General features: G+C 71.4%; 49 protein-coding genes, 3 pseudogenes and 1 riboswitch (2 of these 53 cut by a window edge). Of the genes and pseudogenes, 13 read left to right on the forward strand and 39 right to left on the reverse strand.

Going from position 1 to position 56,984, the window contains the following annotated elements; genetic code table 11:
* The 6 genes from ACIQ6R_RS30195 to ACIQ6R_RS30220 all read left to right on the forward strand — a co-directional run.
* Positions 1–425, forward strand: partial view of an aspartate aminotransferase family protein gene (locus ACIQ6R_RS30195; protein WP_404183049.1) — the 3' end only. It extends 949 nt beyond the left edge of the window; 425 of the gene's 1,374 nt are visible here — the last part of the coding sequence; the start codon falls outside the window, past its left edge; the stop codon is at positions 423–425.
* 283 nt (positions 426–708) lie between these two features.
* Positions 709–1,503, forward strand: coding sequence for an ABC transporter ATP-binding protein (locus tag ACIQ6R_RS30200; protein WP_404224771.1), 795 nt, complete (start codon positions 709–711; stop codon positions 1,501–1,503).
* The gene (locus tag ACIQ6R_RS30205) at positions 1,485–2,918 is read left to right on the forward strand and encodes a hypothetical protein (RefSeq protein ID WP_404224773.1); all 1,434 of its coding nucleotides are present in this window, start codon (positions 1,485–1,487) and stop codon (positions 2,916–2,918) included. Before ACIQ6R_RS30200 ends, ACIQ6R_RS30205 begins: the two co-directional genes overlap by 19 nt.
* A gap of 141 nt (positions 2,919–3,059) precedes the next feature.
* Complete coding sequence (locus ACIQ6R_RS30210; protein WP_404183058.1) at positions 3,060–3,467, forward strand: VOC family protein; 408 nt, start codon at positions 3,060–3,062, stop codon at positions 3,465–3,467.
* A 26-nt stretch (positions 3,468–3,493) separates the two neighbouring features.
* Positions 3,494–4,648, forward strand: a complete 1,155-nt coding sequence (locus ACIQ6R_RS30215) for an LOG family protein (RefSeq protein WP_404224774.1) — start codon at positions 3,494–3,496, stop codon at positions 4,646–4,648.
* Between the two features lie 155 nt (positions 4,649–4,803).
* A complete protein-coding gene (locus tag ACIQ6R_RS30220) occupies positions 4,804–5,514 on the forward strand; it encodes an LAETG motif-containing sortase-dependent surface protein (protein ID WP_404183064.1) in 711 nt (236 codons plus the stop codon).
* A gap of 91 nt (positions 5,515–5,605) precedes the next feature.
* Here the strand turns inward: ACIQ6R_RS30220 and ACIQ6R_RS30225 are convergent, their stop codons facing one another.
* The 4 genes from ACIQ6R_RS30225 to rlmN form a co-directional block, all read right to left on the reverse strand.
* On the reverse strand, positions 5,606–6,625 hold the full coding sequence (locus ACIQ6R_RS30225) for an ABC transporter ATP-binding protein (RefSeq protein ID WP_404183070.1): 1,020 nt from the start codon (positions 6,623–6,625) through the stop codon (positions 5,606–5,608).
* 2 nt (positions 6,626–6,627) lie between these two features.
* Positions 6,628–8,229 (reverse strand): ABC transporter permease, encoded by a 1,602-nt coding sequence (locus tag ACIQ6R_RS30230; RefSeq protein WP_404224776.1) that lies wholly within the window; start codon positions 8,227–8,229, stop codon positions 6,628–6,630.
* Positions 8,230–8,273: 44 nt separating this feature from the next.
* The gene (locus ACIQ6R_RS30235; protein WP_404224778.1) at positions 8,274–9,362 is read right to left on the reverse strand and encodes a thiamine ABC transporter substrate binding subunit; all 1,089 of its coding nucleotides are present in this window, start codon (positions 9,360–9,362) and stop codon (positions 8,274–8,276) included.
* A 79-nt stretch (positions 9,363–9,441) separates the two neighbouring features.
* Positions 9,442–9,547: riboswitch (TPP riboswitch) on the reverse strand.
* Between the two features lie 76 nt (positions 9,548–9,623).
* Positions 9,624–10,730 (reverse strand): 23S rRNA (adenine(2503)-C(2))-methyltransferase RlmN, encoded by a 1,107-nt coding sequence (gene rlmN, locus ACIQ6R_RS30240; protein WP_404183078.1) that lies wholly within the window; start codon positions 10,728–10,730, stop codon positions 9,624–9,626.
* A 184-nt stretch (positions 10,731–10,914) separates the two neighbouring features.
* Here rlmN and ACIQ6R_RS30245 point away from each other — a divergent pair, with 184 nt between their 5' ends.
* The gene (locus ACIQ6R_RS30245; protein WP_404224780.1) at positions 10,915–11,400 is read left to right on the forward strand and encodes a VOC family protein; all 486 of its coding nucleotides are present in this window, start codon (positions 10,915–10,917) and stop codon (positions 11,398–11,400) included.
* A 132-nt stretch (positions 11,401–11,532) separates the two neighbouring features.
* Here ACIQ6R_RS30245 and ACIQ6R_RS30250 read toward each other — a convergent pair whose 3' ends face one another.
* The 5 genes from ACIQ6R_RS30250 to rpsB all read right to left on the reverse strand — a co-directional run bounded on the left by ACIQ6R_RS30250 (position 11,533) and on the right by rpsB (position 16,328).
* Positions 11,533–12,690 carry a phosphatidate cytidylyltransferase gene (locus tag ACIQ6R_RS30250; protein ID WP_404224781.1) on the reverse strand — a complete coding sequence of 386 codons (1,158 nt, stop codon included), beginning with the start codon at positions 12,688–12,690 and terminating at the stop codon, positions 11,533–11,535.
* Entirely contained in the window at positions 12,690–13,247 is a 558-nt protein-coding gene (gene frr, locus ACIQ6R_RS30255) for a ribosome recycling factor (RefSeq protein WP_375920761.1), read from the reverse strand. Before frr ends, ACIQ6R_RS30250 begins: the two co-directional genes overlap by 1 nt.
* A 181-nt stretch (positions 13,248–13,428) precedes the next feature.
* Positions 13,429–14,187 carry a UMP kinase gene (pyrH, locus tag ACIQ6R_RS30260; RefSeq protein ID WP_007444937.1) on the reverse strand — a complete coding sequence of 253 codons (759 nt, stop codon included), beginning with the start codon at positions 14,185–14,187 and terminating at the stop codon, positions 13,429–13,431.
* A 206-nt stretch (positions 14,188–14,393) separates the two neighbouring features.
* Positions 14,394–15,230, reverse strand: coding sequence for a translation elongation factor Ts (gene tsf / locus ACIQ6R_RS30265; RefSeq protein ID WP_404183087.1), 837 nt, complete (start codon positions 15,228–15,230; stop codon positions 14,394–14,396).
* Positions 15,231–15,386: 156 nt separating this feature from the next.
* Entirely contained in the window at positions 15,387–16,328 is a 942-nt protein-coding gene (rpsB, locus tag ACIQ6R_RS30270; RefSeq protein WP_404183090.1) for a 30S ribosomal protein S2, read from the reverse strand.
* Positions 16,329–16,600: 272 nt separating this feature from the next.
* On the opposite strand from rpsB, the gene ACIQ6R_RS30275 reads away from it, so the two are divergent.
* Positions 16,601–17,323, forward strand: coding sequence for a murein hydrolase activator EnvC family protein (locus ACIQ6R_RS30275; RefSeq protein ID WP_404224783.1), 723 nt, complete (start codon positions 16,601–16,603; stop codon positions 17,321–17,323).
* A gap of 101 nt (positions 17,324–17,424) precedes the next feature.
* Here ACIQ6R_RS30275 and ACIQ6R_RS30280 read toward each other — a convergent pair whose 3' ends face one another.
* From ACIQ6R_RS30280 to ACIQ6R_RS30360, 17 genes and pseudogenes are all read right to left on the reverse strand, one after another.
* Complete coding sequence (locus ACIQ6R_RS30280) at positions 17,425–17,982, reverse strand: TetR/AcrR family transcriptional regulator (protein ID WP_375915285.1); 558 nt, start codon at positions 17,980–17,982, stop codon at positions 17,425–17,427.
* Positions 17,983–18,110: 128 nt separating this feature from the next.
* Positions 18,111–18,953: an RNA polymerase sigma factor WhiG gene (whiG, locus tag ACIQ6R_RS30285; RefSeq protein WP_386515438.1), complete on the reverse strand. Its 843-nt coding sequence runs from the start codon at positions 18,951–18,953 to the stop codon at positions 18,111–18,113.
* Positions 18,954–19,213: 260 nt separating this feature from the next.
* Entirely contained in the window at positions 19,214–20,425 is a 1,212-nt protein-coding gene (gene dprA / locus ACIQ6R_RS30290; RefSeq protein ID WP_404224785.1) for a DNA-processing protein DprA, read from the reverse strand.
* Between the two features lie 227 nt (positions 20,426–20,652).
* Positions 20,653–22,278 carry a YifB family Mg chelatase-like AAA ATPase gene (locus ACIQ6R_RS30295; protein WP_404224786.1) on the reverse strand — a complete coding sequence of 542 codons (1,626 nt, stop codon included), beginning with the start codon at positions 22,276–22,278 and terminating at the stop codon, positions 20,653–20,655.
* Positions 22,278–22,640: a YraN family protein gene (locus ACIQ6R_RS30300; RefSeq protein ID WP_404183099.1), complete on the reverse strand. Its 363-nt coding sequence runs from the start codon at positions 22,638–22,640 to the stop codon at positions 22,278–22,280. The genes ACIQ6R_RS30295 and ACIQ6R_RS30300 overlap by 1 nt, the downstream gene beginning before the upstream one ends.
* Before the next feature lie 128 nt (positions 22,641–22,768).
* Positions 22,769–23,077: a DUF2469 domain-containing protein gene (locus ACIQ6R_RS30305; protein WP_003993268.1), complete on the reverse strand. Its 309-nt coding sequence runs from the start codon at positions 23,075–23,077 to the stop codon at positions 22,769–22,771.
* A gap of 56 nt (positions 23,078–23,133) precedes the next feature.
* Positions 23,134–23,658, reverse strand: a complete 525-nt coding sequence (locus ACIQ6R_RS30310; RefSeq protein WP_404224788.1) for an NUDIX hydrolase — start codon at positions 23,656–23,658, stop codon at positions 23,134–23,136.
* Entirely contained in the window at positions 23,648–24,421 is a 774-nt protein-coding gene (gene lepB / locus ACIQ6R_RS30315; RefSeq protein ID WP_404224790.1) for a signal peptidase I, read from the reverse strand. The genes ACIQ6R_RS30310 and lepB (ACIQ6R_RS30315) overlap by 11 nt, the downstream gene beginning before the upstream one ends.
* A gap of 190 nt (positions 24,422–24,611) precedes the next feature.
* Complete coding sequence (gene lepB / locus ACIQ6R_RS30320) at positions 24,612–25,601, reverse strand: signal peptidase I (RefSeq protein WP_404183108.1); 990 nt, start codon at positions 25,599–25,601, stop codon at positions 24,612–24,614.
* A pseudogene (lepB, locus tag ACIQ6R_RS30325) lies at positions 25,492–26,574 on the reverse strand (signal peptidase I); the annotation flags it as partial. The gene lepB (ACIQ6R_RS30320) and the pseudogene lepB (ACIQ6R_RS30325), both read right to left, overlap by 110 nt.
* A complete protein-coding gene (lepB, locus tag ACIQ6R_RS30330; RefSeq protein WP_404224792.1) occupies positions 26,567–27,319 on the reverse strand; it encodes a signal peptidase I in 753 nt (250 codons plus the stop codon). The gene lepB (ACIQ6R_RS30330) and the pseudogene lepB (ACIQ6R_RS30325), both read right to left, overlap by 8 nt.
* 45 nt (positions 27,320–27,364) lie before the next feature.
* Positions 27,365–27,715: a 50S ribosomal protein L19 gene (gene rplS, locus ACIQ6R_RS30335; protein ID WP_108015375.1), complete on the reverse strand. Its 351-nt coding sequence runs from the start codon at positions 27,713–27,715 to the stop codon at positions 27,365–27,367.
* Between the two features lie 136 nt (positions 27,716–27,851).
* Positions 27,852–28,685 carry a tRNA (guanosine(37)-N1)-methyltransferase TrmD gene (gene trmD / locus ACIQ6R_RS30340; protein ID WP_404183114.1) on the reverse strand — a complete coding sequence of 278 codons (834 nt, stop codon included), beginning with the start codon at positions 28,683–28,685 and terminating at the stop codon, positions 27,852–27,854.
* On the reverse strand, positions 28,685–29,239 hold the full coding sequence (gene rimM / locus ACIQ6R_RS30345; RefSeq protein ID WP_404224794.1) for a ribosome maturation factor RimM: 555 nt from the start codon (positions 29,237–29,239) through the stop codon (positions 28,685–28,687). Before rimM ends, trmD begins: the two co-directional genes overlap by 1 nt.
* A gap of 110 nt (positions 29,240–29,349) precedes the next feature.
* Positions 29,350–29,589, reverse strand: coding sequence for an RNA-binding protein (locus tag ACIQ6R_RS30350; RefSeq protein WP_039656474.1), 240 nt, complete (start codon positions 29,587–29,589; stop codon positions 29,350–29,352).
* A gap of 2 nt (positions 29,590–29,591) precedes the next feature.
* Positions 29,592–30,011, reverse strand: coding sequence for a 30S ribosomal protein S16 (rpsP, locus tag ACIQ6R_RS30355; RefSeq protein WP_121749394.1), 420 nt, complete (start codon positions 30,009–30,011; stop codon positions 29,592–29,594).
* Positions 30,012–30,233: 222 nt separating this feature from the next.
* Complete coding sequence (locus tag ACIQ6R_RS30360; RefSeq protein WP_210960299.1) at positions 30,234–30,830, reverse strand: hypothetical protein; 597 nt, start codon at positions 30,828–30,830, stop codon at positions 30,234–30,236.
* A gap of 681 nt (positions 30,831–31,511) precedes the next feature.
* Between ACIQ6R_RS30360 and ACIQ6R_RS30365 the strand changes: the two genes are divergently transcribed.
* Entirely contained in the window at positions 31,512–32,405 is an 894-nt protein-coding gene (locus ACIQ6R_RS30365) for a class I SAM-dependent methyltransferase (protein ID WP_404183121.1), read from the forward strand.
* Between the two features lie 170 nt (positions 32,406–32,575).
* Positions 32,576–33,175 carry a hypothetical protein gene (locus tag ACIQ6R_RS30370; RefSeq protein ID WP_404224795.1) on the forward strand — a complete coding sequence of 200 codons (600 nt, stop codon included), beginning with the start codon at positions 32,576–32,578 and terminating at the stop codon, positions 33,173–33,175.
* 82 nt (positions 33,176–33,257) lie between these two features.
* Here the strand turns inward: ACIQ6R_RS30370 and ftsH are convergent, their stop codons facing one another.
* The 6 genes from ftsH to ACIQ6R_RS30400 form a co-directional block, all read right to left on the reverse strand.
* On the reverse strand, positions 33,258–35,204 hold the full coding sequence (gene ftsH, locus ACIQ6R_RS30375; protein ID WP_404224796.1) for an ATP-dependent zinc metalloprotease FtsH: 1,947 nt from the start codon (positions 35,202–35,204) through the stop codon (positions 33,258–33,260).
* A gap of 115 nt (positions 35,205–35,319) precedes the next feature.
* Positions 35,320–36,870 (reverse strand): signal recognition particle protein, encoded by a 1,551-nt coding sequence (gene ffh, locus ACIQ6R_RS30380; protein ID WP_404224798.1) that lies wholly within the window; start codon positions 36,868–36,870, stop codon positions 35,320–35,322.
* A gap of 219 nt (positions 36,871–37,089) precedes the next feature.
* Positions 37,090–39,537, reverse strand: a complete 2,448-nt coding sequence (locus tag ACIQ6R_RS30385; RefSeq protein ID WP_404183133.1) for a [protein-PII] uridylyltransferase — start codon at positions 39,535–39,537, stop codon at positions 37,090–37,092.
* Between the two features lie 59 nt (positions 39,538–39,596).
* Positions 39,597–39,935: a P-II family nitrogen regulator gene (locus ACIQ6R_RS30390; RefSeq protein WP_019328769.1), complete on the reverse strand. Its 339-nt coding sequence runs from the start codon at positions 39,933–39,935 to the stop codon at positions 39,597–39,599.
* Complete coding sequence (locus ACIQ6R_RS30395; protein ID WP_404224799.1) at positions 39,932–41,278, reverse strand: ammonium transporter; 1,347 nt, start codon at positions 41,276–41,278, stop codon at positions 39,932–39,934. Before ACIQ6R_RS30395 ends, ACIQ6R_RS30390 begins: the two co-directional genes overlap by 4 nt.
* 313 nt (positions 41,279–41,591) lie before the next feature.
* Positions 41,592–43,082: a hypothetical protein gene (locus tag ACIQ6R_RS30400; RefSeq protein WP_404183139.1), complete on the reverse strand. Its 1,491-nt coding sequence runs from the start codon at positions 43,080–43,082 to the stop codon at positions 41,592–41,594.
* A 445-nt stretch (positions 43,083–43,527) separates the two neighbouring features.
* On the opposite strand from ACIQ6R_RS30400, the gene ACIQ6R_RS30405 reads away from it, so the two are divergent.
* The gene (locus tag ACIQ6R_RS30405) at positions 43,528–44,199 is read left to right on the forward strand and encodes a bifunctional DNA primase/polymerase (RefSeq protein WP_404224801.1); all 672 of its coding nucleotides are present in this window, start codon (positions 43,528–43,530) and stop codon (positions 44,197–44,199) included.
* A 319-nt stretch (positions 44,200–44,518) separates the two neighbouring features.
* Here ACIQ6R_RS30405 and ftsY read toward each other — a convergent pair whose 3' ends face one another.
* A complete protein-coding gene (gene ftsY / locus ACIQ6R_RS30410; protein WP_404183145.1) occupies positions 44,519–45,733 on the reverse strand; it encodes a signal recognition particle-docking protein FtsY in 1,215 nt (404 codons plus the stop codon).
* Positions 45,734–45,950: 217 nt separating this feature from the next.
* Between ftsY and ACIQ6R_RS30415 the strand changes: the two genes are divergently transcribed.
* Positions 45,951–47,408, forward strand: coding sequence for a cytosine permease (locus ACIQ6R_RS30415; RefSeq protein ID WP_404224802.1), 1,458 nt, complete (start codon positions 45,951–45,953; stop codon positions 47,406–47,408).
* A gap of 453 nt (positions 47,409–47,861) precedes the next feature.
* Here ACIQ6R_RS30415 and ACIQ6R_RS30420 read toward each other — a convergent pair whose 3' ends face one another.
* The 4 genes from ACIQ6R_RS30420 to ACIQ6R_RS30435 all read right to left on the reverse strand — a co-directional run bounded on the left by ACIQ6R_RS30420 (position 47,862) and on the right by ACIQ6R_RS30435 (position 54,159).
* On the reverse strand, positions 47,862–49,280 hold the full coding sequence (locus ACIQ6R_RS30420) for a sugar porter family MFS transporter (RefSeq protein ID WP_404224803.1): 1,419 nt from the start codon (positions 49,278–49,280) through the stop codon (positions 47,862–47,864).
* Positions 49,281–49,491: 211 nt separating this feature from the next.
* A complete protein-coding gene (gene smc / locus ACIQ6R_RS30425) occupies positions 49,492–53,046 on the reverse strand; it encodes a chromosome segregation protein SMC (protein ID WP_404224804.1) in 3,555 nt (1,184 codons plus the stop codon).
* 239 nt (positions 53,047–53,285) lie between these two features.
* On the reverse strand, positions 53,286–53,498 hold the full coding sequence (locus ACIQ6R_RS30430; RefSeq protein ID WP_003973418.1) for a hypothetical protein: 213 nt from the start codon (positions 53,496–53,498) through the stop codon (positions 53,286–53,288).
* Between the two features lie 379 nt (positions 53,499–53,877).
* Complete coding sequence (locus tag ACIQ6R_RS30435; RefSeq protein ID WP_064730025.1) at positions 53,878–54,159, reverse strand: acylphosphatase; 282 nt, start codon at positions 54,157–54,159, stop codon at positions 53,878–53,880.
* A gap of 187 nt (positions 54,160–54,346) precedes the next feature.
* Between ACIQ6R_RS30435 and ACIQ6R_RS30440 the strand changes: the two genes are divergently transcribed.
* Positions 54,347–55,549, forward strand: coding sequence for a CAP domain-containing protein (locus ACIQ6R_RS30440; RefSeq protein WP_404224923.1), 1,203 nt, complete (start codon positions 54,347–54,349; stop codon positions 55,547–55,549).
* 28 nt (positions 55,550–55,577) lie between these two features.
* Here ACIQ6R_RS30440 and ACIQ6R_RS30445 read toward each other — a convergent pair.
* Together ACIQ6R_RS30445 and ACIQ6R_RS30450 are read right to left on the reverse strand one after the other, a co-directional pair.
* Positions 55,578–55,931, reverse strand: a pseudogene (locus ACIQ6R_RS30445) (tyrosine-type recombinase/integrase); the annotation flags it as partial.
* A gap of 524 nt (positions 55,932–56,455) precedes the next feature.
* Positions 56,456–56,984, reverse strand: a pseudogene (locus ACIQ6R_RS30450) (IS5 family transposase) (it continues 388 nt past the right edge of the window).

A 56,984-nucleotide genomic window follows, 5' to 3' on the forward strand; every position in this document is an offset into this window, starting at 1 on the left:
TGCACGGCTACACCTTCGGCGGCCACCCCGTCTCCGCGGCGGTCGGCATCGCCAACCTCGACCTGTTCGAGCGCGAGGGCCTCAACAAGCACGTGCTGGACAACGAGGGCAACTTCCGCGCGACCCTGGAGAAGCTCCTCGACCTGCCGATCGTCGGCGACGTCCGCGGCAACGGCTTCTTCTACGGCATCGAGCTGGTGAAGGACAAGGCCACCAAGGAGTCGTTCAACGACGAGGAGACCGAGCGGATCCTGTACGGCTTCCTGTCGAAGGCGCTCTTCGACAACGGCCTGTACTGCCGTGCCGACGACCGCGGCGACCCGGTCATCCAGCTCGCCCCGCCGCTGATCTCCAACCAGGAGACCTTCGACGAGATCGAGCAGATCCTGCGCGCCACGCTGACGGAGGCGTGGACGAAGCTCTGATCCGGGCGAAGCTCCGATCCGGGCGAAGCGCGCTGATCGCGAAGCGCTGTTCGCGAGGCTCTGTTCGCGGAGCCCCGTTCGCGAGCTCCGATCATCCTTCTGGATGATCATCACCGGCCCCGTGCCGCCCGTTCGAGTGAGAACGGCGGCCCGGGGCCGCGCGCTGTCCGGCATCCCCCGCGGCGACTCCTTACGGTGCCCAGTGACCGATCGGCCCCGCCTTCGTTCCCCCGGAAGAGGGACGTGACCGGGGAAATACGGATCAGAACCGAGGTGTACGCCCATGGAGGCTCCGCCGGACAACGACGTGCTCTGGGCCCGTGCCCTGCGCTTCCAGCACCACGACGGCTCCCCCGCGCTTCAAGGCGTGTCGCTCGGCGTCCGCGAGGGCGAGATCCTCGCCGTGAGCGGCCCGCGCGGCAGTGGCAAGACCACGCTGCTGCGGTGTCTGTCCGGGCTGGTCCGGCCGCAGGACGGCGAGGTGTGGTTCAACAGCGTGCCGATGCACACCATGGGCCCGCTCAGCCGCGAGCGCCTGCGCCGCGACCGCTTCGGCTGGATCGACCCCGCCCCCGTGCTCGTCCCGGAGCTCAACGCCTGGGAGAACGCCGCCCTGCCCCTCATGCTGCGCGGCACCGGCCGGCGCCGGGCCAAGACCGCCGCCCTGGAGTGGCTGGAGCGCCTCGACGTCGGCGACAAGGCCCGCCGGCGCCCGCACGAACTCCAGCAGGCCGAGCGGCAGCGCGTCTGCATCGCCCGCGCGCTCGCCGTCACCCCCGCGGTCCTCTTCGCCGACGAGCCGACGGCCCCCCTGCACCGCGCCGACCGCGCCCACGTCCTGCGGACACTCACCACGGCGGCCCGCTCGCACGGCATCACCGTCCTCCTCGCCACGCACGACGCGCGGACCGCCGCCCTGGCGGACCGCACGGTCTCACTGCTGGACGGGCGACGGGTACGGACCGTGCACCTGCCCCCGGTCGCCGAGACCGCAGTGGCCACCGGAACCGCCGGAGCCACCGGAACCACTGGAACCTCCGGAACGGAAGGCATGGCGGCGTGCTCGCTCTCCGCCTGACCCGCGCCGCCCATCTCGCCGTCCAACTGCGCCGACTGCTGGTCACGGTGGCCTCGGCGGGCACGGGCTTCCTGCTGCTGTGCGCCCTCGGTCACGCGATGACCCACCCGGACGCACCCGGCGCCGCCGCCCTCCGCCTGGCCTGGTGCGCGGCGCCGCTGGCCGCCACGGTGTACCTCGCCGTCGCCGTGGCCCGCACCGACCCCGGTACCCGGCCCCGCCCGGGACTGTCGGCGATCGGCCTGGGTCCCGGCCGCCTGATGGCCGTGTCGGCGACGACCACGGCCCTGACCGGCGCCCTCGGCTCGGTGGTGGCCCTGCTCCTCTTCCTCCACCTGCGCGGGGACCTGACGGGCCGGCCTTTCCACGGCGCCGTGACCGACGCCCTGGCGATCGGCCACCCCCTCCCCTTCCCGGCGGCGCTGACGCTGCTGACCCTGGTACCGGCCACCGCGTCGGCCGCCGTGGCGCTCGCACTGCGCCCCCGCGAGCCCCGGCCCGCCCCGCCCCCGGGCTCCCGTCGCTACGGCCGCTTCGGCGCGTACGGCTGGGGAGCGGCCCGCGAGACCTTCGGCACGTACGGCCGCTTCGGCGCCCGCTTGGCCCCGGCCTCACCCGCGGGCAGCCCCGCCGCACCCCTCGCGGGCGGTCGTGCCGCTGGGGCGGCAGGGGCGGGCGCCGGCGGCGCCTTGCTGACGCAGGCCAGTGCCACCCACCCGACACCCCCGGCGGACGCCCCGCAGCCGACGCCGGACGCCGTACCCGACCGCCCGACCCCACCCCCGACCGAGGCCACAGCCACCACCGCGCCCCCACCCCGCCCCCAGAACACCACCACCCTCCCCTGGGGCATCGCCGTACTCACCGCGGGCCTCGCCGTGGAGACCTACGCCGGCAACACGACCGCCGCCTCCGCTCCCGGCACCACTCCCTCGGCCGGCGTCCTCATCGGCTGGGCCCTCACCGCCCTGGGCCTCGCCATGGCCGGGCCCGGCCTCACCCACCTGTGCGGCCGCCTGCTCCAGACCGCCCGCCCCGGCGCCCTGCGCCTCCTGGCCGGCCGCGTCCTGATGGACGAGTCGCACCGCGTCGGCCGCCCCCTCGGCGTCGTCTGCGCCGTGGCCTCCGGGGCCTACGCGGGGACCGCCCTGTACGGCGCGGACGGGCCGGCCTTCGGCCCGCTGAGCGTCCTCGGCGTCCTCCTCGTGGTCGGCTGCACGGTGGCCACCCTCCTCACCGCGGCCGTCGAGGCCAAGCACGCCCGAGCCGACACGACGGACGCCCTGCTGCGGCTGGGCGCGCCCCCGGCCACCCTGCGCGCCGCCGCCGCCGTACGCGCGGGCGCGCTGCTCGCCCTGTTCGGCCCGCTGACGCTGATCGTCGCGCAGCTGGCGTCACTGCCCCTGGCCGGCTGACGCAACGCCCCCGCCGGCCCTCCGACCCGGCGGAAAAGATTCTCGAATAAATCCGCGAACCAGCGATGAGTTCCGCCCGCCCCTCGCGTCTAACCCTTCGAACGGCATGACAACAGCAGGACACCGACGGGAGAGGCCCTCATGTACCAGCAGATGATCTTCGTGAACCTGGCCACCAACAATCTCGACGCCTCGAAGAAGTTCTTCACCGGGCTCGGCTACGAGATCAACGCCCAGTTCAGCGACGACACCACCGCGTCGATCCCGCTGAGCGAGACCATCGTCGTGATGGTGCACACGCCGGAGAAGTACCGCCAGTTCACGAAGAAGGACATCGTGGACTCGACGAAGTCCAGCGAGGTGCTGCTCGCGCTGAGCGCCGAGAGCCGCGAGAAGGTCGACGAGCTGGTGGAGAAGGCGGTCGCGGCCGGCGGCTCGGTCTCCGGCGAGACCCAGGACCACGGCTTCATGTACGGCCGCGCCTTCGACGACATCGACGGCCACACCTTCGAGGTCGTGTGGATGGACCCGGCCGCGGTCGAGGGCTGAGCCGGACCCACGCCTAGCATGGGCGGGTGGAACCGACACCCGCCCAGGCCCAGGCCCGGTCACAGAGACAGCACCAGTCCCACCACGCCTCCCACGACCGGGAGATCGAGAGCCTCGCCGAGTTCGACTCCGTCCTCTCGGCGCACGGCACACTCAGCCACTACCGCCTCCAGGCCGTCGACCTGACGGCCCGTACGGACGCGCTGATGTCCGCGGACACCGCGGGCGCCGTCTTCCTCGGCTGCCCGATGGCGCCCGAGGCGGCCACCCGGGTGCGCGCCGCCGGTGCCCTGGTCTTCCCGCCCATACCGGGCCTGCCCTTCGATCCGTACCGCGGACGCGTCTACTCCCCCGACGAACTGTTCGCCCGTCTCGACGAGGGCTACGAGGCGACACCGGACGCCCTCGCCCACGACTGGTTCCAGCAGACCAAGGCGGACGGCGACGTCTTCGCCTCCATGCTGCGGGCGATCCACGACGACGCCGTCTCCGACGCGATCGACGAACTCCTCGCAGACGCCCGGGTGGTGGGCGTCATGGGCGGTCACGCCATGGCGCGCGGCACCAGGTCGTACGCGGGCGCCGCGCGCCTGGGCCGCGAACTGGCCCGCGCCGGGTTCACCGTGGCCACCGGCGGCGGTCCGGGCGCGATGGAGGCGGCGAACCTCGGCGCCTACGCGGCCCCGTTCGACGACGGGATGCTGGAGGACGCGCTGCCGCTCCTCGCCAAGGTCGCGTCGTTCACGCCGTCGGTCACCGACTGGGCGCGGTCCGCGTTCGAGGTGCGCGAACGCTGGCCCGGGGGTGGCGCCTCGGTCGGCATCCCGACCTGGTTCTACGGCCACGAGCCGCCGAACGCCTTCGCCGCGCACATCGCGAAGTACTTCGCCAACGCCACCCGCGAGGACGGCCTGCTGGCCCGCTCCACCGCGGGCGTGGTCTTCCTGCCGGGCGCCGCCGGGACCGTACAGGAGATCTTCGACAACGCGACGCCGAACTACTACGAGTCGCGGGGCGAGCCCACGCCGATGGTGCTGGTGGACCGGGCGCACTGGACGGAGAAGCTGCCCGCGTGGCCGCTGCTCACGTCGCTCGCCGGGGGGCGGACGATGCAGTCCCGGATCGCGCTCGTCGACCGGATCGAGGAGGCTCCGCAAGCGCTGAAACGTCTCGGCGGTTAATAAGACGGCAAAGTCAACGCCCTTGACCGGCATATGCGTTGACACTGCTTATGCACCGCTTATAGACCAGTGAGGCTCGTGGGTGTGCTGATGCCCCTCATCACGCGTCAGCACCCTCTTCACCCCCCGCATCTGCGCTCCCGTAAAGGACAAACGTGGCAGTCCTGTCCATACTCAGAAGCACCGCATCCCGCCGTGGCGTCCGTGCCCTCGGCGTCGCCTCCGCCTCGGTGGCCCTGGCGATCGGCGCCGCCGGCAACGCGCTCGCCTGCGACATCAGCGAGTTCTCCGCCGCCGCCAAGTGCGAAGGCGACAAGGGCGTCATCACCGTCACCGACGTGGACCCCGCCGGTATCCCCGCCACCGTCACCGTGTACCTGCAGAACAACGGCGCCGACGCCGAGAAGATCGGCGAGCAGGTGGTCAGGGGCTCGCGCGAGGGCAGCACCATCACCTTCGCCGCGGACTGGCAGCCGAACGCCGAATACCGCATCCATGTCAAGGCCGACAAGTACGTCGACGAGGACATCAAGCCGAACCTCGTGACCCCGTCGACCCCCTGCAAGACGGAGGACACCCCGACCCCGACCCCGTCGGAAAGCGCCTCCACCCCGGCCGAGGAGACGGAGACGCCGACCCCGGCGCCGTCCACGTCGGCCCCGGCCCCGTCGCAGAGCGAGAGCACCGCGCCGGCGGCCGTGCCGAGCAACGCCCCGTCCCCCGCGGCCGGTGAGTCCAACCTCGCCGAGACCGGCGCGAACTCCAACACCGGCATGATCGCCGGCGTCGCGGCGGCCCTGGTCGCCATCGGCGGCGGCGCGGTCTTCTTCGGCCTGCGCCGTCGCGGAGCCAACGGCAACCGCTGACGCCTCGCACACCGGTGCGCGGCAGTGGTGGCCCGTCCCCGGCCGGGGGCGGGCCACCGTCGTGTGTGCCTTCACCCTACGACCCGGACGATCACCGGAGCACGACGATTTCCGCCCCGTCGAACTCCACCCCCGTCGTGTTCCCGACCTCCGGTGCCGCCCGCAGCGCGCACGCGGCCTCCAGGCGCGGCCCGTCCTCGGGCTGGAGGTGGACGGCGACGTGGGTGCCCCGGAAGGTGCGTGCGGTGACCCTGCAGCGCAGCCCCTCGCCGGCGGCCACCATGCGTACGCCGGCGGGCCGGACGAGCAGGGTACGGGCGCCCTGCGGGGCGTCCTCGGGGACCGGCACCTTCCCCCACGGGGTGTCCGCGACCTGTCCCGCGACGGTCGCCTCGACGACGTTGTCGAAGCCGAGGAAGCGGGCCACGAACGCGTCGGCCGGCCGCTGCCACACCTCAAGAGGCGTCCCGGACTGGGCGATCCGCCCGTCCCGCATCACCACGACCCGGTCGGCGAGCGCGAAGGCCTCCCCCTGGTCGTGCGTCACGGCGAGCACGGTGGTGCCCAACCGGCCGAACAGTTCCCGGAGTTCGACGACGAGGCGCTCCCGCAGCGAGCGGTCGAGCTGGCCGAGCGGCTCGTCCAGCATCAGCAGCCGGGGCCGGGGTGCGAGGGCCCGGGCCAGCGCCACCCGCTGCTGCTCCCCGCCGGAGAGCGCGGCGACGGAGCGGCGACCGGCACCCGGCAGCCCGACCAGTTCCAGCAACTCCCCCACCCGCTCCCGCTGTCCGGCGCGCGAGGCACCACGCATCCGCGGTCCGAAGGCGATGTTTCCGGCCACGTCCCGCTGCGGGAAGAGCTGGTGGTCCTGGAACATCAGCCCGACCTCGCGCTTGTGCGCGGGTACCCCGGACTGGTCCCGCCCGTCCAGCGTCACCCGCCCGGCGTCCAGCGGCTGGAGCCCGGCGACCGCCCGCAGCAGCGTCGACTTGCCGCTGCCGCTGGGCCCGAGCACGCACACCACCTCGTGCTCGGCGACACCCAGGTCGACGGCGTCGAGCACGGCCCGCCCGCCGAAGCGGACCGTCGCGCCCTCAAGGCTGAGCAGCATCCCTAGAACTCCCCGCTCCGGTCGGTCCGCAGCCGCTCCAGCACCACCAGGGCCACGGCGCACACCAGCATCAGAATCGTCGAAAGAGCCATCGCCTGGCCGTAGTTCATGTCCCCGGGGCGCCCCAGCAGCCGCGCCACGGCCACCGGCAGCGTCGGGTTGTCGGGCCGCGCGATGAACACGGTCGCCCCGAACTCCCCGAGCGACACCGCGAAGGCGAATCCGGCCGCGACCAGCAGCGCCCGCCGCACCATCGGCAGGTCGACCTCGCGCCACACCCGCCACGGCGACGCCCCGAGCACCGCCGCCGCCTCCCGCAGCCGTACGTCCACCGCCCGCAGCACCGGCAGCATGGTCCGTACGACGAAGGGGACACCGACCAGCGCCTGCGCGAGCGGCACGAGGATCCAGGAGGAGCGCAGGTCCAGCGGGGGTTCGTCCAGCGCGATCAGGAACCCGAAGCCGACCGTCACGGCGGACACCCCGAGCGGCAGCATCAGCAGCGCGTCGAAGCCGCGTACGAAGCGGCCCGCGTCACGGCGGGTGAGCGCGGCGGCGGCCAGCGCGCCGATCACCACGGCGATGGCGGTGGCGACGACGGCGTACTGGAGGCTGTTGCCGATGGCCTCGATCGGCGGGACGAGGAAGGTGCCGCCGTCCTCCCGGGTCAGCGCCCGGTAGTAGCCGAACCCGGGCGCGCCGAGCGACCGCTCGACCAGCACGGCGAGCGGCAGCACCAGCAGCACGGCGACGGTGACCAGGACCCCGGCCAGCAGCGCCCACTGCCCGGTCCCGCGCGGCCGGCGCGCGGTCGTGGCCGCGTCCACCAGCCGCAGGGCGCTCTCCCGCCGCCGTACCGTCCAGGCGTGCACGGCGAGGATGGCGGCCACCGCGGCGAACTGGATCAGCGTCAGCACGGCGGCCGTGGACAGGTCGAAGATCTGGGAGGTCTGCCGGTAGATCTCCACCTCCAGCGTGGAGAAGGCGGGTCCGCCGAGGATCTGGACGACGCCGAAGGAGGTGAAGGTGAACAGGAACACCATCAGCGCGGCGGCGGCCACGGCGGGCGCGAGCGCGGGCAGTGTCACCTGCCGCCAGGCTTTCGGCCGCGAGGCGCCGAGCATCCGCGCGGCCTCCTCCTGCCGCGGGTCGAGCTGCGACCAGAGGCCGCCGACGGTGCGTACGACGACGGCGTAGTTGAAGAAGACGTGCGCGAGCAGGATCGCCCACACGGTGGTGTCCAGCCGTACGCCCCACAGCTCGTCGAGCAGCCCGCCGCGCCCCACCAACGCCAGGAAAGCGGTACCGACGACGACCGTCGGCAGCACGAAGGGCACGGTCACCACCGCCCGCAGCACCTGCTTGCCGGGAAAGTCGAACCGGGCGAAGACGTACGCGCCGGGCAGTGCGAGGAGCAGGGTGAGCGCGGTGGAGGCCAGCGCCTGCCAGGTGGTGAACCACAGCACGTGCCGCACGTCGGACTGGGCGAGCACGTCCCCGATCCGCCCGAACCGCCAGGATCCGTCGATCTCCAGTCCGCGCGCGACGATCGCGGCGACCGGGTAGGCGAAGAACACCGCGAAGAACGCGACGGGCCCGGCCATCAGGGCCAGCCGCGCCGCGCTCCCACGCCGGGTCCGGGCCCTGCCTACTTCAGTACGAGTGAGGTCCACGACTTGACCCACTGGTCGCGATGGTCGGCGATCTTCGCCGGGTCCATGGTCTCCGGGTCCTCGGCCTGCGGCCCGAACTTCCGGAACGCCTCGGGAATCCGCGCGCCCTCCCGCACCGGGTAGACGAACATGTTCAGCGGCAGGTCCTCCTGGAACTCCCTGCCGATGAGGAAGTCGAGGAGTGCCTTGCCGCCCTCGGGGTTCCCCGCGTTGCTCAGCAGACCCGCGTACTCGACCTGACGGAAGCAGGTGCCGGTGGCGACGCCCGTCGGCGCGGTGGTCGGCTGCGGGTCGGCGTAGATGACCTCGGCGGGCGGGGACGAGGCGTAGGAGACGACGAGCGGGCGGTCGCCCTTGGCCTCCTTGCCGCCGGCCGAGCCGGAGAACTCCTCGTTGTACGCCTGCTCCCAGCTGCCGACGACCTTGACGCCGTTCGCCTTCAGCTTCTTCCAGTAGTCCTCCCAGCCCCGGTCGCCGTAGTGGGCGGCGGTGCCGAGCAGGAAGCCGAGGCCGGGCGAGGAGCTGCCCGCGTTCTCGGTGACGAGCAGGTCCTTGTACTCGGGCTTGACCAGGTCGTCGAAGGAGTCCGGCGGGGTCAGCTCGCGCTTGCTGAAGTACGCCTTGTCGTAGTTGACGCAGACGTCGCCGGTGGTGACGGGCGTGACCCGGTGCTGGTCCTGGTCGGCCCGGTACTCGGGGAGGACCAGGTCGGAGCCCTTCGCCTCGTACGGCTGGAACAGCCCGTTGTCGAGCGCGCGGGACAGCAGCGTGTTGTCGACGCCGAAGAGGACGTCGCCCTGGGGGTTGTCCTTGGTGAGGATGGCCTTGTTGACGGCCTGCCCGGCGTCGCCGTCCTCCAGCACCCGGACCTTGTAGCCGGACTTCTTCTCGAACGCGGCGATGACGTCCTTCGACGCGGCCCACGAGTCGTGGCTGACGAGGGTCACGGTCTTGGACCCGCCGGAGCCCTGACCGTCGCCGTCGGACGACGATCCGCAGGCGGCCAGGCCGCCGACCATGCCGAGCGCTACGGCCACGACGCCGGCCTTCTTGGTGATGCTCACTGAATTCCTCCTGGGTGACCAGGAGAAGACGCGGCCCCGCCCGGAACCCCTGGCGAGGGTCCCGGGCAGGGCGCAACAGCTCGAGTGGTGACCGATCTCCCTACCCAGAATGACCTGGGCCAGGTTCGGAGGGTCTGCGGCCGGTGCCGCACTCTCAGCGCTGTGGCGCTCCCCTGTCGGAATATGAAGATGTAGTTCCGTATGACATATCACGTATGACGTATGCGACTGTCGTACGACGATGTGCTGACGTCGGTCAGGTTACCGCTCGCTCGCGGCGAGCTGACCACACGCCCCGTCGATCTCCTGCCCACGGGTGTCCCGGATCGTCACCGGCACACCATGCGCCGCGATCGCCGCCACGAACGCCTTCTCGTCCTCGGGCCGCGACGCGGTCCACTTCGAGCCGGGCGTGGGGTTGAGCGGGATGAGGTTGACGTGCACGGGCCGGCCCTTGAGCAGCCGCCCGAGCCGGTCGCCGCGCCATGCCTGGTCGTTGATGTCCCGGATCAGCGCGTACTCGATCGACAGCCGCCGGCCCGACCGCTCCGCGTACTCGAACCCGGCGTCCAGCACCTCGCGCACCTTCCAGCGCGTGTTGACGGGGACGAGGGTGTCGCGCAGCTCGTCGTCGGGGGCGTGCAGCGAGATGGCGAGGCGGCATTTGAAGCCCTCGTCGGCGAAGCGGTGGATCGCCGGGACGAGGCCGACCGTGGAGACCGTGATGCCGCGCTGGGAGAGGCCCAGTCCGTCGGGCTCGGGATCGGTGAGACGTCGGATGGAACCGACGACGCGGTTGTAGTTGGCGAGGGGCTCGCCCATGCCCATGAACACGATGTTGCTCAGCCGGGCCGGGCCCCCGGGGACCTCGCCGTCCCGCAGGGCGCGCATTCCGTCCACGATCTGGTGCACGATCTCGGCGGTGGACAGGTTCCGGTCCAGGCCCGCCTGTCCCGTGGCACAGAACGGGCAGTTCATGCCGCAGCCCGCCTGGGAGCTGATGCACATGGTCACCCGGTCCGGGTAGCGCATGAGGACGGACTCGACGAGCGTCCCGTCGAACAGCTTCCACAGCGTCTTACGGGTGGTGCCCTGGTCGGTCGACAGATGCCGCACGACCGACATCAGCTCGGGCAGCAGCGCCTCCCGGAGCCCCTGGCGGGACCCGGCGGGAATGTCGGTCCACTGCTCGGGATCGTGCGCGTACCGCGCGAAGTAGTGCTGCGAGAGCTGCTTCGCACGGAACGGCTTCTCGCCGATCGCGGCGACGGCCTCCTTGCGCTCGGCGGGCGTGAGGTCGGCGAGGTGCCGCGGCGGCTTCTTGGCTGCGCGGGGGGCGACGAATGTGAGTTCTCCGGGCTTAGGCATGACTCGACCAGTGTCGCAGATCGACTCGGGTGGCCCGGGCCGTCGGGGTGCGGGGAGGCCGTTGGTGGTGGTCGGCGGATTTCGCACCACCACATCGACGCTTGACCTGAACCAAACTTGAGCTTTTAGGCTCCGGTCCAAGCCGCGGAAACCGATCAGCGGTGCCTTTTCGAGGAGGTTCGCCATGAGCGAGCGCACAGCCGACTTCGAGATCCCCGACCGCTACCGCTATGCCGTGATCCCGCACATCATGGTCGACGACGCCGCCGCGGCGATCGACTTCTACCGGCGGGCGTTCGGCGCCCGTGAGAACTTCAGGATCGATGCTCCGGGCGGTGGGGTCATGCACGCCGAGATCACCATCGGGCGGTCGGTCCTGATGCTGGGCGACTCCAGCGTGGACGAGGCGGAGGCCGCATCCTTCGCCGCGCCGGCCTCGCTCGGCGGAGGCACGTCCGTCACGTTGCATGTCTTCGTGGCGGACGTCGACAGCCTGGCCGAGCGAGCGGAGGCCGCCGGCGCGGAGATCCTCCAGCCGCCGAAGGACATGTTCCACGGTGACCGCACCGTCATCCTCAAGGATCCTTCGGGCCACATGTGGGTGTTTCTGACCCACATCGAGGACGTCTCGGAGGAGGAGCTACGGCGTCGCCTGACCGCTGCCGGGTGACCGGTCACGACCTGATGCCGTCAAGGAGGTTCAGCCGGGCCCCGGCCATGGCTCCCGCTGGGCCCTGGACACGGCTGGGCCCGCCGCCCAGGGGACGGCGGGCCCTCACCCACCAAGAAGACGACCGGGCCGTCAGCCGGACCCGACGAAGATCACCAACAGCAGCCACACCACCGGCGCCGTCGGCAGCAGCGAGTCCAGGCGGTCCATGATGCCGCCGTGGCCCGGAAGCAGCGTGCCCATGTCCTTGATGCCGAGGTCCCGCTTGATCATGGACTCGCCGAGGTCCCCCAGCGTGGCACTGACGGCGACCGCGAGACCGAGCACCAGGCCCTGCCACCAGGCGCCGTCGTCGATCATGAACTGCATGCACAGCGCGCCGGCCACCATCGCGAACGCCACCGCTCCGAGCAGGCCCTCACGGGTCTTGCCGGGGCTGATGCGCGGGGCGAGCTTGGTCTTGCCGAAGCGCCAGCCGACGGCGTAGGCGCCGGTGTCGCTGACGACCGTCAGCAGCAGGAAGACCAGGACACGCCACGCACCGTCGTCCGCCATGAGCATCATCGCGACGAACGTGGCCAGGAACGGCACGTAGAAGGCGGCGAACAGTCCCGCCGTGACGTCCTTGAGGTAGCCCTCCGGCGGCTCGGTCATCCGCCATACGAGAACCGCCAGCGCCGTGAGCGCCATGGCGACCCACGCACCCTCGGCGCCCCGCACGTACCCGGCGACCACCATCGCCGCGCCGCCGATCGCGAGCGGCACGAGGGGCGCCTTGATGCCCTTGCGCTCCTCCAGCCGCTTGGTCAGCTCCCACAGGCCCACCACGACGGCGACGGCGACCACACCGACGAAGACGGCCTTGACGACGAACAGCGACGCGACGATCACCGCGCCGAGCCCGACGCCGACCCCTATCGCGGCACCCAGATCGCGCCCCGCGGTCTTCTTCTGCGGCTGCGGCTGCGCCGGCTGGGGGACGTCGGGCATGGGCTCCGGATTCTGCGGCACCGCCGCATACGGCTGCGCCGACGGATTCTCGCCGCGATACGTGTCATCGCGGAACGGCTCGTCTCGGAACAGGGGGCCGCTCAGCCGAGCGGCCCCCTGGCCGTCATCCTGGTCTCCGCCGTGTTCGGGTACGTCGGGCACGATGGGCATGGGGCGAGTCTGCTGCGCGTAGTGCGCATCGTACGCGGGACCCGCCGGGGCAGCCCCCTGGACAGGCCCCTGGTCGGACGCCCCCCAGTACCCGGCTTGTGGCGGCGCTCCCCAGGAAGAGTCGTTCATCAGACCTCGAGCAGCTCCGCTTCCTTGTGCTTCAGGAGCTCGTCCACCTGGGCGACGTACTTGGCGGTGGTGTCGTCGAGCTCCTTCTCCGCACGGCGGCCCTCGTCCTCGCCGACCTCGCCGTCCTTGACCATCTTGTCGATGGCGTCCTTGGCCTTGCGGCGCACGGAGCGGATGGAGACCTTGGAGTCCTCGCCCTTGCTCTTGGCGACCTTGATGTAGTCGCGGCGGCGCTCCTCGGTGAGCTCGGGGAACACCACCCGGATGATGTTGCCGTCGTTGCTCGGGTTGACGCCCAGGTCGGAGTCGCGGATCGCCTGTTCGATGTTGCGCAGGGCGCTCTTGTCGAAGGGGGTCACCACGGCCATGCGCGGCTCGGGCACGGAGAACGAGGCCAGCTGGTTGATCGGCGTCAGCGCGCCGTAGTAGTCAGCCACGATCTTGTTGAACATCGCCGGGTGCGCACGGCCGGTGCGGATCGCGGCGAAGTCCTCCTTGGCGACCACGACGGCCTTCTCCATCTTCTCCTCGGCCTCGAGGAGGGTCTCTTCGATCACCACTTGCTCCTGCGTGTCTTGAGTAGGCCCGGCTGCGGTTCCCTGTCGGGGCGGCGGCCGGCTGCGTCGCGTTCTTCCTGCACGGTTCCCGACCGGCGGGACATTGTCCATCCCCCGGCCCGGCCCCGTCCCGTCCGTCCCCCGGACAGGTGGCGTCCGCGGACAGGGGGTGCTTCTCCGGTCAGTCCCGGCTGCCTTGGTCACCCACAAGCGTGCCGATCTTCTCACCCTTGACGGCGCGGGCGATATTGCCCTCCTTCAGAAGCTCGAAGACCACGATCGGGAGGCTGTTGTCGCGGCAGAGCGTGACGGCCGTCGCGTCGGCGACCTTCAGGTCACGGGTGATGACCTCGCCGTAGCCGAGCGCGTCGAACTTCACGGCGTCCGGGTTGGTCTTCGGGTCGGAGTCGTAGACCCCGTCCACGCCGTTCTTGCCCATGAGCAGGGCCTCGGCGTCGATCTCTAGGGCGCGCTGGGCGGCGGTGGTGTCGGTGGAGAAGTAGGGCATGCCCATACCGGCGCCGAAGATGACCACGCGGCCCTTCTCCAGGTGGCGCACGGCACGGAGCGGGATGTACGGCTCGGCGACCTGGCCCATGGTGATGGCGGTCTGCACGCGGCAGTCGACGCCCTCCTTCTCCAGGAAGTCCTGGAGGGCCAGGCAGTTCATCACGGTGCCGAGCATGCCCATGTAGTCGGAGCGGGCGCGGTCCATGCCGCGCACCTGCAGCTCGGCGCCACGGAAGAAGTTGCCGCCGCCGATGACGATCGCGATCTGCGCGCCGTCCCGGACGACGGCCGCGATCTCACGGGCGATGGCGTGCACCACGTCGGGGTCGACGCCCAGGCCCCCACCGCCGGAGAAGGCCTCTCCGGACAGCTTCAGCATGAAGCGGCCGCGTACTTTGCCGTCGTCGCTCTTCTCGGCCTTGGTGGTCATGGAGATCTCGCCTCTTTTACGTGGGTCACACACACGAAGAAGGCCACTGCCGGTGGGGGCGTGTTTCGCATCCCATACGCGGCAATGGCCTCCTCGTCAGATCTGCTGTCGTCCGCCGCCACGCGCGCGTGGGCCATGGCCTACGCGAACGGCGCCGACGACTGCTGTCGACCCTACCGGGGTCGCGCGTCCGTCGCGGTACGGACTCAGATGCCGACCTTGATGCGCGAGAAGCGCTTCAGGGTGACACCGGCCTCGTCCAGCACCTTCTGGACGGACTTCTTGTTGTCCAGCGCGTAGGGCTGGCCGAGCAGCGTGGCGTCCTTGAAGAAGCCGTTGAGGCGACCCTCGACGATCTTCGGCAGGGCGGCCTCGGGCTTGCCCTCGGCGCGGGTGGTCTCCTCGGCGACGCGGCGCTCGGACTCGACGACCTCGGCCGGGACGTCCTCCTTGGAGAGGTACTTCGGCGCGAAGGCGGCGATGTGCTGGGCGACGCCCTTGGCGATCTCGGCGTTCGGCTTGTCCAGCTCGACGAGGACACCGATCTGCGGGGGCAGGTCGGGCATCGTGCGGTGCATGTACGCGGTCACGAAGCCGCCGGAGAACTGCGCGAAGCGGTCCAGGACGATCTTCTCGCCGAGGTTGGCGTTGGCCTCGTCCACGAACGCCTGGACGGTCTTGCCGGGCTCGATCTCGGAGGCGAGCAGCGCCTCGAGGTCGGCCGGGGAAGCCTTGGCGACGTGCTCGGCGATGGCCTTGGCGACGTTCTGGAACTTGTCACCCTTGGCGACGAAGTCCGTCTCGCACTTCAGCTCGACGAGGACACCCGAGGTGTTGTCGTCGGCGATGATCGAGACGACGGCGCCGTTCTCGGCAGAGCGGCCCTCGCGCTTGGCGACGCCCTTCTGACCCTTGATGCGGAGCGCCTCGACGGCCTTCTCGACGCTGCCCTCGGCCTCGTCCAGCGCCTTCTTGCAGTCCATCATGCCGGCGCCGGTGAGCTCACGAAGCTTCTTGACGTCGGCGGCGGTGTAGTTCGCCATGAGTCTGTGAATCTTTCTGGAAGTCTGGAAGATCGAAGATCTGCGGGATCACGGACCTACATGGAGCTGCAGGTCCGTGACCGTCCACCGACCTACGGGTGAACGGCGGGAGCGGATCTCATGTCACCGCTCCCGCCGTCGACGCCGACGGGACGGTCAGGCCTGCTCGCCCTCGGCGGCCGGAGCCTCGGTGGCGGGCGCCTCTTCGGCCGGGGCCTCGGTGGCCGCGGCCTCTTCGGCGGGGGCCTCGGCGGCGGGGGCGTCCTCGGCAGCCGGAGCCTCGGCGGGCTTCTCGGCGGTCTCGGCGTCGGCCTTCTTCTCGGCCTTCTCGCCCTCGAGCAGGTCGCGCTCCCACGCGGCGAGCGGCTCGCCGGCGGCCTTGTCACCCTTGTCGCCGGCAGCGGCGCCGGAGCGGGCGATGAGGCCCTCGGCGACGGCGTCGGCGATCACGCGGGTGAGCAGGGTGACGGAGCGGATCGCGTCGTCGTTGCCCGGGATCTTGTAGTCGACCTCGTCGGGGTCGCAGTTGGTGTCGAGGATGGCGACGACCGGGATGTTGAGCTTCCGGGCCTCGCCGACCGCGATGTGCTCCTTCTTGGTGTCCACGATCCAGACGGCGCTGGGCACCTTGGACATCTCGCGGATACCGCCGAGGGTCTTCTCCAGCTTGGCCTTCTCGCGGGAGAGGACCAGCAGCTCCTTCTTGGTGAGGCCGGAGGCGGCCACGTCCTCGAAGTCGATCTGCTCGAGCTCCTTCAGGCGCTGCAGGCGCTTGTAGACGGTCGAGAAGTTGGTGAGCATGCCGCCCAGCCAGCGCTGGTTGACGTAGGGCATGCCGACGCGGGTGGCCTGCTCGGCGATGGCCTCCTGCGCCTGCTTCTTCGTGCCGACGAACATGACCGTGCCGCCGTGGGCGACGGTCTCCTTGACGAACTCGTAGGCGCGGTCGATGTACGACAGCGACTGGAGCAGGTCGATGATGTAGATGCCGTTGCGCTCCGTGAAGATGAAGCGCTTCATCTTCGGGTTCCAACGACGGGTCTGGTGACCGAAGTGGACGCCGCTTTCCAGCAGCTCCCGCATCGTGACGACGGCCATGGCCGTATCTCCTCGAGTTTCTCGGTTGTGCCGCGGAAGCCGGACGGCTCCCGCGCCTGACGCCCGCGATGCGCCGTGCCACTAGGGACCGAGGGGCGCTGACACGAGCCTTGGGCGGCGTCGTGTCGGGGCGTGCGAAGTCGACCCGGTGACCCGGATCGCCATCAGAAGTGTACGGGACCCGCGGGGTACCGGGTGACGCGGCTGTCCACAAGCGTGGAGCGGTCCACAGGGCCGGACGGCGATCGGCCCCGGTGCGGGACGCTCGCGGCATGCGAGCGAGACGATGTGTGGGGGCGGGTACGTGGGTGGTGCTGCTGCTGACCCTCCTGGCCAGGGGGGCACCGCGACCGGCGACGGCGGCGGTGGCGGTGGCAGTACCGGTCCCGGTGGCGACGAGGGCGGCGGTGGCGGTAGCGACCCCGGTGGCGGCGAGGGCGGCGGTGGCGGTCAAGGATGCCGGGCGGATCCCCGACCCGGCGGTGCCGGCCGTGGCCCGCCTCTGGCCGGTCGGCACCCGGCCCGCGGTCCTACGGGGCTGGGAGCCTCCCGCGACGCCGTACGGCCCCGGCCACCGCGGTGTGGACCTCGCCGCGGTGGCCGGGACGCCGGTACGGGCGGTGGCGGCGGGCAGGGTGTCGTTCGCGGGGCAGGTGGCGGGCAGGGGCGTCGTCTCGCTGGAACTCACGGGGACGGGCGATCCGCCTCTGCGGACGACGTACGAGCCGGTCGAGGTCTCGGTGCGGAAGGGCGACGAGGTCGCGGCGGGCGAGGTGCTCGGCACGGTGCGTCCGACGGGCTCCCACTGCGCGGCCTGCCTGCACTGGGGCCTGCTGCGGGGCGATGTCTACCTCGACCCGCTGTCCCTGCTCCCGCCGTGGCTGCTCGACGGGGGCCCGTCGAGGCTGCTGCCGGTCCTGGGAGTACCGCTTCCCAAGGCCGCGGGCGGCCGCGCCGCGAGCGCGGCAAGGGCGGGCGCGGGCGGCGCGCCGTAGCGCGGGCCGCGCACCCGACGCGTGGCTGCGGGACCGAGCCGAAATACCGCGCCCAAGGCACGCCGACGTTGAGCCGCCGAGGTCTCGACCGCCCCCGGCGATCAGCCCCGCACGCCCCGCAACGCCATGGAAACCGCCGCCTCCGTGATCGCCGCCGGCTCCTCCGCCGCCCCCAGCTCGATCCGCCGCACGGCCGCGTCCACGACCCCCTGGAGCAGCATCGCCGCCAGCCGTGGCTGTTCGTGCCCCATCTCCCCCAGCGCCTCGACGATCATCGCGATCAGCCCGCCGTGCGCCGCCCGGATCTTCTCCCGCGCGCCGGCGTCGAGCTCACTCGCGGAGATGGCCACGACGGCGCGGTGCCGCCGGTCCCCGACGAGGTCGAGCTGCTTGCGCACGTACGCCTCGACCTTGGCCTCGGGGGCGGCCTCGCGTTCCATCGCCGCCTCGACCTCCGCGGCCCAGACCGGGAAGTCGACGGCGCACAGCTCCTCGACGACCGCCGCCCGCGACCGGAAGTACTCGTAGACGGACGACCGGGCCAGGCCCGTCCGTTCGGCGAGGGCGGGGAAGGTCAGCGCCTCCGTTCCGCCATCGGACAGCAGGGAGCGTGCCGCGTCCAGCAGGGAGGCACGCTGCATCGACCGGTGCTCGGCCACGGAGGCCGCTCGAATCCTTGGCACGTCACCACTTTACGGACGCGCCACCCGGTACGGGAGTCACTCACCCGACCGCACGACGGCCGACAGGGTCACCGAGGGAGTCGATCGCACGCGATGAGGCCGGATCAGCGGCCAAAGCCGGCCAGCTTGGCGCGCAGTTGCAACACCGACTTGGTGTGGATCTGGCTGACCCTGCTCTCCGTCACACCCAGCACGTTCCCGATCTCGGCGAGCGTGAGTCCCTCGTAGTAGTACAGGGTGACGACGGTCTTCTCCCGCTCCGGCAGCGTGTTGATCGCCCGCGCCAGGAACCGCCGCAGTTCCCGGTCCTCGGCGACCTCCACCGGATTGTCGGCGGCGGTGTCCTCCAGCGTGTCCATGAGACTCAGCCGGCCCCCGCCCTCGCCTCCGGCGTGCAGCAGCTCCTCCAGGGCCACCACGTTGGCCAGCGACAACTGGCTGAAGACCGCGTGCAGGTCCTCCACCGCGATTCCCATCTCGACGGCCACCTCGCTCTCGGACGGGGTGCGGCGCAGCCGTGCCTCCAGCGTCGCGTAAGCGCGCTCCACGTTCCGCGCCTTCTGCCGGACCGAGCGCGGGATCCAGTCCAGCGCCCGCAGCTCGTCGATCATCGCGCCCCGGATCCGGGTGATCGCGTAGGTCTCGAACTTGATCTCCCGGTCGACGTCGAACTTCTCGATCGCGTCGATCAGTCCGAACACCCCCGAGGAGACGAAGTCGGCCTGCTCGACGTTGGGCGGCAGTCCCACGCTCACCCGGCCCGCCACGTATTTCACGAGGGGCGAGTAGTGCAGGATCAGCTGTTCCCGCAGCCGTTCGTCCCCCGTCGCCTTGTACGACCGCCACAGCTCGTCGAGCGTCGAGGGGGCGGGCGGTCGCACGCTGCCACCGTCGCGGGCGGCTGGGGGGATCGCCGCCCGGTCGGACCCGGAGGTGTGCTGGGGCATTCGTCGCCTTGTGCCGTTCTGCCGTGATGTTGGTGTGCCTGGGTGAGGCCGCCGGTCTGCTGTCTGCGTGGGGGTCCTCGTGAGCGTAGCGTGACTGAACTGTCGCGGTGTGCGAAGAGCGGGTCGGGGTCGTACGCAGATACGTTCCGCTGAACGCTCTACAGGGGGGACGATGATCGCTCTGCGTGATCACTCGAATACCCCAACTGCCAGAAACCCCAAGGGCGTCGGGGTTCCCCCGGACGGCCGAACACGCTGGGTCAACACGGGCTCCGGCCACCGCGGACCGAGATCATCGCCTGGCGTGTCAACTTCCAGCCGTCGCCGTGTCGTTCGACGTAACCAAGCGCTCGAAGCTCGTACAGCCTCGCGATCGCGTCGTCCCGCGTGGTCTGTGCGCGCCGCGCCACCTCGGCCGCCCCCGCCGCTCCGCGTGCGGGGAGCCCGGCCAGCACCTGGCGGGTGCGGGGTTCCAGCAGGTCGGTGGGGAGTACCGGCCCGCGCCGGTCCGGGGGCAGCTCGCCCATGTCGCCGACCAGTTCCACGACCTCGGCGGCGTCGCTGACGAGCACCGCGTCGCCGCGCAGCAGCTCGTGCACCCCCGCCGACAGCGCGCTGGTGGCCGGTCCCGGCACGCCCATCGTGTGCCGGCCGAGCCGCTGGGCCGCCCGGGCCGTGACCAGCGAGCCGCTGCGGTAGGCGGCCTCGACGACCACGGTGCCCCGGGTGAGCGCGGCGATCACACGGTTGCGCAGGATGAACCTGCTGGGCGTCGGATGATCACCCGGTGGCAGCTCCCCGACGACCAGTCCCTGTTCCGCGATCCTGGTGATCAGCCCCGTGTGCCCTGGCGGGTAGGGGCGGTCGACGCCGCAGGCGAGGACGGCGGCGGTGGCGCCGCCCGCGCCGAGGGCACCACGGTGGGCGGCGCCGTCGACCCCGTAGGCGCCGCCGGACACCACGACCCAACCGCGTTCGGCCAGCCCGGCGGCGAGGGTGGCGGCCATGTGTGCTCCGTACTCGGTGCAGGCGCGGGCGCCGACGACGGCCACCGATCTCAGCGCCCACATGCGCAGACTGGGCCTGCCGCGCACCCACAGCCCAAGGGGCCTCGCGTCCCCGAGGTCGTCGAGCTGCCGCGGCCACTCGGCCGCACCGGGGGCCACGAACCGCACTCCCGCCGCCCTGGCGACGGCGAGGTCCCGGTGCGGCGCGGCCCGGCTCGCCCTGGCGCACAGCCCGGCCCACCGTTTCTCGCTCACCCCCGGCAGGGCACACCCGCCCGCACGCAGCCGCCGCACCACGTCCGCGACGCCGCGCTCCCGCACCCACCGCCCACCGGTCTCGTCACCGGGCTCGATGACCCGGGTGAGAAAGACCCGGCCGAGCAGCTCGTCGTCCGCCGCTGCGCCACCCGACGCCTCGTCGCCGCCGGCCCCGTCCCCGCCGCCGGCCAGGTCGTCCCTGGTCACGGCGTCGTCCGCGGCCGGATCACCGCCCTTGGCGACGGCGCCGCCCCTGGCCCACGCGCCGTCCCTGGCCCACGTCCCGTTCCTGGCCCTCGCGCCGCCCCCGGTTACGGCGCCGTCCCTGACCCTCGCGCCGCCCTTGGTCCTCGCGCCGTCCCCGACCCTCGTGCCATCCCCGGGCATCGGGTTCGCGACCACCGCACCATCCCCGGTCACCGCGCCGTCCCCGGTCACGCCAGTGCTCCAAGGGCCATGGGGACACCCCTCGGCACCCCCGTGCGCAGTTGCAGCGCCAGGGCGACATCTCTCGCGTCGGGCCGGTCATGGCCGACGAGATCCGCGACGGTCCAGGCGACGCGCAGGACCCGGTCGAGGCCGCGGGCGGTGAGCACTCCCCGCTCCAGGCTGCGCTCCGCGTCCTCCAGCGCCCCGGGCGCCGCGTACCAGCGGCTGCGGAGCTCCCGTCCGGGCACCTCGCTGTTGGACCGCCACGGGGTGCCCGTGAGACGCGCGGCCGCCCGGTCCCGGGCTGCTCGCACCCGGTCGGCGACCGTCGCGGTCGTGTCGCCTCGGGGGCCGACCCCCGCCAGTTGGCTGCGCGTGATCCGCTCTACCTCGACCCGGAGATCGACCCGGTCGAGCAGCGGGCCGGACAGCCTGGCCTGGTAGCGGCGGATCGCCGAGGGCGAGCACTCGCAGAGGTCCTCCTTCCGCGAGAACCGTCCGCACGGACAGGGATTGGCCGCGAGCACCATCAGGAACCGTGCCGGGAACCGCACCACGCCCGCGCTGCGCGCGATGACGACGTGCCCGGCCTCCAGCGGCTGACGCAGCGCGTCGAGCGCATGGCTGCTGAACTCCGGGGTCTCGTCCAGAAACAGAACGCCTCGATGAGCCAGCGAGACGGCTCCGGGCCGCCCGATGCCGGGGCCTCCCCCGACGAGGGCCTGCATCGTGGCGGAGTGGTGCGGCGCGCAGTAGGGGGCCACGTCGATCAGAGGCTTGCCGGGCGGCAGCAGACCCGCCACCGAGTGCACCGCGGTGACCTCCAGCGACTCCGCCCGGCACAGCCGGGGCAGGACGGCGGGCAGGCGCTCGGCGAGCATGGTCTTCCCGGCGCCGGGCGGCCCCTCCAGGAACAGGTGGTGACCGCCGGCCGCGGCGACCTCCACCGCCGTACGCGCCGAATCCTGGCCCACGACGTCGGCGAGGTCGTGACCATGGTCGTGCTGCGCCGTCCCCATGCCGTGCATGCCGGTGGCGGCGCCCGTGCCGGGCATGCGCAGGCCTGCGAGGAGCGGGTCGGGCCGGCCCCGCTGGTCCGGTTCCTCCTCCGGCACGGGCTCGTCGGCGAGGATGGCGATCAGCTGGCGCAGGCTGCGTACGCCGAGCACCGACACCCCGGGCACCAGGGACGCCTCGGCAGCGGCGCACTCCGGGACGACCACCTGTTCGTAGCCGGCCTCCGCCGCGGCCAGGACCGCCGGCAGGATGCCCCGCACGGGCCGCACCCGTCCGTCCAGGCCCAGCTCCCCGATCATCAGGATGTCGGCGAGCACGCGGGGATCGATGCGCTCGGCGGCGCCGAGGACCGCGGCTGCGACGGCGAGGTCGAATCCACTGCCGCTCTTCGGCACCGACGCGGGGCTGAGGCCCACCGTCAGCTTCTTCTGCGGCCACTCGGCGCCCGAGTTGACCACTGCGGCCCGGACCCGGTCCCGGCTCTCGGTCAGGCTCTTGTCCGGCAGCCCGACCAGCGTGAACGCCGCCACGCCCGGTTCGAGGTCGGCCTGGACCTCGACCACCACGCCCTCGACGCCGACGAGCGCCACGGAGCACGTACGCGCGAATCCCATCACGCCACCCCCCGCGCGTGCTCGACGGCGGGGGCGCCGCGCCGCGGGAGGAGGACACCGACCAGGTCGATGCGGACTCCGCCGGGCGGAGCCCCTCCGTGGGTCTGGATCCAGCGCTCGGCGAGCCGCCGCAGCCGCTGCGCCTTCTCGGGCGTCACCGAGGCCATGGGATGCTCGAAGGAGCCGCCCCTGCGCGTCTTGACCTCGCAGATCACCAGGACGTCGCCGTCCCGGGCCACGATGTCGATCTCGCCGGTCCTGCCGCAGCGCCAGTTGCGCTCCAGGACCGTCATGCCGGACCCGGTCAGCCTGCGGGCGGCGAGTGTCTCGCCGTACTTGCCCAGCGCACCTCGTGCGTTCATGTCGGCACCACCTCCGGCGCCAACGATGAGGCCAGCTCAGCGAGCTTTTGGATCTTGGTGGACGGTCGGGCGGCTGTGGACAACCTTGTCACTCACACGAGTGACACCCATCGATGTCCCGCCGGGACTCAGCCGCTGGGAAGCTCCAGATCGCTCTTGTTCAGCTCCTCGATGTTCACGTCCTTGAACGTCAACACCCGCACCTGCTTCACGAACCGGGCCGGCCGGTACATGTCCCACACCCAGGCATCGGCCATGGACACCTCGAAGAACACCTCACCCTGAACCGAGTGCACCTGCATCTCGTAGTCATTGGTGAGGTAGAAGCGCCGCTCGGTCTCGATCACGTATTTGAACAGACCGACGACGTCGCGGTACTCCCGGTAGAGCTTGAGCTCCATCTCGGTCTCGTACTTCTCGAGGTCCTCGGCGCTCATGGCATGTTCCCCTTCAGCCGTGCGGTCCCACCATTGTGCGCCAGTCCCGGGAGCCCCTAGACGATTTCGGTGTCCAGGGTCACCGGCCCGGCGGGGGGACCTTCGTCGAGCAGCTTGCGCAGCAGCTCGGCGAGTCTGGTCGGATACACCGTCTCATGTGCCCGGGCCAGTTCCCGACACGTCCACCAGCGCGCTCCGGCGACGCTGCGCCGCTCCAGTTCGGTCAGCCCCACGGCCTCGGTCGCGGTCTGGGTCGTGCGGGCCAGGTAGTACCACTCGTCCTGGTCCCAGCGGCGGCCCGCGAAGGGGAAGGAGCACCTGCGCCGCCACAGCACCGGGCCGAGTTCGATGTCGGTGATGCCGGTCTCCTCGACGAGTTCCCGCCGAGCGGCCTGCTCACGGGTCTCGTCGCCCTCCACGCCGCCGCCCGGGGTGAACCACCAGTCGTCGGCCGGGTCGTCGGGTTCGTGCCCGTGCAGCAGCAGGATGCGGTCCTCGGGGTCGAGCAGCACCACCCGGGCCACCCTGCGCAGCCCGCCCCCGTAGGAGTCCTGTCCGGCCCAGGTCGCCTCAGCGGACACCGGTGGGCCCCGTTCCGGTCCGGGCGCGGGTGGCGGCCCTCTTGGCGAAGGGGCCGTACGCGGCGCCGGCGAGGATCAGCACGGCTCCGGCGATCACCAGCGCGACGACCGTCCGCAGCGGTCCCGGCGAGGAGAGACCGCCCAGCGCCTCGAAGCCGGTCGGCCGCTCCAGCATGCCGTTCATGGGCCAGACCACGGCGTCGACGCGGGCGTCCACGGCACCGCGCGACACGGTGCCGCCGGCGGCGTCGGTGAGGTGGGCGGTGGAGTCCACGGAGTTGTCCCGCTCGTCGCCGAGCAGGAACAGGCGGCCCTCGGGAACGGTCACGGTCGGGAAGTCGCTGATCTCGGCCGGCGTACCGGCGGGCAGGTAGGGCTCGTCGACGACCTTGCCGTTGACCTTGAGCTTGCCCGCCTGACAGCAGGAGACGGTGTCCCCGCCGACCGCGACCACGCGCTTGACCATCGGGGCGTTGGCCCAGGTCGTGTCCTTGAAGACGACGACGTCGCCGCGCCGGACGTCGGTGCCGTCGATGCGCTGCGCCAGTACCCGGTCACCGGCGTCGATCGTCGGCGTCATCGAACTGGTCGGCACGGTGTAGGGGCGGTAGACCACCGCTCCCCAGACGAAGCCGCCGAGGAACAGCACCAGGCCCAGCGCCACGGCGAGCCCGGACAGCCGCTGCCCGGTCCGGCTGCCCACCGGGCCCTTGTTCGTGCCGCCACCCCGCGGGCCCGTACGTGTCGTGCTCTCGCCACCCATGGATCCGCACCTTACCCGGCGGTACCCGAACGGGGCAGCCCCTCCCGGGACCCGGGAGGGGCTGGAGAAACCGCCCGGCGACGAACGCACGACGCGGGGCCAAGCGCCTCGGCGCGGGCGCCTCAGCGGAGGCGTCTCCGGAGGCGCCTCAGCGGAGGCTCCTCAGCGGAGGCGTCTCAGCGCGGGCGTCTCAGCGGGTCTCGGCGGCGGCCACGCGCCTGCGGCGCCACCAGACGACCGGGACGACCCCGGCGAGGGCCAGCCCCTGGGGCGCGGCCGACAGCGCGGCGGCGGCCGACGACTGGGCCTGCAGACCGTCCTGGTCGAAGGTCTCCGGTACCGGCAGGGTGTCCCAGCGGTTCATCGGCCAGGCGATCACGATGGCGCGGCCGACGACCTCCTTGACCGGGACCATGCCGCCGTGACTGTCCGACTGGTTGTAGCGGGAGTCCCGGGAGTTCTGCCGGTGGTCACCCATGACCCAGATGGAGCCCTCGGGAACCTTGACCTTGAACTGGCCGCCCTGGTCGTCGACGCTGCACGGCGTGTTGCCGGGGTAGACGTACGGCTCGTTCAGCGCCTTGCCGTTGACCTTGAGCGGACCGGTCTCCTTGCACTCGACCGTGTCGCCGCCGACCCCGATGACGCGCTTGATCAGGTCCTTCTCGTCCGCGGACGGCATCAGGCCGATCCAGCTGAGGACCGTCTGCAGCGCGTTCGGGTCGGGCGTCGGCTCGCCCGCGAGCCAGTCGTCCGGGTCGTGGAAGACGACGATCTCGCCGCGTTCGGGCTCCGAGCCGAACCAGGGGGTGAGCTTGTCGACCAGGACGCGGTCATTGATCGTGAGCGTGTTCTGCATCGAGGCGGACGGGATCGAGAACGCCTGGACCAGAAACGTCTTGATCAGCAGCGCGAGCACCAGCGCGATGCCGATCAGGATCGGCAGCTCCTTCCAGAAGGAGCGCTGCTTCTTGGCCGCGGGGGGTGTCGCCGGGGGCGTCCCGCCCACTCCCTCGTCCTGGGTCCCGCTGTGTTCGTCCGTCACCCTGCCGTCCTCGGTCCCGGAGTCGTGCCCGGAGGCCGGGGCGCCGTCCGCGACCGGGCCGGCTGTCTCCACGGGGCGTCCGCGGTTCTCCTCGCCGTCGTGTCCGGACCGTGCGCCAACCGCCACATCCCCCACGCCAACTCCTTACTCTCTGCCGCCGCCCGCGCCGCACACGGTGCAGGCCCACCACTCCCATAACGAGCGGGAGTTCCGCAGGGGTCGGGAGTTGAATCATCGTGTCTGGATCGTAGGGGGCAACCCTATGCGACAGCCGGGGAGCGGCGGTCGAACCGGAGGCCGAGTCGGACACGGACGCGTACGTTTTCGGCTCGTCCAGGGTGGTCCAGTGACCGAACGGCCAGGCGATCACCATGGCGCGCCCCACCACCTCGTCCTCGGAGACGGTGCCGAAGTCGGTCTCCTGGTGGGCGCGGGAGTCGGCGGAGTTGGACCGGTGGTCGCCCATCACCCACAGCCGTCCCTCGGGGACCGTGACGTCGAACGGCGCCTTGGACGGGGAGTCGCCGGGATAGAGGTAGTTCTCGTTCAGAGGAACGCCGTTGACGGTGACCCGCCCCCGGGTGTCACAGCACTTGACCCGGTCCCCGCCCACCCCGACGACCCGCTTGATGAGGTCCTTCTCGTCGTCGGACGGCAGCAGGCCGATGAAGGCGAGGCCCTCCTTGACCTGCTTGATGACGACGGGGTCGTCCTTCTTGGTGGTCTGCTCGCCCTGGAGCCAGCCGCCGGGGTCGCGGAAGACGACGACGTCCCCGCGCTGCGGCTCGGAGCCGAACCAGGGAGTGAGCTTGTCCACCAGGACCCGGTCACCGATCTGGATCGTCTGCTCCATGGAGCCCGACGGAATCACGAACGCCTGGACGAGGAAGGTCTTCAGCACCAGCGCTATCAGGACGGCGACGCCGACGAGAAGCGGTATCTCCTTGACCGCGCTGCGCCTGCGGCGGCGTTTGACCTTGCGCTGCAGCTTGCGCCGCTCGGCACGGGACCGGCCGCCGGACGGCGCGGAGGTGCGCCGCGAGCCGGTGGGCAGCAGGTCCTCCGCGGGGCTGCTGGGCGCCCCGCGTGGTTTGCCCCGGCTACCCATCGGCACCCTCCGACCGACGTGGCCCACCGGCCGGTACGCCCGCCTCCGCGTCCGGGACGCGCGCGTAGGCGTCCGGGCGGTCGAGGCGGGTGGCGTGGCCGAAGGGCCAGACGATCCAGTCGGCGCGGCCGATCACCTCGTCCACCGGGATCATGCCGCCGCCCGGCGAGCCCAGATGGTCGCGGGAGTCACTGGAGTCGGCCCGGTGGTCGCCGAGGACGAACAGGGCGCCGTCGGGGACGACGACGTCGAAGCGCACCGTGGACGGGCGGTCACCGGGGTACAGGAACGCCGACTCGTCGACCGACTGGCCGTTCACCTGGACCCTCCCCTCCCTGTCGCAGCACACCACGTGGTCCCCGCCCACACCGACAACGCGTTTGATGTAGTCGCCGTGCCCGAAGAGCCCGGTGCCGTCGAAGACGACGATGTCGCCCCGCTGCGGCCGGTCACCGAAACGGTACGCCAACTTATTTACGAGAACCCGGTCACCGATCCTCAATCCGCGCTCCATGGATCCGCTGGGGATCTGGAACGGCTGCAGCACAAAGGTGCTGATGAGCAGCAGAAACAGCAGCAGGGACAGGAAGGTCACGGTGATCCGGCCGCCCGGCACCCAGTCCGTGATCCGCCCCGCGAACGCGGAACGCGACCGTTCCTCCGGGCCCTCCGCATCCGAGGGCTGCTCGGAGTCGGAAGAGCGGGAGGAGCGGTCGCGCTCCGTGGGCTGTGCTTCGGTGTCCATCGGGGCCAGATGTTATCCGGCCCCGGTGCGGACCTCGGAGGGCGCTCAGCTCTCGCGCTTCTCCTTGATCTTCGCCGCCTTGCCGCGCAGCTCACGCAGGTAGTACAGCTTGGCGCGACGCACGTCACCGCGGGTGACGAGCTCGATCTTCTCCACGATCGGGGTGTGCACCGGGAAGGTGCGCTCGACGCCGACGGAGAAGGAGACCTTGCGGACCGTGAAGGTCTCGCGCACGCCGGCGCCCTGGCGACGGATGACTACGCCCTTGAACTGCTGCACACGGGAGCGGTTGCCCTCGATGACGCGAACGTGGACGTTGACGGTGTCGCCGGGGCGGAAGGCCGGGACGTCGCTGCGCAGCGACGCGGCGTCGACGGTGTCGAGCAGGTGAGACATTTCGTCTGCTTTCCTCGCTGATGCCACAGGTCATCAGCGGAAACTAGGTGTTTCGGAATCAGGGCCGTGCGGGTCGGGACGGGCGTCGTGTCCCCCTGTGGCAGGGGCGCGCTCCGGACGGACGCACAACAGCGCCCTATTCTTCCATGCCGGGCGTCCTGCGCCAAAATCGGCCGTACGGCTCCCCGTCCGGGTCGGGTTCCCAGCCCAGGATGGAGAGCATCTCGCGGTCCTTCTTGTCGAAGGCCGCGGGGTCGCACCGCTCGATCAGGTCGGGACGGTTGGCCGTCGTGCGCCGCAGGGCCTCGTCGCGGCGCCAGCGGGCGATCTTCCCGTGGTGGCCGCTGAGCAGCACGTCCGGGATGCCGCGGCCGCGCCACCGCGGCGGCTTGGTGTGGACGGGACCCTCCAGCAGGCCGGCCATGGCGCCGGGCGCGAAGGAGTCGTCGCGGTGGGACTCGGCGTTGCCGAGGACGCCGGGCAGCAGCCGCGCCACGGCCTCGGTGACGACGAGTACGGCCGCCTCGCCACCGGCGAGGACGTAGTCGCCGATGGACACCTCGTACACGGGCATCCGGGTCGCGTACTCGTCGATGACGCGGCGGTCGATGCCCTCGTAGCGGGCGGGGGTGAAGATCAGCCAGGGCCGCTCGGAGAGGTGGACGGCGAGTTCCTGGGTGAAGGGCCGGCCGCTGGGCGTGGGCACGATCAGGGCGGGCTCGCCGGAGCCCGTCTCGTAGCCGTCGGCCAGGACGGTGTCCAGGGCGTCGCCCCACGGCTCGGTCTTCATCACCATGCCGGGGCCGCCGCCGTACGGGGTGTCGTCGACGGTGTTGTGCCGGTCGTAGGTCCAGGAGCGCAGGTCGTGCACGTGGACGTTCAGCTGTCCACGCGCGCGTGCCTTGCCTACGAGGGAGACATTCAGCGGTTCCAGGTACTCGGGGAAGATCGTGACGACGTCGAGCCGCATCACGCCTCTTCCCCGGCGGCGTCCCGCGCGGAAGCGATCTCCGCGCGGTCGTCGATCAGGCCGGGCGGCGGGTCGATGACCGCGCGCTGCTCGTCCAGGTCGATCTCGGTGACGATCTCGGAGACGAACGGCACGTAGACCTCGCTGCCGTCGGGGCGCTCCACCACGAACAGGTCCTGCGTGGGCAGGTGGGAGATCTCGGTGATCCGGCCGACCTCGCCGCCGTCCTTGGTCACCACATCGAGGTCGATCAGCTGGTGGTCGTAGTACTCGTCCTCGTCCTCGGGCCGCTCCTCCGGGTCGACGTCGGCGATCAGGAGGGTGTTGCGCAGCGCCTCGGCTCCGGTGCGGTCGTGGACGCCGGCGAAGCGCAGCAGGAGGCGGCCGCTGTGGACCCGGCCGGTCTCGATGGTGAGCGGTCCGGCGGAGGCGGGGTCGGTGGCCAGTACGGCACCGGGGCCGAGCCGCAGCTCCGGCTCGTCGGTGCGGACCTCCACGGTGACCTCGCCCTTGATTCCGTGGGCGCGGCCGATGCGCGCGACTACCAGCTGCACTGTGCTTGATCTCCTGTCGGAACTGCGAGGAGCCGGTCACGGCTCGTACGACTACGGGCCGGGGACGGCCCAGTGGCCCTCCCCGGCCCGAGCCGGTGCTGCGTTTGGCGTCAGCGGACGTGGTCCACGTCGACGAGGTCGACGCGGACACCGCGGCCGCCGATGGCGCCCACGACGGTCCGCAGGGCGCGTGCGGTGCGGCCGTTGCGGCCGATCACCTTGCCGAGGTCGTCGGGGTGAACCCGGACCTCGAGCACGCTCCCGCGACGCAGGTTGCGCGAGGCGACCTGCACATCGTCAGGGTTGTCGACGATGCCCTTCACGAGGTGCTCGAGAGCCTCCTCGAGCATGCTCAGGCCTCGGTCGACGTGGACTCGGCAGCAGCCTCGTCCTTCTTGTCGGCCTTCTTCTTCTGGGTGATCGCCTCACCCTTGCCCTCGTCGTCGCCACCGATCGCCTCGAAGGACGGACGGGCCGACTTCTCGGCCGGCTGCAGCAGCGGCGCCGGGGCGGGCTCGCCCTTGAACTTCTGCCAGTCGCCGGTCTTCTTCAGGATGGCGAGCACGGGCTCGGTCGGCTGGGCGCCGACACGGAGCCAGTACGCGACACGCTCGGCGTCGACCTCCATCACCGACGGGTTGTACGTCGGGTGGTACTTGCCGATCTCCTCGATGGCCCGGCCGTCACGGCGGGTACGGGAGTCGGCGACGACGATGCGGTAGTGAGGCGAACGGATCTTGCCCAGACGCTTCAGCTTGATCTTGACTGCCACTGGAGTGGGTTCTCCTGGTTTTGACGTGATTGGGCACGGCGAGAGAGCCGCGTGGGGTTGCGGTACCCGAGTGCCCGATGGACGCGTCAGCCGGAGGAGAGAGGGGTCCTGTGCGACTGTCGAGTACAGCTAGCCATTGTGCCACACGCGGGCGGACCCTTCGGACCGAGGGCGGACCGACGGCGGAGCGCCCGGGTCCGGCTGCCACGAGCAGCCGGACCCTCAGCTCGCCGCCGCGCCGACCACCTCCGGGATCCGGAAGGGCTTGCCACAGCCGCCGCACATGATCGGGGCCTGGGCCAGGACCGACGGGACGACCCGGACGTTGCGTCCGCAGTCGCAGACCGCCTTCACCCGCACCCCTCCACCGGAGGAGCCGTGGCGGGCGGCCGGACCGCGGAAGCTGCGGGCCGTGTCGGTCGCCGTCGCGACGGTGTGCGCCTTCAGCGCGCGCTGGAGGCGTTCGATCGTCGGGCGGTAGCGGCGCTTCGCCTCGGGGGTGAGCGTGACCAGCGAGAAGCCGCTGCTCGGATGCGGCTCCTCGGGATGGTCGAGGCCCAGCTCCTCGGCGATCGCGAGGAATCGGCGGTTGTGATAGCGCCCCGCGCGGGAGGTGTCGCGTACTCCTCGCGCGGCGGCGATGCCGTGGACTGCCTCATGGAGCAGTCGTTCGAAGGAGAGTTCGTGCCCGCACGCGGACGACGACTCTCCGATCAGGGACTCGGGCGCGGCAAGATCGGGCAGCTCGGTGTGGTGCCGCTGAATGTCGGCCCACGCCTGCGCCAGCTCTGCGGCGAGAACAGGTGGTGTCGTGCTCACGTAATGACAACGAGCCGGGGTGCCGCTGTGTTCCTATTCCGGGGCATCCCAAATAATTTGCACGTACCCGTCAGTTGCCGCTGATGCGTCCCGACGAGGGCGGGTGCGCTGATCTGCGGAGAAGCCTCACAGCTCATACCAAGCTGGTGCGTAGTCCGACGTACGCGCCGGCGCGTAGGCCCCGTCCACGCGCCGGGCTGCGTGGGGCTCGCGGGTGCGCAAGGGGCGTTTCGGTCGCTGTCACGCCGGAAGGGCGCCACCCGATCGGCCCATCGACGCGCTCGTCGATGGGCGCGACGTTACCGGGTGTGCCGCCGGCGTGCGGCACCGCCCCGCGCCCCGCCGGTTCCCGTCACCGCGGGGCGGTCGCGGGGCCCGCCGACCTTGGCCGGAACCGCGCGTCGGAACCACCGCCACCCGCTGTCATCGCCGAGCACCACGATCCGGCCATCCGTCGAAGCGGTCGGGACGGGGCTACCGGGAGTACCGCGCGGCCAGGCCCACGTTGCCGGAAAGTGAAATCTCGCCACTTGGGCAGCGGTCGGGCAAACCGGCCGCCGCTACCACTGGACGCCACGGCGAGCCCGGAGTTTCCTGGCATACGGGGGAAGTGCGAGCGCACTGCACGGGGGCCACGGAACCGGGCACAGCGGCAACACTCGTCGATTGGGGCGCTTTCCTATGACACCTACGCTCGTGCGGCAGCACTCATCTCACGCGGGGGCGACGCCTCGTGTGGACCTGCGTGCACGCGCGCGTGACTGGTCCGAGATACAGGAGCGGATGCTCGTACCGCTCTACGAGGCCGTCTTCGAGCGACTGGACGTGGGCGGCGGTACGAGGATGCTGGGGCTCGGCTGCGGTTCCGGGCTGGCCCTGCTGATGGCCGCCTCGCGCGGCGCCGCGGTGACCGGGGTCGACTCCCGCTCACCGGAACGACTGGCCCTGGCGCGGCAGCGCCTGCTGCCCGAGACGCTCGACGCCCCCGGGTCGCGAGGCACGCGCGCGCGTGCGGACGCGGCACGGGCGGACGCGGCAAGGATCGTCGAGGGCACTCCCCGGGACGTGGAGGACCCGTCGGCGCCGGCGTTCACCCTGGTGACCGCTTTCGAGCCCATCGGGTGCCTCGCGGGCGACTCGGAGGGGCTGGGCGAACTGCTCGCCCAGGCGACGCCGCTCGCCGGGCGCGGGGCGGCCGTGGTGCTGGCCGGGTGGGGCCCACCGGAGCGGTGCGCCACGACGTCGGTGCTGCGGGTGGCCACCAAACTCGCGGACCCGTTGCGCGGCGCGGGCCGCTGGCGCCCCGCCCTGCGCGACGACCTGGAGGAGGTCGCCCAGCGGGCCGGGCTCAGGCCGGACGGCTCGGGGCGGGTGGCATGCCCCTTCGGATACGCCGACGCGCGCAGCGCGGTACGCGGGCTGCTGTCGACCGGACTGTTCGACGCGGCGATCGCCGCGACCGACCAGGAACAGGTCGACAAGGAGCTGTCGGAGGCCCTGCATCCGCACCAGCGTCCGGACGGGACCGTGTGGATGCCGAACGTCTTCCGGTATCTGATTGCCCGAGTCCCTTGACGACCGGTTCCGACCGGATGTGTGCGGAGTCTGAGGGACTTCTTCCGGTGCAGGTGTGAATGGTGTGAAGAAGCCGGATCAGGACTTCTGCGGTTTCTCCTGGTGGATCATGGACCTCTAATCTGATCCACCGTTCGGGGGAAAGACACATCTGCATACAGGAGCCTGTAGTGCCGCACCACAAAACCGCGCTGCGCGTCGCCGCACCCGTCGCCGTCCTCGCCCTGGCCCTCACCGCGTGCGGGGGTGGCGACTCCGAGACCGACGCGAAGAGCTCGGCGAGTCCCGAGGTCTCGGCCTCTCCCTCCCAGGCGGCCTCGGGCGGCGAGCTGGCGACGGGCGAGAGCGCGACGGGGAAGGTCGCGGAGGACCCCGGTGCGGTCACCTACGAGGTCGTGGCGCAGAAGGTCGAGGTCGGCACGGAGGCGGAAGCAGCGAAGGCGGTTGCGGACGCCGCGGACGCCAAGGGCAAGGTGCTGGCCGTCGCGCACGTCAAGTACACGCACAAGAGCGGGCCGGCCCTCACCGAGGGCTCCGACGTGCACGACGGCACCACGATCTTCGCCGACGGGCAGCGCGGCGGCGTCCTCATCGGCGCCTCCGACGACGCCCCGGGTTGCGAGGGCCCCTACGACGTCGAGAACTGGAAGCAGGGTGAGAGTCACGTCTTCTGCGAGACGTACGTGATCCCCGCGAACGCCACCAGCGTCGAGGTGCACTGGTCGGAGGAGGACGGCGAGCCCTACGTCTGGAAGTTCCCGCAGAAGTAGAGCGCACATGCGGAGGTGGACGCCCCCGCGGAAGTAGGTCTTCCTGCGGACCAGTAGTCCCCGCAGCGGCGGTGCGCGGTCCTCATGCCTCCGGGCCGTCCTTCGTCAGCCGCGTGATCCCGGCGATCCGGTACGCGTCCGCCTCCTCCAGCGTCTCGTTCGCCAGCAACGCCTCGGCCAGCGCGTCGAGCTGCCCCCGGTGGTCGCGCAGCTTGCGGACGGCCTCCGCGTAGCACTCGTCCACGACCCGCCGCATCTCGCCGTCGATGGCGTCGAGGGTCCCCGGGGCGGCGGCCAGCCCGTAGGCCTGCTGGGCGTCGCCGGGGAGGGCGGACAGCCTGCCGACCTGTGCGCTCATGCCCCAGCGGCCGACCATGCCGCGTGCGATCCGGGTGACCTGTTCGAGGTCGCTCTCCGAGCCGGTGGTGATCACGTCGTACACCACCTGCTCGGCCGCCATGCCGCCGAGCGCGCCGATGATCCGACCGCGCAGGTAGTCCTCCGTGTACGCGTACTTGTCCGAGTCCGGCGTCGACAGCGTCACGCCGAGCGCCCGTCCGCGCGGCACGATGGTGATCTTGCGGACCGGGTCGGTGCCCGGCTGCAGCATGCCCAGCAGGGCGTGCCCGCTCTCGTGGTAGGCGGTGCGCCGGCGCTCCTCCTCGGGCATCACCAGTGGGCGTTCGGCCCCCAGCTGGACCTTCTCCATGGCTTCGGAGAGGTTCGCCTGCGTCACCCGGTCCTGCTTCCGCTTGACCGCGAGCAGCGCGGCCTCGTTGGCGAGGTTGGCGAGTTCGGCGCCGGTCATGCCCGGGGTCGTACGGGCGACCTGCGCGAGGTCGACGTCCGGGGCGAGCGGGATCTCGCGGGTGTGGATCTCCAGGATCGCCTGCCGGCCGCCCCGGTCCGGCGGCGAGACGCTGACCACCCGGTCGAAGCGGCCGGGACGGGTCAGGGCCGGGTCCAGGATGTCGGCGCGGTTGGTGGCGGCGATGACGATCACGCCCTCGGCGCCCGAGAAGCCGTCCATCTCGGTGAGGATCTGGTTCAGGGTCTGCTCGCGCTCGTCGTGGCCGCCCATGCCGGAGCCGCCGCCGCGGGCCCGGCCGATGGTGTCGATCTCGTCGATGAAGATGATCGACGGCGCCACCTTCCGGGCCTCGGCGAACAGCTCCCGCACCCGGGAGGCGCCGACGCCCACGATCATCTCGATGAACTCGGACGCGGACGCGGAGAAGAACGGCACGCCCGCCTCGCCGGCGACCGCGCGCGCGAGGAGCGTCTTTCCGGTGCCGGGTGGGCCGGACAGCAGGACGCCGCGGGGCATCTTGGCGCCCATGCGGCGATACGCGTCGGGGTTCTTCAGGAAGTCGACGACGTCGCTGAGCTCGCCCTCCACCTCGTCGATCCCGGCCACGTCCGCGAACGTGGTGCGCGGCTCACCGGCCTCCAGCTCGACCGGCCTGGGCGGCGCCTTGCGGCCCAGCATGCCGCCCGCGCCGCCGCCCAGCGCACCCCTCATGCGCCGCGCGATGAAGACCCACAGCACCACCAGGAGCAGCATCGGGGCCAGCGAGATCAGCAGGTTGACCAGGAAGCTGCGCTGCTGGACGACGGGCTCGGCCGTCACGGTGACGCTGTGCTCGGTCAGGTCGTCCCAGAGCCGGTCGTCCGCGAAGGTCGGCCGCTCGGTCGTGAACTTGGTGTACGTCCCGTCGCCCTCGGGATTGTCCCGGGCCTTCTTCAGCTGGCCCTGGATCGCGTCGCCCTTGGCGTAGATCTTGCTGACGTTGCCCGCCTCGACCTGCTTGCTGAACTCCGTGTAGGAGATGGTCGGCTCGTCGCCCTCGTTGAAGAAGGAGAGCACGAGGTTGGCGATGAGGAAGACGACCAGCGCGGCCAGGGCCAGGTTCCACCAGCCGCCGCGCATCCTCCTGCCGCCGGGCGGCGGCTTGGGGGGCTCGTCGGGTGTGCCCTCGGTGCGCCAGGGCGGCTCGGGGGCCTTGCGCGACGGGGACGGGTTGGTCATATCCGGACGTTACGACAGGAAGGCCGCCCGAGCATGTGCGTGTACGGCGCTGGGGGCACCCCTCCAGTGAGGGGCGCCCCCAGCGCCGTACGGACCACACGAACCGATCGGGCTGTCAGCCCATGAACTTCTTGAACTCGTCCGGCAGCTCGAAGTCCTGACCGCTCTGCTGGGGCAGCCCGAAGGCGCCGCCGTTCTGCGCGGCCGCGGCGCGGCGGGCGGCCTCCTCCTGCTCCTGCTGCTTGCGCTTCATCGGGTTGCCGGAGCGCTGCTTGCCCTTGGCCTTCTTCTGCTGCTTCTTCTGCCGACCGGGGCCGCCGCCCATGCCCGGCATGCCGGGCATACCCGGCATTCCGCCGCCCTGCGCCATGCGGGACATCATCTTGCGGGCCTCGAAGAAGCGCTCCACAAGCGACTTGACCGCACTGACGTCGACGCCGGAACCCTTGGCGATACGGGCGCGGCGGGAGCCGTTGATGAGCGTCGGCTCCTGGCGCTCGGCCGGGGTCATCGACTTGATGATGGCGGCCGTGCGGTCGACGTCGCGCTCGTCGAGGTTGTTGATCTGGTCCTTCATCTGACCCATGCCGGGCAGCATCCCCAAGAGCTTGGAGATCGAGCCCATTTTCCTGACCTGCTCCATCTGGGCCAGGAAGTCGTCCAGGGTGAAGTCCTGGCCCTTCTTGGACGCCAGCTTGGAGGCCATTTTCTCGGCCTCTTCCTGGCTGAACGTCTTCTCCGCCTGCTCGATCAGGGTGAGCAGGTCACCCATGTCGAGGATGCGGGAGGCCATCCGGTCAGGGTGGAACGCGTCGAAGTCCTCGAGCTTCTCGCCGTTCGACGCGAACATGATCGGCTTGCCGGTCACCGAGGCGATCGACAGGGCCGCACCACCGCGGGCGTCGCCGTCCAGCTTGGACAGCACCACGCCGTCGAAGCCGACGCCGTCACGGAAGGCCTCGGCGGTGTTGACGGCGTCCTGGCCGATCATCGCGTCGACGACGAACAGGATCTCGTCCGGCGAGACGGCGTCGCGGATGTCCGCGGCCTGCTGCATCAGCTCCTGGTCGATGCCCAGGCGGCCGGCGGTGTCGACGATGACCAGGTCGTGGACCTTGGACTTGGCGAACTCGATGGAGTCTTTCGCGACCTTGACCGGGTCGCCGACGCCGTTGCCCGGCTCGGGCGCGTAGACGGCGACGCCGGCGCGCTCGGCGACGACGCTCAGCTGGTTGACGGCGTTGGGGCGCTGGAGGTCACAGGCGACCAGGAGCGGCGAGTGGCCCTGCTCCTTGAGCCACCGGCCCAGCTTGCCCGCGAGGGTGGTCTTACCGGCACCCTGCAGACCGGCCAGCATGATCACGGTCGGCGGCTGCTTGGCGAAGCGCAGCCGGCGGGTCTCCCCGCCGAGGATGCCGACCAGTTCCTCGTTGACGATCTTGAGGACCTGCTGGGCCGGGTTGAGGGCCTTGGAGACCTCGGCGCCGAGGGAGCGTTCCTTGACCTTCTTGATGAAGGCACGCACGACGGGCAGAGCCACGTCGGCTTCGAGGAGCGCGATGCGGATCTCGCGGGCCGTGGCGTCGATGTCCGCCTCGCTGAGGCGCCCCTTGCCGCGCAGGTTCTTGAAAGTCGCTGAGAGGCGATCGGAGAGAGTATCGAACACGGCGGCGTTGGTCCTCGCGTCGGCAGTGGTGTGGGTCGCCCTCCAGGGTATCCGGCCGCGCAAGCAAAACGTCCCCGCCCGCTTATTGAAGTGGGCGGGGACCCATCCCTGCGTTGGCGGGGAGCACATATTGCGTGCCTCTGAGAAGCGCTCGACCAGAGGACCATCCCCGCACCCGACGGGGAGCACACCCGATCAACGCGGGAAACGGCCGCAACGTTACGCCGACAGCGTCTCCTCCAGCTTCCGGGCCACCGCCCCCGCCTCCTCCCCCGGCAGCCTCGCGCCCTCCGGGCCGGTGACGTAGAAGGCGTCCACGGCATTGGAACCCAGGGTCGAGGCGTGCGCGCTCCGCACCCGCACGCCCGCCGCCTCCAGCGCCCGCCCGAGCCGGAACAGCAGGCCCGGCGCGTCCTGGGCGCGGACCTCGATCACCGTGGCCAGCCGGGACGCGGCGGGGGCGACCGTCACGCGGGGCGGGGGCGGCTCCACGCCCCGGCGCCGAGGGTAGGCGGCGTCCCGTTCGGCGAGCCGGCCGGCGATGTCCAGGGTGCCGTCCAGGGCCCGGACCAGGTCGGCGCGCAGGCGGGTGGCCTGGGGCAGGGAGCCGTACTCGGCGGCGACCCGCCAGTCGAGCAGCAGGACGGAGCCCTCGACGCCGTCCGGCAACGGAAGGGAGCGCAGCTCGGCGGTGCGGACGGTCAGCCGGTGCATGGCCAGCACCCCGGCGACCGCGGGGAGCACGCCCGCCTGGTCCGGCACGGCGATCAGCAGCTCGACCCCGAGGGGCTCCGGATCGGCGGCCCGCTCCGGGTCGGCCGGCGGTTCGGTCTGGGCGCGCAGTGCCAGTACCGGCCCGCCCGTGCGGAAGGCCTCGACGGCGAGCCGTTCCTGCTCCGCGGTGGGCGCGGCGGCCTCGGGCTCCTCCAGCGGGTCGCCCGCCAGCACCGCCGAGACGCGTTTCACCAGGTCGGCGACGAGGGAGCCGCGCCAGGACGACCAGGCGGCCGGGCCGGTGGCCAGCGCGTCCGCCTCGGTCAGGGCGTGCAGCAGCTCCAGCGTGCCCTCCGTGCCGACCGCCTCGGCGACCGCGCGCACGGTGGCCGGGTCGTCGAGGTCGCGCCGGGTGGCCGTCTCGACGAGCAGCAGGTGATGGCGTACGAGGGTGGCGAGGACGGCCGTGTCCGCGCGGTCGAAACCGATCCGCGCCGCCACGTCCCGGGCGATGGTCTCACCGGCCACGGAGTGGTCCCCGGGCCAGCCCTTGCCGATGTCGTGCAGCAGTGCGGCGACCAGGAGCAGGTCGGGCCGGTGGACGCGGCGGGTGAACCCGGAGGCGCGCACCGCGGTCTCGATCAGGTGCCGGTCGACGGTCCAGAGGTGGACGGCGTTGCGCTGGGGGCGGCAGCGCACCCGCTCCCAGTCGGGCAGGAGCCGGGTGATCAGCCCCTCGGCCTCCAGCGCCTCCCAGACCTCCACGGTGGGCCGGCCCGAGCCCAGCAGGGTCACCAGCTGCTCCCGTGCCTCGGCGGGCCAGGGCTCGGGCAGCGGGCGCACGGTGGCCGCGAGGCGCCGTACGGCGTGCAGGGAGAGCGGGAGCCCGGCCTGCGCGGCGGCGGCCGCGGCACGCAGCGGGAGCACGGGGTCGCGCTCGGGGCGCGCGGTGCGGGCGAGCACCACCTCGCCGTCCTGCTCGACGACGCCCTCGGCGAGCGGGGAGCGCTCGGCGACCGGCTTCCCACCGCCGAGGATGGCGCGCAGCCTCGGCCGCACGGAACGCGAGCGCAGTACGCGCCCCACCTCGCGCCAGGTGACGTCGCCCGCGTACGAGATGACCCGCGCCGCCTCGTACACCTGTCGCAGCAGCGCGTCGGCGTCCAGCAGGCCCAGCTCGGCCGCCACCTGGTCCTGCTCCTGCAACGCCAGCCGGTCGGTTGCCCGGCCCGTCGCCAGGTGGAGCGCGTCGCGTACGTCGAGGAGTCGGCGCCGGGCCTCGGCGAGGCCCTCGCGCGGGGCGTCGGCCAGCCAGGAGGCGGCGACGGCGCGCAGGGCGGTGGCGTCGCGCAGGCCGCCCCGCGCCTCCTTGAGGTCGGGTTCCAGCAGGTACTGCAGCTCGCCCTGGCGTTCGGCCCGCTCGGCGCAGAGTTCCTGGAGTTCGGGGAGGCGCTTGGGGGCCTGATTGCGCCAGTCGGCGAGGACCGCGGTGCGCAGCCCGGCGGTCAGTCCCAGGTCGCCGGCGAGATGCCGGGCGTCCAGGAGGCCGAGTTGGACTTTCAGATCCTCCCCCGCCGTCCTGCGGGCCTCCGCCGGCGTACGCACGGAGTGGTCGAGGGCGAGGCCGAGGTCCCAGACGGGGTACCAGAGGCGGTCGGCGAGGGCGGCGACCGCCTTGGCGTCGCCGCCGTCGTGCAGCAGGAGCAGGTCCAGGTCGCTGCGCGGGGACAGCTCGCCGCGCCCGTATCCGCCGACGGCGACGAGCGACACGCCTCTGAGCCCGTCGGTGCCCGCGGCGAAGAGGCCCGACAGCCACTCGTCCGTCAGTCCGGCGAGGGCGGCACGGCGCGGCGGCCCGGACCGCGCCCCCTCGGTGAGGAGGCGCAGCCGGGCCGCCGCGTAGCCGCTGGGTCCCGAGTCCTCTGCTTCTTTCGTCACGTCCGTACTCGTCACCCGGCGACTCCGTTCCGTTCTCGTGCCTCAGAGCTGCGTCAGAGCTGCTTCGAAGCTGTTCAGAGCGCGTCGGGGCCGCGCTCGCCGGTCCGGACCCGTACGGCCGTGTCGACCGGGACCGACCAGACCTTGCCGTCACCGATCTTGCCGGTGCGGGCCGCCTTGACCACGACCTCGATCAGCTGCTCGGCGTCGTCGTCCTCGACCAGCACCTCGATGCGGATCTTGGGCACCAGGTCGACGGTGTACTCGGCGCCGCGGTAGACCTCGGTGTGGCCGCGCTGGCGGCCGTAGCCGCTGGCCTCGGTGACGGTCAGGCCGTGGACCCCGAAGGCCTGGAGGGCCTCCTTGATCTCGTCGAGCCGGTGCGGCTTGACGACGGCGGTGATGAGCTTCATGCGTCCACCTTCTTGCTCTCGGCCTGCGCGGCCGTGGAAGCGGCCGGCGTGGCGGTCGTCCGGGCGGCACCGCCACCGGCGCCGCTGAAGTCGTATGCGGTCTCGGCGTGCTCGGCCTGGTCGATGCCGGCCACCTCGTCGTCCTCCGGCACTCGCATGCCGATCGTCTTGTGCAGGACGAAGGCGAGGATGGCAGAGACGACCAGGGAGTAGGCGAGGACCCCGAAGACACCGGCGCACTGCTTCCAGAACTGGTCCAGGCCGCCGCCGTAGAAGAGGCCCGCGACGTCGGACTGGCCCTTGCCGGTGGCGAAGAAGCCGACGAGGAGAGAACCGAGGATGCCGCCCACGAGGTGCACGCCGACCACGTCGAGCGAGTCGTCGTAGCCGAACCGGTACTTCAGGCCGACCGCCATGGCACACAGCACACCGGCGATGACGCCGATGGCGATCGCGCCCAGCGGGGAGACCGCGCCGCCCGCCGGGGTGATGGCGACCAGTCCGGAGACGGCCCCGGAGGCGGCGCCCAGCGTGGTGAACGCGCCGTGGCGGATCTTCTCGTAGGCGAGCCAGCCGAGGACGGCCGCGCCGGTGGCGACCTGCGTGTTGACGAACATCAGCGCGCCGACGCCGTCGTCGTTGCCCAGCCAGGAGCCGGCATTGAAGCCGAACCAGCCGAACCACAGCAGGCCCGCGCCGAGCATGACCAGCGGCAGGCTGTGCGGGCGCATCGGGTCCTTCTTGAAGCCGACCCGCTTGCCGATGACCAGGATCACGCCGAGCGCGGCGGCACCGGCGTTGATGTGCACGGCCGTACCACCGGCGAAGTCGATGACCCCCAGCTCGAAGGCCCAGCCGCCGGCGCCCCACACCCAGTGGGCGACCGGGAAGTAGACGATCGTGGCCCACAGGGCGATGAACAGCGCCCAGGCCGTGAACTTCACGCGGTCCGCGAGGGCGCCGCTGATCAGGGCGGGCGTGAGCACCGCGAACATCAGCTGGAAGACCAGGAAGACGAAGACCGGGATGGTGTACCCGTCCCACAGCTCGGCCGGGCCGATGCCGCTGAGGCCGACCCAGTCGGAGTTCCAGCCGACGATGCCGCCGGTGTCCGTGCCGAACGCCATGGAGAAGCCGTACAGCACCCACAGGACGGTGACGATGCCGAGGCTGATGAAGCTCATCATCAGCATGTTCAGGGTGCTTTTGACACGGACCATGCCTCCGTAGAAGAAGGCCAGGGCCGGGGTCATGAGCATCACCAGGGCGGAGCAGATGAGCATGAAGCCCGTGTTGGCGGCAGAGAGCTCCGTCTCTGCGGCGAGCGTGATGGCTGGAGCCATCGGCGTCTCCTCGTCGTTGGTACGGCCCCGTGCGGGCGAAGCCTGAGCGGAATGAGGGGTGGGCCGGTTATGCGCCATGAGATTGGCGCAGCGCGGTTTCGGTGGACGCCCCTCGTTGTTTCGCCGCCGTGACGAAGGCGCTGTGCGTGTTACGCGTCGGTGAACTGCCGGATGCGGGGCCGGGCGATCGTTATCGTGGCGCAACGTCCCGACCGGGACACGAACCGGCCGCGGCGGCCTCCGAATGACCTGGCATGGGGGAGCCGAGTCGGGCAGTTCGGGAGGGCCGGCCGCGGCCGGGGCTGGTGGGGGTTCAGACCGCCTCGGCGGTCTCCGGCAGCTCGACGGCGAGCCGCTCGGTGAGGTCGACGATCTCGCCGAGGTCGCCGAAATCGCGTACGGCCGTGTCGACGGTCTTGCGGATGCGGGTGTTGACGCGTTCGGAGCGGACCTTCTTGGCGATGCTCATGGCCTCGACGGCCAGGCCGGTGCTCTCCCCGGGTTCGCGGCGCAGCAGGTGCACGGTGGCCATGCCGATCAGGTTCAGCGCGTACGACCGCTGGTGTTCCTCGTCCTTGGCGAACAGCTCCACCGCGCGGCGCATCAGCGGCTCGGCCAGGGAGGCGTAGGCGGGGCTGCGGCCGGCGACGTAGGCGAGGTCGCGGAAGGAGTGGCTGTTCTCCCCGTACAGCTCGGCCTCGGAGAAGAAGCGGATCCAGTCGGGGTCCGGCTCGTCCCACTCGTCGGCGTCGGCGAAGGTGTCCTCGGCCATGCGTACCGCACGCTTGCAGCGGCCGGGCTGGCCCATGTTGGCGTAGGCGCGGGCCTCCATCGCATACAGCATCGACTGGGTGCGGGGGCTGGCGCAGTCCCGGCTGCCGTACTGCGCGAGGTGGATCAGCTCCAGCGCGTCGTCGGGCCGGCCGAGGTGGATCATCTGGCGGCTCATGCTGGAGAGGATGTACGAGCCGAGCGGCCGGTCACCGGCCTCCTTGGCGGCGTGCAGGGCGAGGACGAAGTACTTCTGCGCGGTGGGCTGGAGCCCGACGTCGTACGACATCCAGCCGGCCAGCTCGGCGAGTTCGGCGGCGACCTTGAACAGCTTGGACCGGGTGGCCTCCGTCTGGGGTTCCTGCAGCAGGTCGGTGACCTCGTGCAGCTGGCCGACCACCGCCTTGCGGCGCAGGCCGCCGCCGCACTGGGCGTCCCAGCGACGGAACATCACGGCGGTCGACTCGAGCAGGTCCAGCTCCGGCCTGGACAGGCGCCCACGCGCGCGGGAGGCGGGCGCGGGCTCGCGTCCGGAGGAGGCCGACGGCGAGGGGACGAGCCAGCGCTGCATGGGCTCGATGAGGGACGGGCCCGCGGAGAGGGCCAGCGAGCTCCCGAGGAAGCCGCGCCGCGCCAGCATCAGGTCGCTGCGCGAGAACTCGCTGAGCAGCGCCACGGTCTGCGGGCCCGTCCAGGGCAGGTCGACGCCGGTCGCGGAGGGCGTCGGGCGGGCGGAGCGCAGGCCCAGGTCCTCGACGGAGACGACGACGCCGAAGCGCTCGGAGAACAGCTCGGACAGGATCCGCGGGATCGGCTCGCGCGGGTTCTCGCCGTCGAGCCAGCGGCGTACGCGTGAGGTGTCCGTGGAGATGTGGTTGGCGCCCAACTGGCGTGCCCGGCGGTTGACCTGGCGGGCCAGCTCGCCCTTGGACCAGCCGCTGCGGGCGAACCATGAGGTGAGCAGCTCGTTGGGGCGCTTGTCAGCGGGCGACGCGTTTCCCGCGCTCGTACCGCTTCCGCCGTTGCCGCTCACTGGAACGCCCCCATCCCTGAGACCACCTGTCGCCGAGTGCGCCAAGCCCTATCAGAATGCCGGTGGTTGGGGCTCTCCGTCCGCTGGTTGCCACCCTTCGAACGGAAAACCGAGTTGCCTCCGGCATACCCACGAGTGCATGTGCCCCACGGCTCCATGCACACAAAGTAATCCTACGATCACCCGTGCAGCCATGGCGATTGCGGAATCGCCACCATTCGCCACCCCTTCGGATGAACTCCCAGTGGCCTGCACGCGATTCACTTGACACAGGCCAACCGGGAGTCGGTGCAACGGTGCACACCGGGGCGTACGCGGGCGAGCACACCACCCGGAGTGCTTCCGGTCGCTGTCTGAACCGCGCCGGACTGGGGAGTTGGAAGCAGAGAGTCACATTTCACGTCCGCTGCGTAACCGCCGCTGCGTCGAACCCGTTGGAGGGGGCATGGGCTTCACGATCGGCATCGGCAGCACTCGAGGCATGCGCGACATCCGGTCCGGCACGCGCCGCCGCGGCCGCGCGTCGGAGTGCACCGTCGTGGCCGAGTTCACCGGACTGTGGGGCTGGGCCGTGGTGCCGGGGGCCCGGGCCGCCGCGGGCGCCTGCTCGTGCGGCCGGCGTGACTGCCCGGCGCCGGGCGCGCATCCGCTCGGCTTCGCGCCGGAGGTGCCCGCCGGGGCGACCCTGGACGAGGCGAGCGAGGCCTGGGCCGAGTTCCCGGGCGCCGCGGTCATGCTGCCGGTCGGTCGGACCTTCGACGTGATCGAGGTGGCCGAGCCCGCCGGACTGCGGGCACTGGCCCGGCTGGAGCGCATGGGCCTCCCGCTCGGCCCGGTCACGGCGACCCCGCAGGGCCGCGTCCACTTCTTCGTCGCCCCGGGCGCCGCCGTCGAGCTGCCCCGGCTGCTCTACCGCATGGGCTGGGACGACCCGTCCGCCCTGGACCTGCGCGGGCTGGGCCCCGGTACGCACATCACCGCCCCGCCGTCCGACCGCGGCGACCTCGGCCCGGTGCGCTGGCTGCGTCCGCCGGCCCTCGACTCGGCGACCAAGCCGCCGACGGCGCGGCTGCTGCTGGGGACACTGGCGTACGTCGCCCATCGGTCACGGGCGTAGGCGCAGGCCTCCGGCCGGGAGGGCACGCGGGCTTTCCCCCAGGCCCCTGGCGCCAGGCGTCTTCGCACGCGCGGGCCCGCCCGTGTGAAGACGCCCGGTGCCAGGAAAGGGTGCCGACCGCCGCCCCGACGGACGTCAGGGAAGCGTGCCAACCGCCGCCCCGCCGGGCGTCAGGAAAGGGTGCCGACCGCCGCCCGCTCTGCCCGCGCCCGAGCCCCCGGCACCGCGAAGCGCCCGTCCCCCCGGTCACGGGGAGGCGGGCGCTTCTTCGCACGCGGGCGCGTGTCCTGGTGCGCGCACCGGAGTCCGGCAGGCGGCGTCACTCGCCGATAAGGGCATCCACGAACGCCGCGGGCTCGAACGGCGCCAGGTCGTCCGCGCCCTCGCCGAGCCCGATCAGCTTGACCGGCACGCCCAGCTCGCGCTGCACGGCGACCACGATGCCGCCCTTGGCCGTGCCGTCCAGCTTGGTGAGCACGATGCCGCTGATGTCGACGACCTCGGCGAAGACCCGGGCCTGGATCAGGCCGTTCTGGCCGGTGGTGGCGTCGAGGACGAGCAGCACCTCGTCCAGCGGCGCGTGCTTCTCCACGACGCGCTTGACCTTGCCGAGCTCGTCCATGAGGCCGGTCTTGGTGTGCAGGCGGCCGGCGGTGTCGATGAGCACGACGTCCGAGCCCATCTCCTTGCCCTCCTTGACCGCGTCGAAGGCGACGGAGGCGGGGTCGCCGCCCTCCGGGCCGCGCACGGTGTGCGCGCCGACCCGGTCGCCCCAGGTCTGCAGCTGGTCGGCGGCGGCGGCACGGAAGGTGTCCGCGGCGCCGAGGACGACACTGCGGCCGTCGGCGACCAGCACACGGGCGAGCTTGCCGGTGGTGGTGGTCTTGCCGGTGCCGTTGACGCCGACGACCATCACGATGCCGGGCTTGCTGGACGCGGGCTCGGTCTTGACCTCGCGGTCCATGTCGGGACCGACGAGGGTGATCAGCTCCTCGCGCAGGAGGCCACGCAGCTCGTCGGGCGTGCGGGTGCCGAGCACCTTCACCCGCTCGCGCAGCCGCTCGACCAGCTCCTGGGTGGGCTGCACGCCGACGTCGGCGGTGAGCAGCGTGTCCTCGATCTCCTCCCAGGTGTCCTCGTCGAGGTGTTCCCGGGAGAGCAGGGTGAGCAGACCCTTGCCGAGGGCGTTCTGCGAACGGGAGAGGCGGGCACGGAGCCGGACCAGACGGCCGGCGGTGGGCTCGGGAACCTCGATCTGCGGGATCTCGAGCTCTTCGACGACGGGCGGCTCCTCGACGGTGGCGGGAGCGGTGCCGCCGTCCGGGAGGTCGACCTCCTCTATCGTCCGGCGCGTTTCGTCGCGCGGCGTCTCGGCCTCGTCGCCGACGTGCGGCTCGGCCGGAGGGGCGGTGATGTCGGGCGCGGCGGGAGGCGGCGGAGGCAGCTGCTTCTTGCGGCGACTGCCGATGACCAGCCCGCCGAGCGCGCCGATCACGACCACGGCGATGACTACAGCAAGGATGACGATTTCCATAACGGCTCCAGTATGCGTGACCCCTGCCCCGGCCCTTCATCGGTCGGCGGAGCGGGCGCGCCCCCGGCCGACGGTCGGCAACTTGTGACTTCCTCCAAGGGACAAAGGCCCCTGGAGGGATGGAGTCGGACCAAAGTACGATGGAAGAGGCCACGTCAACGCGCGTAGAGTCCCGAGCACCCCCTCTTCTCCCACGATCGAGGCACGGACCCCCCACATGAGCAAGACCGCCGAGACCGAAGGCGCCCTGGAGACGCGTGGCATCGAGCAGGTGCCCGACCATGAGCGCACCGCCCGGACCCGTGAGCTTTTCCCGACCTGGGTCGGCGCCAACATCAGCGTGCTGCTGCTCACGATGGGCGCGAGCCTCGTCGTGGCGTACCGGCTGAACTTCTGGCAGGCCCTCGTCGTCGCGACCGCCGCGCCGCTCCTGTCCTACGGCCTGGTCGGACTGATCGGCATCGCCGGCAAGCGCGGTGGCGCACCCGGGATGGCGCTGTCCCGGGCGGTGTTCGGGCAGCGGGGAAACCTGCTGCCGGGTTCGCTGATCTGGATCGCCCGCTGGGGCTGGGAGACGATCAACGCGGTGACCGGCGCCTACGCCCTGCTCACCGTGCTGGACATCGTGTTCGGCATCCGGGCCAACAGCGTGCTGGACATGGTCACGCTGCTCGCCTTCGTCGTGGCGACGTTCGCGATCTCAGGGCTGGGCATCAACGCCGTGCAGAAGTGCAACAAGTACGCGGCCTACCTCTTCGCGGCCTTCTCGGTACTGGTCCTCGGGTACCTGGTCGTCGACACCGACTGGTCCGCGGTGTTCGACCGGTCCGCCGGTTCGGTGGCCGCGATGATCACCGGCGTCGGCCTGATCGCGGCCGGCGGCGTCAGCTGGATCCCCTCCGCCCCGGACTTCACCCGGTACCTGCCGCGCACGGCCTCCTCCAAGGGGATCGTGGGCGTGACGATCGGCGGCGCCGGCATCGTCGTCCTGCCCATGGTCCTGATGGGTATGGTCATGGCCGTCTCCACGCCGGACCTGGCCTCGGCCTCCGACCCGGTCTCCTTCCTCGGTGAGATCCTGCCGACCTGGATCGCGGTGCCGTACCTGCTGATCGCGCTGATCGGCATGCTGCTGATCAACTCGATGTCGATGTACTCGGCCGGCTTCACCGCGCAGACCCTGGGCTTCAATGTCCCGCGGCACTGGGCGGTCTCGGTCAACGCCGTGATCTCGCTGATCTTCGGCGGCGTGCTGATGCTGGTGGCGACCAGCTTCATGGGCTCCTTCATCGCCTTCCTGTCGCTGCTCGCGGTCGCCTTCTCCGCGTGGGTCGGTGTCTTCGGCGCGGACATGCTGCGCCGCACGGAGTACGACGGCGAGGCCCTCGCCGACACCGGCCGCACCAGCGCCTATTGGTACCGCGGCGGCTTCTCCCCCGCCGCCGTCGCCGCCTGGGCGGTGGGCCTGATCGCCGGCCTGATGTTCACGACCTCCGACTGGTTCACCGGCCCCCTCGCGGCGAACAACTTCATCGGCGAGTACGGCCTCGGCTGGGTCGCCACGGTGGTGATCTCCGGCCTGCTGTACGTCGTACTGCCGAAGCCCGCCGTGGTCGTCCCCGCGGCGGCGCCCGCGGACCGGGCGGCCGAGCAGTCCGAGGCCGCGACCGTCTGACGTACACCGGCCGACGCCCCCCTTCCGCGCACGTCGCCGAGGACCACTCCTCGGCACTGCGGGAGGGGGGGCTTCGCGTAGGTCGGGGAACCGAACGGTTCGAAGTGTCTGCCGGACGAGGGCGCCCACAACTCCGGATCGCGGCCGGCACCGACCACCCGCGGTCGATCTCCTTCCATCGCCCGCGGTCGGTGGAAGGAGCATCGGAGTCAGATCAAGGACCGCCTGCGCATGCGCGTCATCGAAGAGTCGCTCCCGGGAAACCCTGAGGAGTCCGCCCCGCGGGGGGGCCAAGGACCGGCGGGGGAATCATCACCCGGTGAGTCGGCCGCCGCGCGGACGTACGACACCGCCGCCCCCGGTCCGGGCGGTGACCCGGGCCGGGGGCGGCGGACGGTACGAGGAGAGGGGCAGCGGGGACTTGGCCCTTCTCCCCGGGTTCGGGGTGGGCGGTCAGCCCATCTCCTCCAGGGCCTTGCCCTTCGTCTCCGACACGAACTTCAGGACGAAGGGGATGGAGAGCGCGGCGAAGATCGTGTAGATCACGTAGGTGCCGGAGAGGTTCCACTCGGCCAGCGACGGGAAGCTCGCGGTGATGGCCCAGTTGGCGATCCACTGCGCGGAGGCGGCCACACCGAGCGCGGCGGCGCGGAGCCGGTTGGGGAACATCTCGCCGAGGAAGACCCAGACGACCACGCCCCAGGACAGGGCGAAGAAGAGCACGAACAGGTGGGCGGCGATCAGGGCGACCCAGCCCTGCGTGGCCGGGAGCTTGCCGTCGACCAGGTCGAAGGAGAAGGCCCAGGCCTCCAGCGCGAGACCGATGACCATGCCGACCGAGCCGATGAGGGCGAGCGGCTTGCGGCCGATGCGGTCCACGAAGATCATCGCGATCACGGTGCCGACGATGTTGATGATCGACGTCGTGAACGAGTAGAAGAAGGACTGCGTCGGGTCGACGCCGACCGACTGCCACAGCGTCGCGGAGTAGTAGAAGGCGACGTTGATGCCGACGAACTGCTGGAAGACCGACAGGCCGATACCGATCCAGACGATCTTCTTGAAGAGGAAGCTGCCGCCGAGCAGGTCCTTGAAGGAGGACTTCTCCTCGCGGTGCATGGCGTGCTCGATCTCGGCGACGCGGGCGTCGAAGTCGACGTCCTTGCCCTCGACCTCCTGGAGGATCTGCTTGGCGCGCTCGTGCTTGCCGACGGAGACCAGGAAGCGCGGGGACTCCGGGATGGCGAAGGAGAGCAGGCCGTAGAGGATCGCCGGGATGACCATGACGCCGAGCATGACCTGCCAGGCCTCCAGGCCCATCAGCTCACCGCGCTGGTCGCCGCCGGCGGCGTTGAGCAGGCCCCAGTTGACCAGCTGCGACACGGCGATGCCGATGACGATCGCGGCCTGCTGGAAGGAGCCGAGCCGGCCGCGGTAGGCGGGCGGTGAGACCTCGGCGATGTAGGCGGGGCCGATCACCGAGGCCATGCCGATGGCGAAGCCGCCGATGACGCGCCACATGGCCAGGTCCCACAGCGCGAAGGGCAGTGCGGAGCCGATGGCGCTGACGGTGAAGAGGACGGCCGCGATCTGCATGCAGCGGATGCGGCCGATGCGGTCGGCGATGCGGCCGGCGGTCGCGGCACCGATGGCGCAGCCGATCAGCGCGACGGCGATGACCTGGGCCAGCACCGCGGAGCCGACGTCGTAGCGGTCCCGGATCGCCTCGACGGCTCCGTTGATCACGGAACTGTCGTAGCCGAACAGGAAACCGCCCATCGCGGCCGCCGCCGCGATGAAGATGACGTGCCCGAGATGATCGGGGTGAGCCGTCCTGGCTCCTGAACTAGGTGCCTGCGATGTGCTGGCCACGTGTACTCCTCGGGCTACCGGCAACGCTGCCGGGGTGGTTCGCCTTCGAGATGCCACTGAGGGAACCTGAAGGTAAAAGCAACGTTGCAGAGACTATGCCTTCAAGTTTCGAAGTCAATAGGACGAGAGCTGTGAGTTATCAGACGAAGGAGAGAACTAAGGGGAGAGATGTGTTCAAGAGTTGAAGTTAATGTGCTCAGGAGCTCAGGAACTAACGCAGCCGCTGGCTGATGACCTTCGACACACCGTCGCCCTGCATGGACACGCCGTACAGCGCGTCGGCGACCTCCATCGTGCGCTTCTGGTGCGTGATGACGATCAGCTGCGAGGCCTCCTGCAACTCCTGCATGATCCGGATCAGCCGCTGCAGGTTCGTGTCGTCGAGCGCCGCCTCGACCTCGTCCATGACGTAGAACGGACTGGGCCGCGCCTTGAAGATCGACACGAGCATCGCCACGGCGGTCAGCGAGCGCTCCCCGCCCGAGAGCAGCGAGAGCCTCTTGACCTTCTTGCCCGGCGGCCGGGCCTCGACATCCACGCCCGTGGTGAGCATGTTGTCGGGGTCGGTCAGGATCAGCCGCCCCTCACCACCCGGGAACAGGCGGCTGAAGACGCCCTCGAACTCCCGGGCCGTGTCCCGGAAGGCCTCGGTGAAGACCTGCTCGACGCGCTCGTCGACCTCCTTGACGACCTGCAGCAGGTCGGCGCGGGTCTTCCTCAGGTCCTCCAGCTGCTCGCTGAGGAACTGGTGCCGCTCCTCCAGCGCCGCGAACTCCTCCAGGGCCAGCGGGTTGACCTTGCCGAGCTGCTGGTAGGCACGTTCGGCGGCCTTCAGCCGTTTCTCCTGCTCGGAGCGGACGAAGGGCCGGGGGCGGTTGCGCGGGTGCTCGGGGTCCTCGGGCAGCTCCTCGCCCTCGGCGGGGGGCGAGGGCGGCACCTCTTGATGGGGGCCGTACTCGGCCGCGAGCCCCGCCGGTTCCACACCGAGTTCCTCCAGCGCCTTGGTCTCCAGCTGCTCGATGCGCAGCCGCTTCTCGGCGCCGAGTACCTCGCCCCGGTGGACTGAATCCGTCAACTTGTCGAGCTCCGCCTTGAGGTCGCGCCCGGCGGTGCGCGCAGCGGTCAGATCCTGCTCGCGCCGGGCCTTGGCGGCCTCGGCAGCGGTGCGCTCCTCGTCGGCGCGGGTCAGGGAGACCTCGACGTGCGCGAGGAGTTGCCGGGCGCCGGTGGCCACGGCCTCGGCGACGGCCGCCTCGTGCCGCAGCCGGGCCCGCCGCTGTTCGGCACGCGCGCGTGCCTCGCGTTCCGCGCGGGCGGCCCGGTCCAGGGAGTCGGCCCGTCCGGCCAGCCCCTTGACCCGTTCCTCGTGGGTACGGGCCTGGAGGCGGGCCTCCATCTCGGTCTGGCGGGCGTTGGCGCCGTCGGCGGCGAGCCGGTCGCGCACGGAGGTGTCGGGCTCCTCCTCGACCGGCATCTCCTCGGCGACCGCGAGCCGCTCGGCCAGCTCCTCGACGTCCATCAGCGCCTTGTCCAGCGCCTCCTGCGCCCGGGCCGCCGCCGCGGCGGACCGCTCGGCCTCCCCTGCGGCGCCCCGCGCCTGACCCGCCAGCCGGCCCAGCTGCTGGGCGACGGCCGACTTCTCCCGCTCGGCCGCCCGGCGCCGCTCCCCCAGTTCCTCCACCAGCGCCGCACACTCCCGGCGCCGCTCGACGGCCGCGTCCTGCGCCTCGGCGAGTTCCTCGCAGCGCACGCCCAGCTCCTCCAGCTCGGCGGCGGCCTGGTCCACGGAGGCCTGCACCTCCAGCAGGCTGGGCGCCCCGGCGGACCCGCCCTGCGCGAAGTGGGCGCCCAGCAGGTCGCCCTCAGCGGTGACGGCGGTCAGCCCGGGCCGGGCGTAGACGAGGTCCTCGGCGTCCTCCAGGGTGGCGACGACGACGATCCCGCGCAGCAGCCGCCGCACGGCGGGCATCAGGTCGGCGGGACCGCGCACGAGGTCGGCGGCGTACGGCGGCCCTTCGCTCCGCGGCTCCTCCGGCACGTCGTCGGGGGCGCCGGCGAGCAGCAGGGCGGCCCGTCCGGCGTCCTGCTTGCGCAGCAGGCGGATGGCGTCGGCGGCGGCGGCCGGGGACGTCACCGCGAGGGCGTCGGCGGTGGCGCCGAAGGCGCTGGCCAGGGCGGCCTCGTAACCGGGCGTCACGGTGAGGAGTCCGGCGGCGGGACCGAGCAGGCCGGTGAGCCGGTCCTTGGCGGCGAGCAGCGCCCCGGTGCCGTCCTTGCGGCGCAGTCCGAGTGCGAGGGCGTCGTGGCGGGCCCGCGTCGCGGCGCGCTCGCGTTCCGTCGCGGTGGCCGCCTCGCGGGCGGCGCTCAGGGCGGCCTCGGCCTCGGCCAGTCCGCGCTTCGCGGCGTCGTGCCGCTCGGCGAGTTCCTGGTCACCGGCGTCGAGGCCGTCGACCTCGGCCTGGAGCGCCTCGTACTCCGCCTGGGCGGCGGCGGCGCGCTCCCGGGATTCGTCCCGGGCCTCGGCCAGCCGCTCGATCTCGGCCTGGGCCGAGGCGGCGCGGGAGCGGGCGGTACCGACCTGGCCGCTGAGCCGGGCCAGGCCCTCACGGCGGTCGGCGATGGCGCGGGCGGCGTCCTTGAGGCGGCGCTCCTCCGACGCCAGTTCGCGTTCGAGGTCGGCGCGGTGGGCGACCGTGTCCTCCAGGGCGCGTTCGGCCGCCTCCAGGGCCGCTTCGAGTTCCGCCTCCTGTTCGCGGACGCGGGCGGCCTCCCGCTCCAGTTCCTCCGGGTCCCGGCCGCGCCGCTCCTCGGGGGGCGTGGAGGTGGCGCTCTTCACGCGCGCGTCGGCCAGCGAGATCGTGCCGCGCACCCGTTCGGCGAGCTGGGACAGCTCGTACCAGGTCTGCTGAGCGCGCTGGAGGCGCGGGGCGAGCCTGCGCACCTGGTCCTCCAGGTCCGCCTCGCGGCGCAGCGCCCTGCTCAGCTCCCGCTCGGTGGCTTCCTTGCGTTCCTTGAGCGCGGCCTCGTCGGCGATCTCGGCCTGGAGCGCCTCACGCAGCCGTACGAGGTCGTCGGCGAGGAGCCTCAGCCGGGCGTCCCGGAGGTCGGCCTGGATGACGGCGGCCCGGCGCGCGACCGCGGCCTGCCGGCCCAGGGGCTTCAGCTGGCGCCGCAGCTCGTCGGTGAGGTCCTGCACGCGCGCGAGGTTGGCCTGCATCGCGTCCAGTTTCCGCAGCGCCTTCTCCTTGCGCTTGCGGTGCTTGAGGACGCCGGCGGCCTCCTCGATGAAGGCGCGGCGCCCCATCGGGTCGGCGTGCAGGACGGAGTCGAGCTGTCCCTGGCCGACGATGACGTGCATCTCGCGGCCGATGCCGGAGTCGGAGAGCAGTTCCTGGATGTCGAGGAGGCGGCAGGTGTCACCGTTGATCTGGTACTCGCTGCCGCCGTTGCGGAACATGATCCGCGTGATGGTGACCTCGGCGTACTCGATGGGCAGGGCCCCGTCGGAGTTGTCGATGGTCAGCGACACCTCGGCCCGGCCGAGCGGCGGGCGGCCGGTGGTGCCGGCGAAGATGACGTCCTCCATCTTGCCGCCGCGCAGCGACTTGGCGCCCTGTTCGCCCATGACCCAGCTGAGCGCGTCGACGACGTTGGACTTGCCCGAGCCGTTCGGACCGACGACGCAGGTGATGCCCGGCTCGAACCGGAGCGTGGTCGCCGAGGCGAACGACTTGAACCCGCGGAGGGTCAGGGCCTTCAGGTGCACGCCGTCGGACTCTACCTTTCACGGGTGTCTCACTCCATGAACCGGTGAACCGTCGCGGTTTCACCGGTGAACGTGCAGGGCACATCAGATGCGCGGGGGAGGACCGGGCGGACCGGACGGCGGAGACGGGGGCAGGAAAGAAAGAAGGGACGCCGAAGCGTCCCTTGCAGACTCTGACACCTGAGCGGTTGTACGGACGGGCCCAACCACTGCCGTGCCGTGATGGAGCGATGCAGTGATCAGGTGAGCGCGGGCTCCGCCTGGTGTGCGTCAACGCTCTCCATGCTCTCCATGATCCTGTCGTGAGAAGCGGCAGCCGCCAGCGCGTCGTTCTCCGCCTGGATCCGTCCGAGTTCGGATTCCAGGTCCTGGACGCGCTGCTGGAGCCGTCGCATCTCGGCGAGGAGTCGAGGGTCGGAGCCGCCGACGTAACCGAGAAGCGCCTTTGCCATGATGGATGGTCCTCCACAATGAGTGACCGACCGAAGCGGTGTGGGTCGTGTAGGGATCGCACCCGCGGTGCTTGGCACTTTGGAGTTTTTCCTGCCGTTCAACCATGCCAAACAGCTAAGGTGCGCGGGGCTTTCAGCGTCTCACCAAAAAGTTTGACGGTCAACACGATCACGCCCCGTATCGGCGGGCACCCGGGGGCACGCGGCCTGGAAGCGGCAACGCGGCGACTCCTGCGGGCCCCTGGGGGCGTGGCGATCATCCTGCGTGCGGAGCCTGCCACGACATGCCGTTCTTGGCAACCACCTGCCCGTTTCCGCTGCCGACGCCTCTCCCTGGACGGTCGCACCGGGCTCCGGGAGACCTCCGCGCGGTCCGGTGTCAGCGGATGGCGAAGCCCTCGTAGCCGCCGCGGGGTGTGTCCCAGATCTCGGTGACCCCGTCCACTCGTCCGGGCGTGTCGTCACCGTGCAACCAGTCGAGCAGTCCCTCGCAACGCTCGCGCGGGCCCTCCGCGACGACCTGGACGCGCCCGTCGGCCAGATTGAGAGCAAAACCACTCATCCCGCCGAGCTCCAGCGCCCTTGCCCGCGTGAACCAGCGGAAACCCACACCCTGGACCTGTCCGCGCACCCACGCGACCAGCCGTACATCCTCGCTCATGACTGCAACCTAACCAGTCAATGTCTCGCCGGACACTTCACCCCCTGGCGCCATGCGGTACCGTCCCCACCCAATGAATCTCATCTGAAACTCACTCGATCGTGTGAGTTCCGTGTTGATCGTGAGGACACGTCGACCGCGAGGACACGTCCGGCGCGAGGACCGCGAGGACGAGGAAGGCCAGAACATGGGACGCCACCGACGCTCCGCCGCCGGCCGCGCCGCCACGGGCCGCGCCGCGGGGGGCCGGCAGCCGGACGGTGCGAGGGGACGGGGCCGTGACCCGCAGGCCCCGGGGGCGGGCGACCGTCCCACCATGGGGATCGCGCCCTACCTGAACCCGGAGGCGTACGCCGAGGTCCGTGCGAAGAGCGACGCCTACCTGTTCGCGCCGGACGATCCGGACGGCGACGGGGGCGAGGGCCACCCGCGGGCCGGCCGCACGGTCCCCTTCCCGAGCGACGGTTTCTCCCCCGACGACGGTCCGCAGCGCGCGGGCACGCACCGCCGCAAGAAGAAGGGCGTCACCCCGGTCCGCACGGGTCTGCTCGGCGTCTCGGCCGCGGTCGCCATCGGCACGGTGGCGGTGGCCACGGTCGCGGTGCCCGGCCTCGACAACTACCGGATCGGCGGCAGCGGCGGGGGCGACCGGGTGCAGTCCCAGGACGCCCCGACGAACACCCCGTCCGAGCAGGGCGGCACCTCCGGCAGCGCCGAGACCGGCCGTGGCGGCGACGCCGCCACGAGCCGCGGCACCGACCGGTCCTCGTCGCCCTCGGCGCCCGCCGAGTCCTCGGAGCCCTCCTCGTCCTCCTCGTCCGGGTCCTCCTCCCCCTCGCCGTCCTCGCCCTCGGCGTCCGCGTCGAAGCCCGCCGCCCCGGACGGGACGCCGTCGAAGACGAAAAGGCCCGCGATGCCGGAGACGGCCCCCGGCGCGAAGCCGAAGCCCGCACCGTCGCGGCCGGCCGACAAGAAGCCCGAGCAGCCCAGCGCGCCCGCGGCCGTGTCGGACGAGGCCGTCGCCCAGGCCCAGGTGCTCAAGCTCGTCAACGACGAGCGGGCCAAGGTGGGCTGCAGCCCGGTGGCCGCCAACAGCGCGCTGCGCGAACTGGCCGAAGACTTCAGCGAGGCCATGGCCACGCAGGGCTTCTTCGACCACACCGACCCCAGCGGCGCGACCCCCTGGGACCGTGCCGAGGCGGCCGGGATAAGCGGCCTCGGCGGCGAGAACATAGCCCGCGGACAGGCCGACGCCCAGGCCGTGATGGACGCCTGGATGGACAGCCCGGGCCACAAGGCCAACATCCTGAACTGCGACTTCCAGACTCTGGGGGTCGGAGTCCACTTCGGCTCCGGCGGGCCCTGGTGGACCCAGAACTTCGGCTACTGAGATAACCGCAGGTCAGAGGGCTAGCGCCCTCGTGGGCCGTGTCCGGGCCGTCAGCGGCAGGCCCGTCGTCAGCGAAGACGCGATCCACGGCGGCCCGGGTCCGGGTCCCGCTCGACGGCATCAGGTGCGTGTACGTCCGCAGCGTGAAGCCGGGGTCATGGTGGCCCAGGTACTCGCTGAGAGCCTTGATGCTCTCCCCCGCGTCCAGGAGCACCGAAGCGTAGAAGTGCCGCAAGGCATGCATGCCGTTGTCCCGACCGGTCTCGACACTCGCGGCCCGAAGTGCCGGCCGCCACACGCGATCGTTGAAGCGGCTCCGGTCGAGCGGCAGCCTGCCAGGGCCGGTGAAGACGAGCGGTGCCGTGACCGGCGGACCGTCAAGGCCCCCGCGCACGGCGCGGAGCGCGCCGCCTCTGCGGCGCGGCCTGCCTCCTGTCTTCGCCCCGGCTGGCCGCGCCCGGCGGCGCGCAGGCGACTGCGGGGGCGTTGGTGGAGGAAACCCTCTGTGGCTGGGGCGGTCGGCCAGCAACACCGTGCCTGGGCTGCCGTCAGGAGGAGACATTGACCAGAGAACGCATAGGCGCTGCGGCAGGACAGCTTCGCGGCGGGGCTACCGAGACACAGCGCGACGCCAAGTACGAGCTCATCGCCAACGCTGGTGAGAGCACGCACATCGTGTGCTGCCGAGACCTCTCCTGGCAAACAACGTTCTGCGGGATCAGCGGCGCGGACAGCATCAATCCCGCTGCCACGACTTTCTGCACTATGTGCCTTGACGCAATGGAAACCATGTCCCCGGGGTGTGTGTCGGCCCCGGTAAAGATGTGCCCTGTCGATAACCGCAGGTGCCCGGATGAGCACGAGGTTCTTCTGCGCTCGGCCAGAGAGACAGACCCCACTGCCTGACTAGGGCCTGTCTGACAAATGATCACCCCGTGGACTCGCGGAGCCAGAGGATTAAGGAAGCCAGGACAACTCCGGCACGGTAGCGGTCGCCGAGCTTGTCGAACCGGGTCGCGATCGCGCGGAACTGCTTGAGGCGGACGAAGCATCGTTCGACGACGTTGCGGTCGCGGTAGGTGACCTTGTCGAAGGTCGGCGGCCGGCCGCCGAGGGCTCCGCGTCGGTGGCGGTTCGCCGCCTGGTCGCGGCGCTCGGGGATCGTGGCAGCGATGCCCCGGCGCCTCAGCAGATGGCGGATGGCCCTGCTGGAATACGCCTTGTCACCCAGTACACGGTCCGGCCTCGTGCGCGGGCGGCCCGTGCCGAGGCGCGGGGTGCGGATGCCGTCGAGGACCTGGCCGAACGCCGTCGCGTCGTTGACGTTGCCGGGCGTGAGCACAATCGACAGGGGCAGGCCCCGGCCATCGACGGCGAGATGGACTTTGGTGGTCAGTCCGCCTCGGGAGCGGCCGAGGGCCTGGCGCGACTGCGA

Source organism: Streptomyces sp. NPDC096048, assembly GCF_044763415.1.
GTDB lineage: Bacteria > Actinomycetota > Actinomycetes > Streptomycetales > Streptomycetaceae > Streptomyces.

What these genes read in the sequence shown, in the direction of transcription:
- ACIQ6R_RS30365 (WP_404183121.1), top strand. Translation starts at nt 31,512, where the DNA reads ATGACACCTACGCTCGTGCGGCAGCACTCATCTCACGCGGGGGCGACG.
- ACIQ6R_RS30245 (WP_404224780.1), top strand. Translation starts at nt 10,915, where the DNA reads ATGAGCGAGCGCACAGCCGACTTCGAGATCCCCGACCGCTACCGCTAT.
- ACIQ6R_RS30305 (WP_003993268.1), bottom strand. Translation starts at nt 23,077, where the DNA reads ATGAGCGCCGAGGACCTCGAGAAGTACGAGACCGAGATGGAGCTCAAG.
- ACIQ6R_RS30300 (WP_404183099.1), bottom strand. Translation starts at nt 22,640, where the DNA reads ATGAACGCACGAGGTGCGCTGGGCAAGTACGGCGAGACACTCGCCGCC.
- ACIQ6R_RS30440 (WP_404224923.1), top strand. Translation starts at nt 54,347, where the DNA reads ATGGGACGCCACCGACGCTCCGCCGCCGGCCGCGCCGCCACGGGCCGC.
- ACIQ6R_RS30275 (WP_404224783.1), top strand. Translation starts at nt 16,601, where the DNA reads ATGCGAGCGAGACGATGTGTGGGGGCGGGTACGTGGGTGGTGCTGCTG.
- ACIQ6R_RS30225 (WP_404183070.1), bottom strand. Translation starts at nt 6,625, where the DNA reads ATGCTGCTCAGCCTTGAGGGCGCGACGGTCCGCTTCGGCGGGCGGGCC.
- pyrH (WP_007444937.1), bottom strand. Translation starts at nt 14,187, where the DNA reads ATGACCACCAAGGCCGAGAAGAGCGACGACGGCAAAGTACGCGGCCGC.
- ACIQ6R_RS30390 (WP_019328769.1), bottom strand. Translation starts at nt 39,935, where the DNA reads ATGAAGCTCATCACCGCCGTCGTCAAGCCGCACCGGCTCGACGAGATC.
- rpsB (WP_404183090.1), bottom strand. Translation starts at nt 16,328, where the DNA reads ATGGCCGTCGTCACGATGCGGGAGCTGCTGGAAAGCGGCGTCCACTTC.
- ACIQ6R_RS30350 (WP_039656474.1), bottom strand. Translation starts at nt 29,589, where the DNA reads ATGCTCGAGGAGGCTCTCGAGCACCTCGTGAAGGGCATCGTCGACAAC.
- lepB (WP_404224790.1), bottom strand. Translation starts at nt 24,421, where the DNA reads ATGGGTGGCGAGAGCACGACACGTACGGGCCCGCGGGGTGGCGGCACG.
- ACIQ6R_RS30210 (WP_404183058.1), top strand. Translation starts at nt 3,060, where the DNA reads ATGTACCAGCAGATGATCTTCGTGAACCTGGCCACCAACAATCTCGAC.
- ACIQ6R_RS30295 (WP_404224786.1), bottom strand. Translation starts at nt 22,278, where the DNA reads ATGGGATTCGCGCGTACGTGCTCCGTGGCGCTCGTCGGCGTCGAGGGC.
- ACIQ6R_RS30200 (WP_404224771.1), top strand. Translation starts at nt 709, where the DNA reads ATGGAGGCTCCGCCGGACAACGACGTGCTCTGGGCCCGTGCCCTGCGC.
- ACIQ6R_RS30230 (WP_404224776.1), bottom strand. Translation starts at nt 8,229, where the DNA reads ATGGCCGGGCCCGTCGCGTTCTTCGCGGTGTTCTTCGCCTACCCGGTC.
- ACIQ6R_RS30430 (WP_003973418.1), bottom strand. Translation starts at nt 53,498, where the DNA reads ATGGCAAAGGCGCTTCTCGGTTACGTCGGCGGCTCCGACCCTCGACTC.
- ACIQ6R_RS30435 (WP_064730025.1), bottom strand. Translation starts at nt 54,159, where the DNA reads ATGAGCGAGGATGTACGGCTGGTCGCGTGGGTGCGCGGACAGGTCCAG.
- lepB (WP_404224792.1), bottom strand. Translation starts at nt 27,319, where the DNA reads ATGGACACCGAAGCACAGCCCACGGAGCGCGACCGCTCCTCCCGCTCT.
- ACIQ6R_RS30415 (WP_404224802.1), top strand. Translation starts at nt 45,951, where the DNA reads ATGAGCAAGACCGCCGAGACCGAAGGCGCCCTGGAGACGCGTGGCATC.
- rlmN (WP_404183078.1), bottom strand. Translation starts at nt 10,730, where the DNA reads ATGCCTAAGCCCGGAGAACTCACATTCGTCGCCCCCCGCGCAGCCAAG.
- trmD (WP_404183114.1), bottom strand. Translation starts at nt 28,685, where the DNA reads ATGCGGCTCGACGTCGTCACGATCTTCCCCGAGTACCTGGAACCGCTG.
- tsf (WP_404183087.1), bottom strand. Translation starts at nt 15,230, where the DNA reads ATGGCGAACTACACCGCCGCCGACGTCAAGAAGCTTCGTGAGCTCACC.
- ftsH (WP_404224796.1), bottom strand. Translation starts at nt 35,204, where the DNA reads ATGACCAACCCGTCCCCGTCGCGCAAGGCCCCCGAGCCGCCCTGGCGC.
- ACIQ6R_RS30250 (WP_404224781.1), bottom strand. Translation starts at nt 12,690, where the DNA reads ATGAACGACTCTTCCTGGGGAGCGCCGCCACAAGCCGGGTACTGGGGG.
- ACIQ6R_RS30395 (WP_404224799.1), bottom strand. Translation starts at nt 41,278, where the DNA reads ATGGCTCCAGCCATCACGCTCGCCGCAGAGACGGAGCTCTCTGCCGCC.
- whiG (WP_386515438.1), bottom strand. Translation starts at nt 18,953, where the DNA reads ATGCCCCAGCACACCTCCGGGTCCGACCGGGCGGCGATCCCCCCAGCC.
- ftsY (WP_404183145.1), bottom strand. Translation starts at nt 45,733, where the DNA reads ATGGAAATCGTCATCCTTGCTGTAGTCATCGCCGTGGTCGTGATCGGC.
- ACIQ6R_RS30405 (WP_404224801.1), top strand. Translation starts at nt 43,528, where the DNA reads ATGGGCTTCACGATCGGCATCGGCAGCACTCGAGGCATGCGCGACATC.
- rplS (WP_108015375.1), bottom strand. Translation starts at nt 27,715, where the DNA reads ATGTCTCACCTGCTCGACACCGTCGACGCCGCGTCGCTGCGCAGCGAC.